The 56,896-nt window shown below is 61.0% G+C and carries 53 protein-coding genes and 1 riboswitch (1 of these 54 running past the window's edge); of the genes, 18 read left to right on the top strand and 35 right to left on the bottom strand.

The features are described from left to right. Window positions 1–50 precede the first annotated feature (50 nt). The 3 genes from ACWKWE_RS17580 to ltaE all read right to left on the bottom strand — a co-directional run bounded on the left by ACWKWE_RS17580 (window position 51) and on the right by ltaE (window position 5,148). Window positions 51–1,283: an aspartate kinase gene (locus ACWKWE_RS17580; protein ID WP_483851226.1), complete on the bottom strand. Its 1,233-nt coding sequence runs from the start codon at window positions 1,281–1,283 to the stop codon at window positions 51–53. Window positions 1,284–1,380: 97 nt separating this feature from the next. Continuing rightward, entirely contained in the window at window positions 1,381–3,999 is a 2,619-nt protein-coding gene (gene alaS, locus ACWKWE_RS17575) for an alanine--tRNA ligase (protein WP_483851225.1), read from the bottom strand. Between the two features lie 144 nt (window positions 4,000–4,143). Continuing rightward, complete coding sequence (ltaE, locus tag ACWKWE_RS17570; protein WP_166593292.1) at window positions 4,144–5,148, bottom strand: low-specificity L-threonine aldolase; 1,005 nt, start codon at window positions 5,146–5,148, stop codon at window positions 4,144–4,146. Between the two features lie 184 nt (window positions 5,149–5,332). After that, window positions 5,333–5,477, top strand: a riboswitch (FMN riboswitch). A gap of 128 nt (window positions 5,478–5,605) precedes the next feature. On the opposite strand from ltaE, the gene ACWKWE_RS17565 reads away from it, so the two are divergent. Then, a complete protein-coding gene (locus tag ACWKWE_RS17565) occupies window positions 5,606–6,100 on the top strand; it encodes a 6,7-dimethyl-8-ribityllumazine synthase (RefSeq protein WP_166593293.1) in 495 nt (164 codons plus the stop codon). Window positions 6,101–6,232: 132 nt separating this feature from the next. Here the strand turns inward: ACWKWE_RS17565 and astE are convergent, their stop codons facing one another. From astE to acs, 14 genes are all read right to left on the bottom strand, one after another. After that, window positions 6,233–7,240, bottom strand: a complete 1,008-nt coding sequence (gene astE / locus ACWKWE_RS17560; protein ID WP_483851224.1) for a succinylglutamate desuccinylase — start codon at window positions 7,238–7,240, stop codon at window positions 6,233–6,235. A gap of 15 nt (window positions 7,241–7,255) precedes the next feature. Beyond that, entirely contained in the window at window positions 7,256–7,546 is a 291-nt protein-coding gene (locus ACWKWE_RS17555) for a topoisomerase II (RefSeq protein ID WP_166593295.1), read from the bottom strand. Window positions 7,547–7,621: 75 nt separating this feature from the next. Next, window positions 7,622–8,968, bottom strand: a complete 1,347-nt coding sequence (gene astB, locus ACWKWE_RS17550; RefSeq protein WP_483851223.1) for an N-succinylarginine dihydrolase — start codon at window positions 8,966–8,968, stop codon at window positions 7,622–7,624. 149 nt (window positions 8,969–9,117) lie between these two features. Further along, window positions 9,118–10,587 carry a succinylglutamate-semialdehyde dehydrogenase gene (gene astD / locus ACWKWE_RS17545; RefSeq protein WP_483851222.1) on the bottom strand — a complete coding sequence of 490 codons (1,470 nt, stop codon included), beginning with the start codon at window positions 10,585–10,587 and terminating at the stop codon, window positions 9,118–9,120. Continuing rightward, window positions 10,584–11,609: an arginine N-succinyltransferase gene (astA, locus tag ACWKWE_RS17540; RefSeq protein ID WP_166593298.1), complete on the bottom strand. Its 1,026-nt coding sequence runs from the start codon at window positions 11,607–11,609 to the stop codon at window positions 10,584–10,586. The genes astD and astA overlap by 4 nt, the downstream gene beginning before the upstream one ends. A gap of 90 nt (window positions 11,610–11,699) precedes the next feature. Then, window positions 11,700–12,731: an arginine/ornithine succinyltransferase subunit alpha gene (gene aruF, locus ACWKWE_RS17535; RefSeq protein WP_166593299.1), complete on the bottom strand. Its 1,032-nt coding sequence runs from the start codon at window positions 12,729–12,731 to the stop codon at window positions 11,700–11,702. 186 nt (window positions 12,732–12,917) lie between these two features. Next, window positions 12,918–14,138: an aspartate aminotransferase family protein gene (locus ACWKWE_RS17530; protein WP_483851221.1), complete on the bottom strand. Its 1,221-nt coding sequence runs from the start codon at window positions 14,136–14,138 to the stop codon at window positions 12,918–12,920. A gap of 389 nt (window positions 14,139–14,527) precedes the next feature. Further along, window positions 14,528–15,517, bottom strand: coding sequence for a transcriptional regulator ArgR (gene argR, locus ACWKWE_RS17525; RefSeq protein WP_166593301.1), 990 nt, complete (start codon window positions 15,515–15,517; stop codon window positions 14,528–14,530). A gap of 149 nt (window positions 15,518–15,666) precedes the next feature. Next, a complete protein-coding gene (locus ACWKWE_RS17520) occupies window positions 15,667–16,431 on the bottom strand; it encodes an ABC transporter ATP-binding protein (RefSeq protein ID WP_081569194.1) in 765 nt (254 codons plus the stop codon). Window positions 16,432–16,452: 21 nt separating this feature from the next. Further along, window positions 16,453–17,565 (bottom strand): succinylglutamate desuccinylase/aspartoacylase family protein, encoded by a 1,113-nt coding sequence (locus ACWKWE_RS17515; protein ID WP_483851220.1) that lies wholly within the window; start codon window positions 17,563–17,565, stop codon window positions 16,453–16,455. Window position 17,566: 1 nt separating this feature from the next. Then, window positions 17,567–18,265 carry an ABC transporter permease gene (locus tag ACWKWE_RS17510; protein WP_341959415.1) on the bottom strand — a complete coding sequence of 233 codons (699 nt, stop codon included), beginning with the start codon at window positions 18,263–18,265 and terminating at the stop codon, window positions 17,567–17,569. Next, window positions 18,262–18,951 (bottom strand): ABC transporter permease, encoded by a 690-nt coding sequence (locus tag ACWKWE_RS17505; protein ID WP_483851219.1) that lies wholly within the window; start codon window positions 18,949–18,951, stop codon window positions 18,262–18,264. The genes ACWKWE_RS17510 and ACWKWE_RS17505 overlap by 4 nt, the downstream gene beginning before the upstream one ends. A gap of 90 nt (window positions 18,952–19,041) precedes the next feature. Continuing rightward, the gene (locus ACWKWE_RS17500; protein WP_341959418.1) at window positions 19,042–19,818 is read right to left on the bottom strand and encodes an ABC transporter substrate-binding protein; all 777 of its coding nucleotides are present in this window, start codon (window positions 19,816–19,818) and stop codon (window positions 19,042–19,044) included. A 662-nt stretch (window positions 19,819–20,480) separates the two neighbouring features. Beyond that, entirely contained in the window at window positions 20,481–22,436 is a 1,956-nt protein-coding gene (gene acs / locus ACWKWE_RS17495) for an acetate--CoA ligase (RefSeq protein WP_166593306.1), read from the bottom strand. 450 nt (window positions 22,437–22,886) lie between these two features. Between acs and ACWKWE_RS17490 the strand changes: the two genes are divergently transcribed. Then, on the top strand, window positions 22,887–23,153 hold the full coding sequence (locus tag ACWKWE_RS17490; RefSeq protein WP_483851218.1) for a DUF2790 domain-containing protein: 267 nt from the start codon (window positions 22,887–22,889) through the stop codon (window positions 23,151–23,153). A gap of 94 nt (window positions 23,154–23,247) precedes the next feature. Here the strand turns inward: ACWKWE_RS17490 and ACWKWE_RS17485 are convergent, their stop codons facing one another. After that, complete coding sequence (locus ACWKWE_RS17485) at window positions 23,248–24,801, bottom strand: sigma-54-dependent transcriptional regulator (RefSeq protein WP_166593308.1); 1,554 nt, start codon at window positions 24,799–24,801, stop codon at window positions 23,248–23,250. A 282-nt stretch (window positions 24,802–25,083) separates the two neighbouring features. Here ACWKWE_RS17485 and phhA point away from each other — a divergent pair, with 282 nt between their 5' ends. From phhA to ACWKWE_RS17455, 6 genes are all read left to right on the top strand, one after another. After that, window positions 25,084–25,902 carry a phenylalanine 4-monooxygenase gene (gene phhA, locus ACWKWE_RS17480; RefSeq protein WP_483851217.1) on the top strand — a complete coding sequence of 273 codons (819 nt, stop codon included), beginning with the start codon at window positions 25,084–25,086 and terminating at the stop codon, window positions 25,900–25,902. 15 nt (window positions 25,903–25,917) lie between these two features. After that, window positions 25,918–26,274, top strand: a complete 357-nt coding sequence (locus ACWKWE_RS17475) for a 4a-hydroxytetrahydrobiopterin dehydratase (RefSeq protein WP_483851216.1) — start codon at window positions 25,918–25,920, stop codon at window positions 26,272–26,274. Then, the gene (locus ACWKWE_RS17470; protein WP_483851215.1) at window positions 26,275–27,471 is read left to right on the top strand and encodes an amino acid aminotransferase; all 1,197 of its coding nucleotides are present in this window, start codon (window positions 26,275–26,277) and stop codon (window positions 27,469–27,471) included. A 314-nt stretch (window positions 27,472–27,785) separates the two neighbouring features. After that, on the top strand, window positions 27,786–27,923 hold the full coding sequence (locus tag ACWKWE_RS17465; RefSeq protein ID WP_166593312.1) for a hypothetical protein: 138 nt from the start codon (window positions 27,786–27,788) through the stop codon (window positions 27,921–27,923). An 80-nt stretch (window positions 27,924–28,003) separates the two neighbouring features. Further along, window positions 28,004–28,183: a hypothetical protein gene (locus ACWKWE_RS17460; protein ID WP_166593313.1), complete on the top strand. Its 180-nt coding sequence runs from the start codon at window positions 28,004–28,006 to the stop codon at window positions 28,181–28,183. 175 nt (window positions 28,184–28,358) lie between these two features. Further along, window positions 28,359–29,573, top strand: coding sequence for an MFS transporter (locus ACWKWE_RS17455; protein ID WP_166593314.1), 1,215 nt, complete (start codon window positions 28,359–28,361; stop codon window positions 29,571–29,573). A gap of 174 nt (window positions 29,574–29,747) precedes the next feature. Here ACWKWE_RS17455 and arfB read toward each other — a convergent pair whose 3' ends face one another. The 8 genes from arfB to ACWKWE_RS17415 all read right to left on the bottom strand — a co-directional run bounded on the left by arfB (window position 29,748) and on the right by ACWKWE_RS17415 (window position 37,063). Then, on the bottom strand, window positions 29,748–30,161 hold the full coding sequence (arfB, locus tag ACWKWE_RS17450; protein ID WP_483851214.1) for an alternative ribosome rescue aminoacyl-tRNA hydrolase ArfB: 414 nt from the start codon (window positions 30,159–30,161) through the stop codon (window positions 29,748–29,750). Window positions 30,162–30,321: 160 nt separating this feature from the next. Further along, window positions 30,322–31,746: an amino acid permease gene (locus tag ACWKWE_RS17445; RefSeq protein WP_483851213.1), complete on the bottom strand. Its 1,425-nt coding sequence runs from the start codon at window positions 31,744–31,746 to the stop codon at window positions 30,322–30,324. A gap of 413 nt (window positions 31,747–32,159) precedes the next feature. Beyond that, a complete protein-coding gene (rluB, locus tag ACWKWE_RS17440) occupies window positions 32,160–33,377 on the bottom strand; it encodes a 23S rRNA pseudouridine(2605) synthase RluB (RefSeq protein ID WP_483851212.1) in 1,218 nt (405 codons plus the stop codon). Window positions 33,378–33,561: 184 nt separating this feature from the next. After that, entirely contained in the window at window positions 33,562–33,750 is a 189-nt protein-coding gene (locus ACWKWE_RS17435) for a DUF1289 domain-containing protein (protein ID WP_166593318.1), read from the bottom strand. 176 nt (window positions 33,751–33,926) lie between these two features. Further along, window positions 33,927–34,724, bottom strand: a complete 798-nt coding sequence (gene scpB / locus ACWKWE_RS17430) for an SMC-Scp complex subunit ScpB (protein WP_483851211.1) — start codon at window positions 34,722–34,724, stop codon at window positions 33,927–33,929. Window positions 34,725–34,741: 17 nt separating this feature from the next. Beyond that, window positions 34,742–35,500 (bottom strand): segregation and condensation protein A, encoded by a 759-nt coding sequence (locus tag ACWKWE_RS17425; protein WP_487247652.1) that lies wholly within the window; start codon window positions 35,498–35,500, stop codon window positions 34,742–34,744. A gap of 56 nt (window positions 35,501–35,556) precedes the next feature. Next, window positions 35,557–36,189, bottom strand: coding sequence for an L-threonylcarbamoyladenylate synthase (locus ACWKWE_RS17420; protein ID WP_166593321.1), 633 nt, complete (start codon window positions 36,187–36,189; stop codon window positions 35,557–35,559). Window positions 36,190–36,202: 13 nt separating this feature from the next. Beyond that, window positions 36,203–37,063 (bottom strand): PHP domain-containing protein, encoded by an 861-nt coding sequence (locus ACWKWE_RS17415; protein WP_483851210.1) that lies wholly within the window; start codon window positions 37,061–37,063, stop codon window positions 36,203–36,205. Window positions 37,064–37,128: 65 nt separating this feature from the next. Between ACWKWE_RS17415 and ACWKWE_RS17410 the strand changes: the two genes are divergently transcribed. The 6 genes from ACWKWE_RS17410 to ACWKWE_RS17385 all read left to right on the top strand — a co-directional run bounded on the left by ACWKWE_RS17410 (window position 37,129) and on the right by ACWKWE_RS17385 (window position 41,479). Then, a complete protein-coding gene (locus ACWKWE_RS17410) occupies window positions 37,129–37,737 on the top strand; it encodes a septation protein A (RefSeq protein WP_166593323.1) in 609 nt (202 codons plus the stop codon). 1 nt (window position 37,738) lies between these two features. Continuing rightward, window positions 37,739–38,038, top strand: a complete 300-nt coding sequence (locus ACWKWE_RS17405) for a YciI family protein (protein WP_166593324.1) — start codon at window positions 37,739–37,741, stop codon at window positions 38,036–38,038. A gap of 230 nt (window positions 38,039–38,268) precedes the next feature. Beyond that, window positions 38,269–38,688, top strand: a complete 420-nt coding sequence (locus ACWKWE_RS17400) for an SH3 domain-containing protein (RefSeq protein WP_483851209.1) — start codon at window positions 38,269–38,271, stop codon at window positions 38,686–38,688. A 7-nt stretch (window positions 38,689–38,695) separates the two neighbouring features. Beyond that, the gene (locus ACWKWE_RS17395) at window positions 38,696–39,373 is read left to right on the top strand and encodes a response regulator transcription factor (RefSeq protein ID WP_166593326.1); all 678 of its coding nucleotides are present in this window, start codon (window positions 38,696–38,698) and stop codon (window positions 39,371–39,373) included. Between the two features lie 235 nt (window positions 39,374–39,608). Continuing rightward, a complete protein-coding gene (locus tag ACWKWE_RS17390; protein WP_166593327.1) occupies window positions 39,609–40,055 on the top strand; it encodes an LTXXQ domain protein in 447 nt (148 codons plus the stop codon). Window positions 40,056–40,150: 95 nt separating this feature from the next. Beyond that, window positions 40,151–41,479, top strand: coding sequence for a sensor histidine kinase (locus tag ACWKWE_RS17385; RefSeq protein ID WP_483851208.1), 1,329 nt, complete (start codon window positions 40,151–40,153; stop codon window positions 41,477–41,479). Window positions 41,480–41,718: 239 nt separating this feature from the next. On the opposite strand, the gene ACWKWE_RS17380 is transcribed toward ACWKWE_RS17385, so the two are convergent. Beyond that, entirely contained in the window at window positions 41,719–42,279 is a 561-nt protein-coding gene (locus ACWKWE_RS17380; RefSeq protein ID WP_483851207.1) for a nitroreductase family protein, read from the bottom strand. A 175-nt stretch (window positions 42,280–42,454) separates the two neighbouring features. Here ACWKWE_RS17380 and ACWKWE_RS17375 point away from each other — a divergent pair, with 175 nt between their 5' ends. Then, complete coding sequence (locus tag ACWKWE_RS17375) at window positions 42,455–43,909, top strand: TrkH family potassium uptake protein (RefSeq protein WP_166593330.1); 1,455 nt, start codon at window positions 42,455–42,457, stop codon at window positions 43,907–43,909. A 117-nt stretch (window positions 43,910–44,026) separates the two neighbouring features. On the opposite strand, the gene ACWKWE_RS17370 is transcribed toward ACWKWE_RS17375, so the two are convergent. Next, window positions 44,027–45,034: an AraC family transcriptional regulator gene (locus ACWKWE_RS17370; RefSeq protein WP_483851206.1), complete on the bottom strand. Its 1,008-nt coding sequence runs from the start codon at window positions 45,032–45,034 to the stop codon at window positions 44,027–44,029. 135 nt (window positions 45,035–45,169) lie between these two features. Between ACWKWE_RS17370 and ACWKWE_RS17365 the strand changes: the two genes are divergently transcribed. Next, window positions 45,170–45,481 (top strand): Mpo1-like protein, encoded by a 312-nt coding sequence (locus ACWKWE_RS17365; RefSeq protein WP_166593332.1) that lies wholly within the window; start codon window positions 45,170–45,172, stop codon window positions 45,479–45,481. Between the two features lie 14 nt (window positions 45,482–45,495). On the opposite strand, the gene ACWKWE_RS17360 is transcribed toward ACWKWE_RS17365, so the two are convergent. The 6 genes from ACWKWE_RS17360 to recQ form a co-directional block, all read right to left on the bottom strand. Then, window positions 45,496–46,311, bottom strand: coding sequence for a UDP-2,3-diacylglucosamine diphosphatase (locus ACWKWE_RS17360; RefSeq protein ID WP_166593333.1), 816 nt, complete (start codon window positions 46,309–46,311; stop codon window positions 45,496–45,498). Between the two features lie 251 nt (window positions 46,312–46,562). Next, window positions 46,563–47,462 carry a bestrophin family protein gene (locus tag ACWKWE_RS17355; RefSeq protein ID WP_483851205.1) on the bottom strand — a complete coding sequence of 300 codons (900 nt, stop codon included), beginning with the start codon at window positions 47,460–47,462 and terminating at the stop codon, window positions 46,563–46,565. Between the two features lie 3 nt (window positions 47,463–47,465). Then, window positions 47,466–47,765, bottom strand: a complete 300-nt coding sequence (locus ACWKWE_RS17350; RefSeq protein WP_341959451.1) for an Rdx family protein — start codon at window positions 47,763–47,765, stop codon at window positions 47,466–47,468. A 3-nt stretch (window positions 47,766–47,768) separates the two neighbouring features. Further along, complete coding sequence (locus tag ACWKWE_RS17345; protein ID WP_483851204.1) at window positions 47,769–50,093, bottom strand: FimV/HubP family polar landmark protein; 2,325 nt, start codon at window positions 50,091–50,093, stop codon at window positions 47,769–47,771. A 137-nt stretch (window positions 50,094–50,230) separates the two neighbouring features. Further along, on the bottom strand, window positions 50,231–50,668 hold the full coding sequence (locus ACWKWE_RS17340) for a MarR family transcriptional regulator (RefSeq protein WP_166593337.1): 438 nt from the start codon (window positions 50,666–50,668) through the stop codon (window positions 50,231–50,233). Between the two features lie 290 nt (window positions 50,669–50,958). Next, window positions 50,959–53,085, bottom strand: a complete 2,127-nt coding sequence (recQ, locus tag ACWKWE_RS17335; RefSeq protein WP_483851203.1) for a DNA helicase RecQ — start codon at window positions 53,083–53,085, stop codon at window positions 50,959–50,961. A 353-nt stretch (window positions 53,086–53,438) separates the two neighbouring features. Here recQ and ACWKWE_RS17330 point away from each other — a divergent pair, with 353 nt between their 5' ends. After that, complete coding sequence (locus ACWKWE_RS17330) at window positions 53,439–54,026, top strand: UPF0149 family protein (protein ID WP_166593339.1); 588 nt, start codon at window positions 53,439–53,441, stop codon at window positions 54,024–54,026. Between the two features lie 10 nt (window positions 54,027–54,036). Beyond that, the gene (locus ACWKWE_RS17325) at window positions 54,037–54,450 is read left to right on the top strand and encodes a YbaN family protein (protein ID WP_483851202.1); all 414 of its coding nucleotides are present in this window, start codon (window positions 54,037–54,039) and stop codon (window positions 54,448–54,450) included. 332 nt (window positions 54,451–54,782) lie between these two features. Here the strand turns inward: ACWKWE_RS17325 and ACWKWE_RS17320 are convergent, their stop codons facing one another. Further along, window positions 54,783–56,896 carry the 3' portion of a retention module-containing protein gene (locus tag ACWKWE_RS17320; RefSeq protein ID WP_483851201.1) on the bottom strand. It continues 3,727 nt past the right edge of the window, so 2,114 of the gene's 5,841 nt are visible here — the last part of the coding sequence; its start codon lies beyond the right edge, outside the window — the gene reads right to left on this strand; the stop codon is at window positions 54,783–54,785.

Below are 56,896 nucleotides of genomic sequence, written 5' to 3'. Positions count from 1 at the left end.
CATCAGAAACACGAAGGGCGCGGAGTCGTCCGCGCCCTTCGGCGAAACCCTTACTCGCCCTTGCGGGGCGCGTCGAGTTCGAACGCAGTGTGCAGCGCACGCACCGCCAGTTCCAGGTACTTCTCCTCAATGACCACCGATACCTTGATTTCAGATGTGGAGATCATCTGGATGTTGATGGTTTCCTTCGCCAGCGCTTCGAACATGCGGCTCGCAACGCCTGCGTGGGAACGCATGCCAACGCCGACGATGGAGACCTTGGCAATCTTTGTGTCGCCGATCACTTCGCGCGCGCCGATTTCCCTGGCGGTATTCTGCAAGACGCTCAGCGCCTGCTCGTACTCGTTGCGGTGCACGGTGAAGGTGAAGTCGGTAGTGTTATCGTGCGCAACATTCTGCACGATCATGTCGACTTCGATGTTCGCGGCGCTGATCGGCCCGAGGATCTTGAAGGCAACACCCGGGGTGTCTGGCACGCCACGGATTGTCAGCTTGGCTTCGTCACGGTTGAAGGCGATGCCCGAAATGATCGGCTGTTCCATGGATTCCTCTTCATCGATGGTAATGAGGGTACCCGGACCCTCCTTGAAGCTGTGCAGCACGCGCAGCGGAACGTTGTACTTGCCGGCGAACTCCACCGAGCGGATCTGCAACACCTTGGAGCCCAGGCTGGCCATTTCCAGCATTTCTTCAAAGGTGATCTTTTCCAGACGCTGTGCCTGAGGCACCACACGCGGGTCGGTGGTGTAAACCCCATCGACATCGGTGTAAATCTGGCACTCATCGGCCTTCAACGCAGCAGCCAACGCCACACCCGTGGTGTCCGAACCACCGCGACCCAAGGTCGTGATGTTGCCGTTTTCGTCGACGCCCTGGAAACCGGCGACGACGACAACGCGACCTTCTTTCAGATCAGCACGAATCTTCTGATCGTCGATCTGCAGAATACGCGCCTTGTTGTGCGCGTTGTCGGTAAGGATGCGCACCTGATTACCGGTGTAGGACACCGCCGGCACCCCACGCTTGATCAGCGCCATGGCCAGCAAGGCAATCGTCACCTGCTCACCGGTGGAGACAATGACGTCCAGCTCACGCGGAACCGGCTGGTCGCTGATCTGCTTGGCCAGGTCGATCAGGCGGTTGGTTTCGCCGCTCATTGCGGACAGCACCACCACCAGATCATCGCCCGCTTCGCGGAATTTCTTGATTTTGTCAGCCACCTGCTCGATGCGCTCGACCGAGCCCACGGAGGTGCCGCCAAATTTTTGTACGATTAAAGCCATCTCAAAGCCGCCTCAGCCCATGACGGGCCCCCGTTAAACATTCAAACCGCGTAGCGCCGCCCTCTCCTTCTAATGAAAAAAAGGGCGGTGGGTCGACTTAAATTCCCTGTTCGGCGAACGGAACCGCCAGCGCGAGCGCCGCGTCCAGCCCGGCAGCATCAACGCCGCCACCTTGTGCCATATCAGGACGACCGCCGCCTTTACCGCCTACAGCGGCAGCCGCTTGCTTCATCAAATCACCGGCTTTGAGTTGGCCAGTCAGGTCCTTGGTGACACCCGCCACCAGCACGACCTTGTCTTTATGCACACCGCCGAGCAGGATCACTGCGCGACCGAGTTTGTTCTTCAACTGATCCACCAGCGCCAGCAGCGCTTTACCATCCTGACCATCGAGACGGGCAGCGAGGACCTTGGCGCCCTTGACGTCCACCGCTGACGCCGACAGATCGTCGCCCGCCGCGCTGGCCGCCTTGGCCTGCAGTTGTTCCAGCTGTTTTTCCAGCAGACGGTTGCGCTCCAGCACAGCCGTCAGTTTGTCCAGCAGGTTGTCGCGATTGCCTTTGACCAGGTTCGCGGCTTCCTTCAATTGCTCTTCAGCGGTGTTCAGGTACGCCAGCGCCACAGCGCCGGTGACCGCTTCGATACGACGCACACCCGAAGCCACGCCGCCTTCGCTGATGATCTTGAACAGTGCGATGTCGCCGGTGCGGTTGGCGTGAATCCCGCCGCACAACTCGACGGAGAAATCACCGCCCATGCTCAGCACGCGAACGCTGTCGCCGTACTTCTCGCCGAACAGCGCCATGGCGCCCTTCTTCTTGGCGGTTTCGATGTCGGTCTCTTCGGTCTCAACGGCGGTGTTCTTGCGAACCTCGGCGTTGACGATGTCTTCCAGCGCTTTGATCTGCTCAGGCTTGATGGCTTCGAAGTGGCTGAAGTCGAAGCGCAGGCGCTGACTGTCAACCAGCGAGCCTTTCTGCTGGACGTGATCGCCCAACACCTGACGCAGCGCAGCATGCAGCAAGTGCGTGGCCGAGTGGTTCAGGGAGGTGGCTTGACGCACTTCGGCGGCCACTTGGGTGCTCAGCGTGGTGCCGACGGTCAGGCTGCCCGACACTTGCACACCGTGGTGCAGGAACGCGCCGCCGGTCTTGGTGGTGTCGCTCACGTCGAAACGGATGCCATTGGCGGTCAGGTAACCGCTGTCGCCGATCTGGCCGCCGGACTCGGCGTAGAATGGGGTCTGATCGAGGATCACGACGCCTTCTTCGCCTTCGTTCAACTGCTGAACCGACTGGCCTTCCTTGTAGATGGCCACGACCTTGGCGTCGCCCGCAGTGGCCGAATAACCGGTGAACGCGGTTGGCACATCGACCTTGACCAGGCTGTTGTAGTCCATGCCGAAAGCGCTGGCCGAACGGGCGCGCTCACGCTGGGCGTCCATCTCGCGTTCGAAACCGGCTTCGTCGAGGGTCAGGTTGCGTTCACGGGCGATGTCGCCAGTCAGGTCCATCGGGAAGCCGTAAGTGTCGTACAGCTTGAACACGACGTCGCCCGGCACGACCGTGCCTTTCAGCTCGGCCAAGTCCTGTTCGAGGATTTTCAGGCCCTGCTCCAGGGTCTTGGCGAATTGCTCTTCTTCCGCTTTCAGTACGCGCTCGATGTGCGCCTGTTGGGATTTCAGCTCAGGGAAGGCTTCGCCCATTTCGGCGACCAACGCAGCCACGATCTGGTAGAAGAAGCTGCCCTTGGCGCCCAGCTTGTTGCCGTGACGGCAGGCGCGACGAATGATGCGGCGCAGCACGTAGCCACGGCCTTCGTTGGACGGCAGCACGCCGTCAGCGATCAGGAAGCCGCAGGACCGGATGTGGTCAGCCACGACTTTCAGCGAAGGCTGGGCGTCGTTGGTGCAACCGATGGCCTGAGCGGCAGCGGCGAGCAGGCTCTGGAACAGGTCGATCTCGTAGTTCGAATGCACGTGTTGCAGGACGGCGCTGATCCGCTCCAGGCCCATGCCGGTGTCGACCGACGGCGCTGGCAGCGGGTGCAGCACGCCATCGGCAGTGCGGTTGAACTGCATGAAGACGTTGTTCCAGATCTCGATGTAACGGTCGCCGTCTTCTTCCGGCGAGCCCGGCGGGCCACCCCAGATGTCGGCGCCGTGGTCGTAGAAGATCTCGGTGCAAGGACCGCACGGGCCGGTATCGCCCATGGTCCAGAAGTTGTCAGACGCGTAAGGCGCGCCTTTGTTGTCGCCGATGCGAACCATGCGCTCGGCCGGCACGCCGACTTCCTTGGTCCAGATGTCATAGGCTTCATCGTCGGTCGCGTAGACCGTGACCCAGAGCTTGTCCTTCGGCAGTTTCAACACGCCGGTCAGGAAGGTCCAGGCGAAGGTGATCGCATCGCGCTTGAAGTAGTCGCCGAAGCTGAAGTTACCCAGCATTTCGAAGAAAGTGTGGTGACGTGCGGTGTACCCGACGTTTTCCAGGTCGTTGTGTTTGCCACCGGCGCGCACGCACTTCTGGCTACTGACGGCACGGGTATAGGCCCGTTTTTCCTGGCCCAGGAAGCAATCCTTGAACTGGTTCATGCCTGCGTTGGTGAACAGCAGGGTCGGGTCGTTGCCCGGAATCAAGGAGCTGGAGGCTACTCGGGTGTGGCCTTGCTCTTCGAAGAAGCGAAGGAAGGCTTCACGGATTTCTGCGCTTTTCATAGGTTCTTCCACGGGAACTGCGGCCGGAGCCAACTGCATAACGTCATTCGACGAAACGACGGCAAAGGGCCGCATTATATAGGCGTTACTGCCACGGTACAGCGTCTTTGTACGATAGATGCCGCCAATTGGATTATCGGTCGGTTAGCGGCTACCGAATTCGGCAAACGCGGCGACCACCTGCTCCATTTGCGCCGCCGAGGCGTCAAGGTGCGTGACCATGCGCAAACGCGGGGCAGCACTGAGGACGATACCTCGCTCGGCACAAAAGGCTTTGAAACGTTCGGCACGGTCGCCGATGTGCACGTAGACCATGTTGGTTTGCACCGGCTCGACCTCGAAACCCAGTTCGCTCAGCGCCTTGCCGAGAAACGCCGCGTTGGCGTGGTCGTCGGCCAGACGCTCGACCTGATGCTCCAGAGCGTACAGACCCGCCGCTGCAATCGATCCGGCTTGACGCATGCCGCCGCCGACCATCTTGCGTAACCGGCGTGCCTTGGCGATGAACTCTGCAGAGCCACACAGCACTGAGCCAATCGGCGCGCCGAGGCCTTTGGACAGGCAAACCGACACCGAATCGAAATGCTGGGTGATTTCTCGGGCTTCCACGCCCAGCTTGACGGCGGCGTTGTAAAGACGTGCGCCATCCAGATGCAGCGCCAGGCCCTTTTCACGGGTCAGTTTGCGCGCCGCTGCCAGGTATTCCAACGGGAGCACCTTGCCCTGCATGGTGTTTTCCAGGGCCAGCAGACGGGTGCGTGCAAAATGGAAATCGTCGGCCTTGATCGCGGCCACCACCTGATCGAGGTCCAGCGAACCGTCGGCCTGGTTGTCCAGTGGCTGAGGCTGAATCGAGCCCAACACCGCCGCGCCGCCCCCTTCGTATTTGTAGGTGTGCGCCTGCTGCCCAACGATGTATTCATCGCCGCGCTCGCAGTGCGCCATCAGGCCGAGCAGGTTGCTCATGGTGCCGGTAGGAACGAACAGCGCCGCCGCGAAGCCCAGACGCTCCGCCAGCCACGACTCCAGTTTGTTGACCGTCGGGTCCTCGCCGTACACGTCGTCGCCCAGTGGCGCGCGGGCCATGGCGTCACGCATGCCTGCGGTGGGTTGGGTCACTGTGTCGCTGCGCAGATCGATAACCGTCACGATTAAGCTCCCTGAAAGATGATTCGAACCTCAGTCTTGAGGCCGGGACCTCAGATAATCAAGGCTTCGGGCCGCGATGCCAAGATGGGCTTATAAGAAAAGCTGATGAAAACCATCAAAAAGGCTCCATGCACATTCTGAAAATCTGTGTTACAAACTGCACGCCGACGAATTATGCCGTCGGCAACGTTCTCAGGGCGGGGTGCGATTCCCCACCGGCGGTAATGGCGCGCAAAGCGTCTAGCCCGCGAGCGCTCGCGTTGCGAGGTCAGCAGACCCGGTGTGATTCCGGGGCCGACGGTCATAGTCCGGATGAAGAGAGAACGGGATAGGCACCACAGGATCGTCTCGCAGCGTTGTCACGTGAGCATTTTGCCCGGACCGCTGACGACCCGTACCCTGGCATCCCCTTCGATCCAAAGTGCCCTGTTTTTTAATTAAACAGGAGTCAGAACACATGCAACCTACCGCTATCCACGCTCACGAGCGCATCGCTTTCATTCAAGCTTGCTGGCACAAAGATATTGTCGATCAGGCGCGTAAAGGCTTTGTCGCTGAAATGGCCAACCACGGCTATGCCGAGAGCGATATCGATTTCTTCGAAGTCGGCGGCGCCTTTGAAATTCCCCTGCACGCCAAGCTGCTGGCCAACAGCGGTCGCTACGGCGGCATCGTGGCCGCTGGCCTGGTGGTCGATGGCGGGATCTACCGTCATGAGTTCGTGGCTCAGTCGGTCATCTCTGCATTGATGCAGGTTCAGCTGGAAACCGAAGTGCCGGTGTTCTCGGTGGTCCTGACCCCGCATCACTTCCACGCGGGCGAAGAGCACCACAACTATTTCTTCAACCACTTCGTGCACAAAGGCCAGGAAGCGGCGAAGACCTGCGCGGACACCCTGGCGAAGCTGCGTGCGGTGCGTCGTTTGGGTGAATCGCAGAAAGCGGTGGGTTGATTGGAATTCGACGCTCCCAAACGCCGCTCTTCCTTGTAGGAGTGAGCTTGCTCGCGATGCGGTTTATCGGTGACATTTCAGGCGCCTGACACACCGTAATCGCGAGCAAGCTCGCTCCTACAGAGGCCCACTTCAGCCCAACTGCTCATCCGTCGTCGGTACGATCAGAATCCCGGCACGCAAACCGTTCTTGACCTTCGGATTCGGGAAGATGATGCGGGCGCCCTCTTCTTCGACCACCCAGCGTGAATTTGACGCGTCCTCGGCCAACAGAAAGCCTTTATCCAGCTGGGTGAAGTTCTCGATGTCGTCCGGCAGGTGCAGACGAAACGCATCGCTGCGCTTGATGACTTCCCGCGCCACGCTGAACAGTTTCAAGCCATCGATCTGATCGCCCACCAGAGGCTCTGAGCCCTTGATCAGTTGCTCAAGCGTTGCCTTCAACGGCGCGAGGTTGACCTGCTGGTTTTGCCCGAACGGCCGCGCCTTGCCCAACTCCAGCGTGAAAGCCTCGGCCCCAAGCTTGTCGTAGGTGTAGGCGCTGAACACGATGGACGGCTTGTTCTGCAACAACACCGCTTCCATGCCCGCCTTGTGCAAGCGCACCAGTTCACGGCGTGAATGCTGGCGCCCCTCCTTCCACGGGTAAAGCGCGAACTGTTCGATCTTCGAGCCACGAATTGCCGTGTGCAGGTCGTAATGCAGTCGGTAACGATCAGGCAGGCTGAAAAAGCTCGCGGCCAGACGTTCCAGCTCGCAGGCCCGCAGCGCCTCATTGCCTTCGGTTTGTTCGTGACGGCCATTGAACAGCCGATTGACGTCCTGCTCGATATAGCGCGCGCCGCGACGCATCGCTTCGGGGTTGCCGAACAGAAACAGAATGCGCGCCCGAGGCTTGAGTTCGCCCCGGGCGATGGCGTGAATCAGCTCATCCAGCAATTCGATAGGGGCTGTTTCGTTGCCATGAATGCCCGCAGACAGCAGCAGGTCAGTGCCATTGTCCTTCGCGTCGGGGGGCCGGACTTCCAGCGCCCCTTCGGCCAGCCAGCGCAAACGCACGCCGTCGACGGTCAGTTGAGTCTTTGCTGCGGGTTCACGACCCGCCAGGGTCAGTTCAAGCAGTTTGCCGAGGGCGAGCATAGGACGAGCTCCTGCTTAGTGATTGCAATCCGGGCCGTGCACATGGCCTTCTTCGTCGTCGCCGCCAACGTCAGCCGGTTCCATTTCCAGCTGCAGACTCACGAGGTTGGTCGCCAGCGGACGCAACAGCAGGTTGGCGTACTCGGCGTCGCCCTCCTCGACATCCACACCGATCAGCAACTGGCCACGGCCGTCTTGCTGAATCCACACTTCTTTGCCCTGCCAGATCACGGCGAAACGCGTGCAGGAGGTTTCCAGCTGAGTGCCGTCGGTGTCTTCAAGGATCAAACGCAGGGCGTCGGTCATAAAAATTCTCTCTGTAAAAGCAACGGCATCGCGGCCTGACGCCGCTTACGGATCAGGCGCGATGGAGGAAATGCATCAATTGAGTTGAAAAGGATAGACCGCGCCCAGCTTCAGGTGCTGCGTCAGTTCATCCAGTGCCGTGCGGCATTCGGTCAGCAGTTGCGGGTCCGCCAGGTCGCTTTCGCTCAGGCGATCGCGGTAGTGCTTGTCCACCCACTGCGTCAGCGTGTCGTACAACGGCGCGGTCATGATAACCCCTGGATTGACCGCCGCCAGTTCCGTTTCATTCAGCGCCACCCGCAAACGCAGGCAGGCCGGGCCGCCGCCGTTCTGCATGCTTTGCTTGAGATCGAACACCTTGACCTCGCGAATCGGGCTTTCGTCCGCGATCAGGCGTTGCAAGTAATGCCACACGCGTTCGTTGCTGCGGCACTCTTCCGGCACGATCAGCAGCATCGAGCCATCCGGGCGCGACAGCAACTGGCTGTTGAAAAGATAGGAGCGGACAGCGTCTTCCACGCCCACTTCGGTACGCGGCACGCAGATGGCCTGGAAACGGCCGCCGCGACGGCTGAGCTTGTCGTGCAGTTCGCTGAGCATGTGCTCGGTATTGAGGAAGGCGTCCTCGTGATAAAAAAGCACTTCGCCATTGCCGACCGCGATCACGTCGTTGTGGAACACGCCCTGATCGATCACCGCCGGGTTCTGTTGCGCGTAGACCACGCCTTCATCGCTCAGGCCATGCAGACGCGCGACGGCTTGGGACGCTTCGAGGGTCTGGCGCGCCGGGTACTTCTGCGGCGCCGGGAAACGGGTGTCGAACGCCGCACGACCGAACACGAAGAACTCGACGCCCGCCTCGCCGTAACTGCGGCAGAAACGCGTGTGGTTGGCCGCGCCCTCATCGCCGAACTGGGCAACGGCAGGCAAGGCGGCGTGATGAGCGAAGTGCTGCTGATCAGCAAACATGGCGGCCAGCACGCGGCTGGTGGTCGGGTGTTCGATGCTGCGGTGGTATTTGCAGTTGAGGTTCGCAGCGGTGAAATGCACGCGGCCGTCAGCGGTGTCGGCACTCGGGCTGACCGTCGCGGCGTTGGCCACCCACATGCTCGACGCCGAGCAACTGGCGACCAGCAGCGGCATGGATTCCTTGGCTGCACGTTCGATGACCTGGGCGTCGGTACCACCGAAACCCAGCTTGCGCAGGCCCGCGATGTCCGGACGCTCCTGTGGCGCCAGCACACCCTGGGTGAAGCCCAGTTCCATCAGCGCCTTCATTTTCGCCAGCCCTTGCAGCGCCGCCTCACGGGGGTTCGACGACTGCTGGCAATTGCTCTGGGACGCGACGTTGCCGTACGACAGTCCGCCGTAGTTATGGGTCGGCCCCACTAGACCGTCAAAGTTGACTTCACAGGATTTCATCGGTGAGGCTCCGTGGATCTGTTTTTATAAGCACATTCTTCGTGCGCTGCCTGACCTGTAGGAGTGAGCTTGCTCGCGATGGCGGCTTGTCAGCGGTCATTGGGTGACAGAGACAACGCAATCGCGAGCAAGCTCACTCCTACAAGGGGTTAGTTCAGGGTAATGCCAGGCGTCAGCATCGCGGGCAACGCGAGGGTCCCGCTCTCCAGCGACGCCACCGGGTACGCGCAGTAGTCCGCCGCGTAATAAGCACTGGCGCGATGGTTGCCCGAGGCCCCTACCCCACCGAACGGCGCGGTACTTGCAGCGCCGGTCAGTTGCTTGTTCCAGTTGACGATGCCCGCCCGACTCTGCAACCAGAACTGCTGATAGCGCGCCTGCGAATCCGACAACAATCCCGCCGCCAGACCGTATTGCGTGGCGTTGGCCTCTTCGATGGCCCCCGCAAAATCCGCGTAGCGAATCACCTGCAACAACGGGCCGAACAGCTCCTCGTCCGGTCGATCGCTCACATCGCTGACGTCCAGAATCCCCGGCGTCAGTAACGCTGAGTTCGTGTCAGGCTGGGTCATCTCCAGCAGTGCCACGGCGCCATTGGCCAGCAACTGCTCTTGGGCATCGACCAACGCCTGCGCCGCCCGCAGGGAAATCACCGAGCCCATGAATGGCGCCGGTTGTTGATCGAATGCACCCACTTGAATCGTCTTGCTCACCTCGACCAGACGCGCCATGAACGCATCACCCCACGCCCCTTCAGGCACCAACAGGCGACGCGCGCAGGTGCAGCGCTGACCAGCGGAAATGAAGGCCGACTGAATCACGGTGTACACCGCCGCATCGACGTCGGCGACCTGATCCACGACCAGCGGATTGTTGCCGCCCATCTCCAGCGCAAGGATCTTGTCCGGACGCCCGGCAAACTGCTGGTGCAGCGAATTGCCGGTGCGGCTGGACCCTGTAAAGAACAGACCGTCGATGCCAGGATTGGCGGCCAGGGCGATGCCGGTTTCCCGCGCGCCTTGCACCAGATTCAACACGCCAGCTGGCAGGCCTGCGTCGATCCAGCATTGCACCGTCAGCTCAGCGACTTTCGGGGTCAGTTCGCTGGGTTTGAACACCACGGCGTTACCGGCCAGCAGCGCCGGGACGATGTGGCCGTTCGGCAAGTGGCCCGGAAAATTGTACGGCCCGAACACGGCGACCACGCCATGGGGCTTGTGCCGCAGCACGGCGGTGGCGTCGCCCAGAGGGCCGCTCTTCTCGCCGGTGCGCTCGCGATAACTCTGAATCGAGATCGCGACTTTGTTGACCATGCTGGTCACTTCCGTCGCCGATTCCCACAGCGGCTTGCCGGTTTCCTCACCGATGCAACGGGCGATGTCATCAGCACGGCTTTTCAGCGTGGCAGCGAAGGCTTCCAGCACAACGATGCGCTCTTCCAGCGTGCGCGTTGCCCAGGCCGGGAAGGCCTGACGAGCAGCCTTCACGGCAGCGTCTACCTGCTCGGCCGTGGCGCCCTGGCCTTTCCAGATCACCTGTTGCGAGACCGGATTCAGCGACTCAAACGCCTCCCCCTGCCCGGCCAGCCAGGCACCTGCGATATACAACGTGCTCATCACACACCCTCCCGGGCTGGAGACAGCGGCACCGCGCGCACCTGATCACCTGCTGTCAGGCGCAGGCGCTTGGCGGTCATCGGGTCGACCACCAGTGTTCCGGCTGCGAATCGCGCAGGCGCGGCCGTGATTCGGCAATCTTCGCGCTTGCGGTTGTGGATAAGGAACGGCGTCGCGTCATCGCCCGGCGTGCCCACCGCAAGGACCAGCGCCTGACTGTCGCGCACGGCGCGGATCTTGGTGGTCTCGCATTCAATCGCAGGCCCTGCGTCGAAGATGTCGACGTAACCCTGATAGCTGAAGCCTTCGGCCTTGAGCATGGTCAGCGCGGGTTCGGTGCTGGTATGCACGCGACCGATGACGTTGCGCGCCGCTTCCGACAGGAAGCAGCTGTACAGCGGGAATTTCGGCATCAACTCGGCAATGAACGCACGGTTGCCGACACCGGTGAGGTAATCGGCCTGGCTGAATTCCATCTTGAAGAAGTGACGACCCAGGCTTTCCCAGAACGGCGAATGCCCTTGTTCGTCGGACATGCCGCGCATCTCTGCGATGATCTTGTTGCCGAACAACTCAGGGAATTCGGCGATGAACAGCATCCGCGCTTTCGACAGCAGGCGGCCGTTAAGGCCGTTGCGGAAATCGGCGTGCAGGAACAGCGAGCATAGCTCTGAATTGCCGGTCAGGTCGTTGGCCAGAAACAGCGTCGGGATTTCACGATAGATGTTCAGTTCTTGAGAGGCGCTGACCGTCAGGCCGACCCGGTAGTTGTACCAAGGCTCACGCAGGCCCACCGCCCCCGCGATGGCGGAGATGCCGACCACGCGCTCGTCATCGTCTTCAAGCACGAACAGGTAGTCGGTGTCGCCCCGCTCGGCGTCGCCACGAAAGGTTTTTTCAGCCCAGCCGACCCGGTGCGCCAGGCGCTCTTCATTGGCTGGCAGCGTGGTCAGGCCTGCGCCGGTGCTGCGCGCCAAATCGATCAGCGCCGGTAGGTCACTGCTGCGTACGGGACGAACGATCATGCTTTCTCCTCAAGCCGGTCTCGATCAGACACCGGCGAACTCGCGAACCTGCGACACGGCAACCGGTGGCGGTCGCCGATGACTCAACTGTCAAACCGGGACGATGCGCACGCTGGCGCCTTCACCCACACCCAATGCCTCGGCGGCCGTCAGGCTCAGGGTCACGGGCTTGCCGGGTACCCAGTCCAGTTCCAGCATCACGGCGCGGTAGTCCTGCAATTGGTTGTTGGCGACCAGATAAGGACGCCCGCCTTTCACGGCGTCGCCACTGTCCACGGTGTCGACTTTCACCGGCACCACGCGGCTTTGCGCAATCGAACGAATGCCCGACACGCGGGCATGCAGCGTCGGGCCGCCGTCGAAGATGTCGATGTAGTGATCGGTTTCGAAGCCTTCACGCATCAGGATGTCGAAGGTGATCTGGGCGCGAGGATGCACTTGGCCCATGGCTTCTTGCGCCTCATCGGGCAGCAGCGGCACGTAGATCGGGTAATGGGGCATCAGCTCCGCGAGAAAGGTCCGGCTTTTCAAGCCACAGATGCGCTCGGCCTCGGCGTAGTTGAGGTCGAAGAAGTTGCGACCGATGGCATCCCAGAACGGCGAATCACCGTTTTCGTCGCTGTAGCCGACGATCTCGGTCACCACCGAATCAGCGAAGCGCTCAGGGTGCGCCGCGACGAACAACAGGCGAGCCCGGGAGTTGAGTTCCGACCACAGCGTGCCCACCAGTTCCGGCAGCACGTAGAAGCTGGTCAACAGGCTGTTGCCGGTCAGGTCGTGGCACTGGGAAAGCACGTGAATCTTGTTGTGGATCTTCAGTTCGCGGGAAGCGTGAACGAAGGTTTCGTTGCGGAAACTGTAGAACGGCTCGGAGTAACCCGCTGACGCGACGATCCCGGAACAGCCCACCAGACGCCCGGATTCGGTGTCTTCCAGCACGAAGAAATAGGTTTCCTCGCCATTGAAACTGACCTCGGCGGCAAACGACGCCTCGGACGCGGCGATCTTGTCACCCAGACGGCCAGCGTCATCCGGCAGGGACGTGACACCAATCGGGCTGTCTGCGGCGAGTCGTTGGACCTCGCTCAGATCGGCCATTTGCGCAGGGCGCATTACCAGCATGGTGTCACTCCTTGAGAAAAACAGGCCGGTGCAATCCGGCATGGGGAAAGAAAAAACAAATCTCGAGCTGCCTTGACCTTGTAGGAGTGAGCTTGCTCGCGATGGCTGTGTATCAGACAACATGGATGTCTCTGACAAACCGCTATCGCGAGCAAGCTCACTCCTACAGGAAATCTCTAGCGCTGGTTATACCTGGGTCAGCTTGGCCACAGCACGTTCAAAACGATCCAGACCTTCGTTGATGTCCGCATCCTCGATCACCAGGCTCGGCGCGAAACGCACCACGTCAGGACCGGCTTGCAGGATCATCACGCCTTCATGCTCGGCGGCGTTGAAGAAGTCCTTGGCCTTGCCCTTCCAGGCATCGGTCAGCACACACCCGATCAACAGGCCCATGCCGCGCACTTCGCTGAACACACCGTATTGCTGGCCGATCTTCTCCAGGCGCGCCTTGAACAGTGCGTGCTTGGCATTCACGCCCTTGAGGACTTCAGGGGTGTTGACCACGTCGATCACCGCCTCGCCCACCGCGCACGCCAGCGGGTTGCCGCCGTAAGTGGTGCCGTGAACGCCGACGGCCAGGTGCTTGGCGAGTTTTTCGGTGGTCAGCATCGCTGCCATCGGGAAACCACCGCCGATGCTCTTGGCGCTGGAAAGAATGTCAGGCACCACACCGTAATGCTGGTACGCGAACAGGTGACCGCTGCGACCCATGCCGCTCTGCACTTCGTCGAAGATCAGCAGCGCGTTGTGTTCGTCACACAATGTGCGCGCGCCTTTCAGGTATTCCAGCTCGGCGGGCAGCACGCCGCCTTCGCCCTGAATCGGCTCCAGCACGACCGCGCAGGTCTTGTCGCTGACAGCCGCTTTCAATGCGTCGAGGTCGTTGAACGGAACGTGGGTGATGCCGGTGATTTTCGGGCCGAAACCGTCGGAGTATTTCGGCTGACCGCCGACACTCACGGTGAACAGGGTACGACCGTGGAAGCTGTTCAGCGCGGCGATGATTTCGTACTTCTCGGTGCCGTACAGATCGTGCGCCACGCGACGGGCCAGCTTGAACGCCGCTTCGTTGGCTTCGGCGCCGGAGTTACAGAAGAACACTCGGTCGGCGAAGGTCGCGTCGACCAGCTTCTTGGCCAGGCGCAGCGCCGGCTCGTTGGTGAACACGTTGGAGACATGCCACAGCTTGTTGGCTTGCTCGGTCAGTGCGCCGACCAGCGCCGGATGGGCGTGACCCAGCACGTTGACCGCGATGCCGCCGGAGAAATCGACCAGCTCACGACCCGCCTGATCCCAGACGCGGGAACCCTGGCCGCGCACGGGGATGAACGCCGCAGGGGCGTAGTTGGGGACCATCACCTGGTCAAAATCGGCACGTTGCACCGGAACTTGCTCAACGGACATCGGAGTCTCCTGAAGAGGAACGCCTGCCTGGGGCTGGCGAGCGATGGAAGGATTGTAGGGACTGATTTCGGTCCGGCCTTGCCGCCAAGCGACAACTTCTTATAGCGCAAAACCGGCTTTTTCCGAGGCTTTCGGCAATGCGACAAATAGCGTCGGAAAGGCGCAGTTTAAACGTTGGGAGGGGTTAACGCAGCGGCCTGTGGATTTGAATTCAAACTGTTGTCGCGCGCACGGATGCCGCGCCCCACAACACCCGACCACACCGCATATCCTGTGGGAGCGAATTCATTCGCGAAAATTCTTACGGACGCCAGAGATGTAGCGGATGTACGGCCCTATCGCGAATGAATTCGCTCCCACACAGGTACGTACGCGCGGCCTGAAATCGGCTAACCGCGCTCGGCAGGCACCGACGACAGTTCAAACGGGCTGCTGCTGCGTCGCTGGTTGCGGTCTTCGCGGGGGGTGGCGCCGAAGAAGTTGCGGTAGGCGCTGGAGAAGTGCGGGCCGGAGGAGAAGCCGCAAGAGAGGCCGATCTGGATGATCGATTTGCTGGTCTGCATCAGCATCTGCCGGGCCTTGTTCAGGCGCAGTTCCAGGTAATACTGGCTCGGCACGCGATTGAGGTATTGCTTGAAAATCCGCTCCAGCTGGCGTCGGGACACGCAGACGTGTTGGGCGATTTCGTCGGTGGTCAGCGGCTCTTCGATGTTGGCCTCCATCAACAGCACGGCCTGCGTCAGCTTTGGATGGCTGGAGCCCAGACGGTTCTGCAACGGAATGCGCTGACGCTCGCCCCCTTCCCGGATGCGCTCGACCACCAGTTCTTCCGACACCGCGCCCGCCAGCTCGGCACCATGGTCGCGGGCCAGCACCGCCAGCAGCAGGTCCAGCACCGACATCCCGCCACACGCGGTCAGGCGATCGCGGTCCCAATCGAACAGATGGCTGGTGGCGATAACCTTCGGGAAGCGCTCGGCGAAATCGTCCTGCCAGCGCCAGTGCACGGCCGCACGATAACCATCGAGCAAGCCCAGTTGCGCCAAGGGGTAAACACCCGCCGACAGCCCGCCGATCACACAGCCTGCCCGCACGAGCTGCTTGAGCGCCCCGGCCAAGGCGGAAGCCATGGGCGCAGGAGGTTCGTCGGCAATGAGGAACACTTTCTGGCAGCCTTCGAGGCGACCGCCCCACGGCTCACCCGGCAATTGCCAACCAGCGCCAGCGCCTTCGGCGGTTGGCTCGGCTTGCATGAACGTCAGCTCATACACCACGTCGGGGTGAACGCGCTGAGCGACACGCAGGGCTTCCTCCGCCAGCGCCAGGGTCAAGGCTTTGGTGCTGGGCCAGATAAGAAATCCGATTCGATGGGCAGTCATGGCGTGCAATCCGAAACGTGTCGCTGTTGGGGGTCACACGCCGGGCGTGTGAAGTGAATCTGTTGCGTTCAGTTCATGGCAGCGGTCGAAGTGACGCGCAGCATGAACTGTTCCGAGACAAAACGCACCGTTCGAGACGGCACCAATCGTTACTTCAGGCTGCCCGAAAGAAACTGCTGAAGGCGCTCCGATTTCGGGTTGACCAGCACTTCGCGGGGGTCGCCGCTTTCTTCGACCAACCCCTTGTGCAGAAAGATCAATTGGTTCGACACCTCACGGGCAAAGCCCATTTCGTGGGTCACCACCACCATCGTGCGGCCTTCTTGCGCCAAGGCTTGCATGACTTTCAGTACGTCGCCCACCAGCTCCGGGTCGAGGGCCGAAGTCGGTTCGTCGAACAGCATGACTTCAGGCTCCATCGCCAACGCCCGGGCAATCGCCACGCGCTGCTGCTCGCCACCGGACATGTGCCCCGGGAAGGCGTCCTTGCGGTGAGCGACGCCGACTTTGTTCAAGTAGTGCTCGGCCTTTTCCAGCGCCTCTTTCTTCGGCACGCCCAAAACGTGAATCGGCGCCTCGATGATGTTTTCCAGCGCTGTCATGTGCGACCACAGATTGAAATGCTGAAAGACCATCGACAGGCGCGAACGCATGCGTTGCAGCTGTTTCGGGTCCGCCGCCTTCAAGCCGCCGTCCTTGTTGGCGACCAGCTTCAGCTCTTCGTTGTTGAGCAGAATGCGACCGGATTTCGGCTGCTCCAGCAGGTTGATGCAACGCAGAAAAGTACTTTTGCCCGAGCCGCTGGAGCCGATGATGCTGATCACATCGCCCGCCTTCGCGGTCAGCGAAACGCCTTTGAGCACTTCGTGACTGCCGTAGCACTTGTGCAGGTCCTGGACTTCCAGTTTGTTCATGATGTCGGTTCTCACAAGTAATCAGTCACTGAGCAGGCGGCCGCTGCGCAACGGGGTGCGCCCCGCAACCTTGGCCATCCAGAAGCCCGGCTGGGCGTAACGCAGTTTTTCGATGGCGAACAGCACGCCGGCCGTGGCCGCACAGACCGTAGTCACGCGGTCGGTCAGCGGGTCGATGACCTCAAACAGCGGCTCACCCGGCTCGACCCAGGCGCCCGCCGGACGCAGAAAGGTCAGCACGCCGGGGTGCGGCGCGTAGATCATTTCGGTGCCTTCGAACGGCATGCCTTCACAGGCCTCATGGGCCGGTTGCGGCCACTCGCCGCTGATCAGGCCCTGCTCGCCCAGGAACGCCAGAATGCCCTCGGCGTACGCTTCGGCTTCGGCCTTGCCGGTGTTGGACTGGCCACCCAGCTCCAGGGTGGTGGACATGCAGGCCAACGGAATCTGCGCGTCGGGAAACTGCTTTGCCAACCGCAGCCATGGCAACGAACAGGCTTCGTCGAACGAGCTGCCACCGGAGTCTTCCGCCAGCAAGCCGACGCTGACGCCCAGACGCGCCGACAGGGATCGCCATTGTGGCCAATGCTGCGGCAGCGCGTACATGTGCAGAGACGCGTCGGTGTCGCAGTGCAGATCGAGGACGATGTCGGCGTTGCAGGCGTGGCTCAACAGCGCGCGATGCATGCCCGCCAACTCGCTGCCCGCTGGTGGCAATTCGGCCAACACATCGGCCATGGCCTGACGAATCAGCCGGACGTTGGCATGAGGATCATCGCCCAGTTTTCCTGCCAGCCGCTCGGCCACCGGCTCGCTCAGCTCGGTGAAATCACGGTTGAAATTCTTGCCACTGCCGTATTCGAAGCGGCCCTGATGATTGCCTTGCAGCAATTGCCCTAGACCGATCGGGTTGGCCACCGGCACCAGTTCGATGACACCGTTCAACCGACCTTGCTCTTCCAGTTGCGCCAGGCGCTTTTTCAGCTCCCACGCCGTGCGCATCCCCGGCAGTTCGTCGGCGTGCAGGCTGGCCTGAATGTAAGCCTTGCGCTCGCCCTGACCGAAACGGAACACGCTCAACGTGCGCTGGGTGCCCAGGTTGCCCCACGGCAAATCATGATCGATGCGTTGCATATCAGTGCTTCCTCGGTGCGAGGTAACTGAGCCAGCGGCGCTCGGCCAGCTTGAACAGTTTCACCAGAATGAAGGTCAGGCACAGGTAGAACACGCCCGCCGTGATGTACGCCTCGAACGGCAGATAGAACTGCGCGTTGACCGTGCGCGCCGCGCCGGTGATGTCGATCAGCGTGACGATGGACGCCAGACTCGTGGTCTGCAGCATCATGATCACTTCGTTGCTGTATTGCGGCAGTGCCCGGCGCAGGGCCGAGGGCAGCAGGATGCGACGGTACATTTTGGCCTTGGACATGCCCATCGCCCGCGCCGCTTCGATCTCGCCCGGTGGCGTGGATTTAAGGCTGCCGGCGATGATTTCTGCGGTGTAGGCGCTGGTGTTAATGGCGAAGGCCAGGCAGGCACAGAAGGTCGCGCTCGACAGCCATGGCCAGAAAATGCTCTCGCGCACGGCTTCGAATTGCGCCAGACCGTAGTAGATCAAGAACAGTTGCACCAGCATCGGCGTGCCGCGAATCACGTAGGTGTAACCCCAGGCCAGCAGGTTGACCCAGGCGACTTTGGAGACGCGCATCAACCCAAGCGGCAAAGCGGCCAGCAGGCCGAAAAACAGCGACAGCGCCAGCAATTTGAGGGTGATCAACAGGCCACCGAAGTACAGCGGCAGGTTATCCCAGACGACGTTGTAATCGAAGATCATAGGTCAGCCACCCTGACGCCCGCCGAGTAGCGTTTTTCAATGTAACGCAGCACCAGCAGCGAGACGCTGGTGATCACCAGGTACATGGCTGCCACGGCAAGGAAAAAGGTAAAGGGTTCACGGGTGGCATCGGCCGCCTGCTTGGCCTTGAACATCATGTCTTGCAGACCCACCACGGAAATCAGCGCGGTGGCCTTGGTCAACACCAACCAATTGTTGGTGAACCCCGGAATCGCCAGACGGATCATCTGCGGCACCAGGATGCGGAAAAACACCCGACCACTGCTCATGCCATAGGCCATGCCAGCTTCGGCCTGCCCTTTGGGAATGGCCATGAACGCGCCGCGGAAGGTTTCAGAAAGGTAGGCACCGAAGATGAAACCCAGCGTGCCGATACCGGCCATCAGCGGGTTCAAATCGATGTAATCGTCGTGGCCGAGCAACGGCGCAACGCGGTTGAGCAAGTCCTGACCGCCGTAGAAGATCAGCAGGATCAGCACCAGGTCAGGAATGCCGCGGATGACCGTGGAATACAGGTCACCCAGCCAGGCGAGCCAACGCACCGGCGACAGGCGCAACGACACGCCGATCAGCCCGAGCACGATGGCCAGCGCCATGGAGCACAGGGCGAGTTGCAAGGTCAGCCATGCACCGTCGAGGATGACGGTTCCGTAGCCTTTCAACATGTTGTTTGGCCCTCGAACACGGGATAGAAAAATGGCGCGATCAGAAGGATAAAAATCCTGCCGATAGCGCCATTACGGACGAACGTCGACTTACTTGCCGTAGATGTCGAAGTTGAAGTACTTGTCCTGGATCGCCTTGTATTTACCGTTTTCACGGATCGCAGCGATGGCGGCGTTGATCTTGTCCAGATCGGCCTTGTCGCCCTTGCGAACGGCAATGCCCACGCCATCGCCGAAGTAGTTGACGTCGGTGAACGCCGGGCCGACGAACGCGTAGCCTTTGCCCGATTCAGTGTTCAGGAAGCCGTCTTGCAGCAGGGTCGCGTCGGCCACGGTGCCATCGAGACGACCGGCGCCGATGTCCAGATAGATTTCGTTCTGCGAGCTGTACGGCTTGATTTCAGCGCCCAGCGGGGCGAGGACTTCCTTGGCGAAACGCTCGTGGATCGAGCCACGCTGCACGCCGATGTTCTTGCCCTTGAGTTCGGTCAGGCCGTCACTGACGACAGTGCCTTGCTTCATGACCAGACGGGCCGGGGTGTTGTAGTACTTGTTGGTGAAGTCGACGGACTTCTTGCGGTCTTCGGTGATGGACATTGAGGACAGGATGGCGTCGATCTTGCGCACCTTCAGCGCCGGGATCAGGCCGTCGAACTCTTGCTCGACCCATACGCATTTGACTTTCATCTCTTCGCACAGCGCGTTGCCGATGTCGTAGTCGAAGCCGACGATGCTGCCGTCCGGCGCTTTCGAGGCGAATGGAGGGTACGCCGCTTCGATGCCGATCTTCAGAGGCTTTTCATCGGCGAACACAGGCTGTGCCAATACGGACAGCGCCAGCGCACCCAGCAGCATGAGCTTTTTCATTCGTGGAACTCCATCGGTATAACGCGACAAGTGGCAGTGAGCGAAGCGCTCAATGTGCAGAAGGAATAACTGAAACTGCGACGCGAGGTGCCGTCGGGTCTCAGGGCTCGACAGGCCTTCGGCGAGTGGTCGGCATTTTAGCGGCAGGCTGGAAGTCGATATTTCTTCAATGCGACAACTAGTTACAGAAGCACCGAGAAAGCCGATCAGCCTGATTGACAGCCCAGAAAGTTTGTGTCTGAGCCAGTAGCGGCAAACCTATCAACGAAGCAAATAACGCGCCCATTATTGGCATAGCCTTCTAATCCGGCAAGTCCAGCGTGTCGGACGGTGGTTGCGCAGCGATGAATTGCACGGATTCCGGGGTGATATGCCTCATTTCGGGGCGTGAGGTTACACGTGCTGACTGGGCGGTAACAAATCGATATATATCTCAGTTGTCACGATTCAGCTGACGCGCACGCCCCCTGTGGGAGCGAATTCATTCGCGAAAAGATCGTCTGGGCGATAGGGATGTGGCGAATGCACCCGCCTCTCGCGAATGAATTCGCTCCCACAGGTCATCCTCCTCGCCCCACAGCTTCGTAAAGGGCCGAAAAATGCAACGCAAAAAAACGCCCCGCCCGGTTTTCACCGGACGGGGCGCTTCACAACCGCAAGCGTCAGGCGACGTTCATGGTCTTGTGGGTCTCGACCAGATGCGCCACCACACCCGGATCAGCCAGCGTGGAGATATCACCCAGCGCGTCGTACTCCCCCGTGGCGATCTTGCGCAAGATGCGGCGCATGATCTTGCCGGAGCGGGTCTTCGGCAGGCCCGGCGCCCACTGAATGACGTCAGGCGAGGCAATCGGGCCAATCTCTTTCCGTACCCAGTTGCGCAGTTCGATGCGCAAGGCTTCGTCTGGCACTTCGCCGCCGTTCAAGGTCACGTAGACGTAGATGCCTTGCCCTTTCAGGTCATGCGGCACGCCGACGACTGCGGCTTCCGCGACTTTCGGGTGGGCGACCATCGCGCTTTCGATCTCGGCGGTGCCCATGCGGTGGCCGGACACGTTGAGCACGTCATCGACGCGACCCGTGATCCAGTAGTAGCCGTCTTCATCGCGACGGGCGCCGTCACCGGTGAAGTACATCCCACGGAACGTCTTGAAGTAGGTGTCGACGAAACGGTCGTGATCTCCATACAGGCTGCGGGACTGGCCTGGCCACGAGTCGAGGATCACCAGATTGCCTTCGGCCGCGCCTTCGATCAGGTTGCCGAGGTTATCGACCAGCGCCGGGATCACGCCGAAGAACGGCTTGGTCGCCGACCCCGGCTTGAGCGCGGTGGCGCCCGGCAACGGGCTGATCAGCACGCCGCCGGTTTCGGTCTGCCACCACGTATCGACGATTGGGCAGTTCTGTTTGCCGACGGTGTTGTAGTACCAGTTCCAGGCTTCCGGGTTGATCGGCTCGCCCACCGACCCCAACAGCCGCAGGCTCGAACCGTCCGCGCCTTCAACAGCTTTGGTGCCTTCGGCCATCATGGCGCGAATGGCGGTCGGTGCGGTGTAAAGGATGTTGACCTTGTGTTTGTCGATGATCTGCGACATGCGAGTGATGTCCGGGTAATTCGGCACCCCTTCGAACAGCAGCGTGGTCGCGCCATTGGCCAGCGGACCGTAGACGATGTAGCTGTGGCCGGTGACCCAGCCCACGTCGGCGGTGCACCAGTAGACTTCGCCTGGCTTGTAGTCGAACACGCGCTCGTGAGTCAGCGCCGCGTAGAGCAAGTAGCCCGCAGTGGTGTGCAGCACGCCTTTCGGTTTGCCCGTGGAGCCTGAGGTGTAAAGAATGAACAGCGACTCTTCGGCGCCCATTTCTTTCGGCGCGCAGGTGGTCGAAGCCACTTCCAGCAGCGTGTGGTACCAGATGTCGCGGTGGCGGTTCCACTCGATGTCGCCACCGGTGCGCTTGCACACGATGACTTTCTGCACGCTGCTGGTTTCAGGGTTGGTCAGGGCACGGTCAACGTTGGCCTTGAGCGCGGTGCGCTTGCCGCCACGCAAACCTTCGTCGGCGGTGATCACGACTTTCGATTTGCAGTCAATGATGCGACCGGCCAGGGCTTCCGGCGAGAAGCCACCGAACACCACGGAATGGATCGCGCCGATGCGAGCGCACGCCAGCATGGCAACCACGGCTTCCGGGATCATCGGCATGTAAATGGTCACGACGTCGCCACGATGCACGTCCTGGCCGCGCAAGGCGTTGGCGAACTTGCAGACTTCTTCATGCAGTTCGCGGTAGGTGATATTGCGGCTTTCGGAAGGGTCGTCGCCTTCCCAGATGATCGCGACCTGATCGCCACGCTCGGCCAGATGACGGTCCAGGCAGTTGTAGGAAACGTTCAGGGTGCCATCGGCAAACCATTTGATGTCGACGCGGTGATCGTCGAACGAGGTCTGTTTGACGGTGGTGAAGGGCTTGATCCAATCCAGGCGCTTGGCCTGCTCACGCCAGAAGCCATCCGGGTTGACCACCGACTGCTGGTACATGGCCTTGTAGGTCGCCTCGTCAGTCAGCGTATTGGCTGCCACTTCAGGGCGGACGGGGTACAGGGAAGCCGCACTCATCTTTCTTACCTCGGTGGAAATGTTGTTTTTGTATGAAACCGTTGTATCCGCCGAGGGCCGCAAACGCCATTCGACGATGGTCTTACCGGCCTTCAGCATAACGCCGAAACGCGCTCAAGGGCCCGGTTTGTGGCAAATCTTCATCTAAGTCCTACGACCAAAGAACGAGAGGCTTAGTGCGTTGCGGCGCGTAAATCGCGATTGTTACCAGAATCCTCAACAGTCTTTATCAAAAGGGTTTCTATATAACCCGAGCGCAGGCGCCTAGAATTCATTTCGCCAACACGGCAAACGATTGACAACTAACAGCCCCCCACACCGGTCTGTCAATCTGCAACTAAACCTGTAAACAACTGGCTTCACACAAAATCCCACAAGGGTTTTGCGCACCCTGCCGAACGGCATTCCTGTCTGGCAGCGTTGACGAAGCAACTTAGAGGAAATACCTAAATGAAAGCTGCACTGGTTGTAATGGCTCTTTGTGGTTTCAGCGCCATGGCAATGGCAGAAGAATCAGGTGCGAAAGTGGCCGCGCAACAGCAACGGGTCGAGCACTACAGCTACTCCACCAAACTGGACATCGCCAAGGTCATTTCCGTGGATGAAGTGCCGAACGTCTGCAGCGTCGTGCCACAGCACATGACCTACGAGGACTCCAAGGGTAAGCGCCATGTCATGGAATACATGGTCATGGGCAACGGGTGCAGTAACGGTTGATCAATCACTGATTGAAAACGGTAGCAGCACGACTTGCTGGCCGTGGCGATTACCAGGCGCCACCGCCGGCAAGCCGTGCTGCTACCGATCATCGTTACTTCTGCCCTACTTCATACTGTTTTAACTTATTGGCGATCGTCGTATGTGAAACACCCAATCGTTTCCCCAATAAACGGCTGCTCGGGTGTGCTGCATAAAGTTGCTCCAATACCGCCTTTTCAAAACGCCCGACAATCTCTTCCAACCCGCCCTCTAACGAAAAGTCTCCCAACGGTTGGCGTACGCCATAGTCCGGCAAACGAATATGTTCCGCCTTCACCACTCCGCCCTCGCACAGTGAAACCGCCTGAAACAATACGTTCTCCAATTGCCGTACATTGCCAGGCCAGTGGTAGTGATTCAGTCGCTCGATCGCGGCGGGTGCAATGCGCGGCAGCGGGCAGCCGATCTGCCGGCTGGCCTGATCGAGAAAATGCTGCACCAGCGGTTGCAGGCCGTCGAGGCATTCGCGCAGCGGCGGGATGTGCAGCGACAGCACGTTGAGCCGGTGGTAGAGATCCTGCCGAAACTCGCCGCGTGCGCACAGTTCGGACAGGTCCACCTGCGTGGCGCAGATCACGCGTACGTCCAGAAACACCTCTTCATCACTTCCAACACGGCGAAAGCAGCCTTCTTGCAGGTAGCGCAACAGTTTCGCCTGCAACCGGGCACTCATTTCCGCCACGCCATCGAGAAATAACGTACCGCCTGCGGTCAGTTCGAGCAGCCCGAGCTTGCCCTCGGCCCGTGCGCCTTCAAACGCGCCCGGCCCGTATCCGAACAGCTCGGTCTCGGCCATGGACTCGGACAATCCCGCGCAGTTGAGCGCCATCATCGGCGACTGACCGCGAGGGCTCGCCAGATGACAGGCCCGCGCCAGCAGCTCCTTGCCGGTGCCGGTTTCACCTTCTATCAATAACGGGGCATCGAGGGGGGCCATCCGCCGGGCCTCTCGCACGACAGCGGCCATCACCTTCGAGCTTTGGAAGATGCTGTCGAAGCCCCGCAACTCCTGCTTGCGCACGTTATAGATGTGCTCGCCCACGCGATCCGCCCGGTGCAGCGTCAAGACCGCGCCCGCCATGGCTTCACTGTCTTCGTGCTCGGATTGCAGGGGCGCAATGTCGGCCAGAAAAATATCGCCCTTCACCTTGACCCTCAGGCCATTGATCCGTGACCGGTTGGCACGGACCAGTTGCGGCAGGTCGAAATCTTCGGCGTAACGGGACAGCGGAATGCCGGGGACTTCATCGACGCGCACCCCGAGCAACTGCGCCGCCGCCCGGTTGGCCGCAACAATGGAGCCGCCCATGTCGATTGATAGCACCGGAAACTCCAGCGCGCCCAGCAACGCATTCAACTCCATGTGCCGACGCTCGCTGGGCATCAATCCCACACGCTTGACGCCGAATACCCCCGGAATTGTTTCGAACTTGGGCACCAGCGCCTGGAATTGCAGGTTGATCAGGTTCGGGCAGCGCAGGTAGATCGCATCGCCGTGCTCGCCGCCCACTTCGCCGCCCGAGACGTTGACGCCGTACGAGACCAGCAATTCGAGGATGTCGCGCAGGATTCCGACGCGGTTCTGGCAGTGCACTTTGATACGCATGGCAGGTCGACTCTTGTCATCAGGCTGACTTTTTTGTGATGCGCGAAGTTTACCGTCAAGAATACGTTACAGCGCAAGCGGCCAAGCGCCCTGGAAAGCGCAGATTTCGGGCTTTTCACACTCATCTGTCAGGTTTTCTTTACGACGCCGCGCGTCCACTGACCTCCACTTCCTGTGCAACGCTGCGGCACACGGCTTGAAACCGGGTATCTATAGCCTTACGCGGGCCATCGACCTGCAACCGAACGCTCCATATAAGAACAAGCCATTCAGGAGAGCAGCATGAGCACGCAGTACGTCGCCCGTGAACCGAACGCCAGCGGCTTCATCGAATATCCCGACGCTGAACATCGGGTGTGGAACACCTTGATCACTCGCCAATTGAAGGTGATCGAAGGCCGCGCCTGCCAGGAATACCTCGACGGTATCGAACAGCTCAACCTGCCCCATGATCGAATCCCGCAACTGGCCGAGATCAACACCGTGCTGGCCGCCACCACGGGCTGGCAAGTCGCGCGGGTTCCGGCGCTCATCCCCTTTCAGACCTTTTTCGAACTGCTGGCCAGCAAGCGATTTCCCGTGGCCACGTTCATTCGCACCGAAGAAGAACTGGATTACCTGCAAGAGCCTGACATCTTTCACGAAGTCTTCGGACACTGCCCGCTCCTGACCAACCCCTGGTTTGCAGAATTTACCCACACCTACGGCAAGCTCGGTCTGGCAGCCAGCAAGGAGCAACGCGTGTATCTTGCCCGCCTTTACTGGATGACCATCGAATTCGGGTTGGTAGACACTGCACAGGGGCGCAAGATTTATGGGGGTGGCATTCTCTCGTCGCCCAAGGAAACGGTGTACAGCCTGTCCTCGACGCCGGAACATCAGGCCTTCGACCCGATAGAAGCCATGCGCACGCCGTACCGCATCGACATCCTGCAACCGCTGTATTTCGTGTTGCCGGACTTGAAGCGCCTGTTCGACCTGGCCCACGAAGACATCATGGGCATGGTCCAGACGGCGACTTCCATGGGCCTGCATGCGCCGCGCTTTACGCCCAAACCGCAGACGCCCAAAGCACAACCTTCGAAAACAACAGCCGCCTGAAAAAGGACCCTTAGTATGACTGCTCTTAGCCAAGCCCACTGTGAAGCCTGCCGCGCCGACGCCCCGCAGGTCAGTGAAGCCGAATTGCCAGAATTGCTGCGTCAGATTCCGGACTGGAACATCGAAGTCCGTGATGGCGCGATGCAATTGGAAAAGGTCTACCTCTTCAAGAATTTCAAATTTGCGCTGGCGTTTACCAACGCGGTCGGCGAAATTGCCGAGGCCGAAGGTCACCACCCCGGTCTGCTGACCGAATGGGGCAAAGTGACCGTGACCTGGTGGAGCCATTCCATCAAAGGGCTGCACCGCAACGACTTCATCATGGCCGCCCGCACCGACGAGGTGGCCACAGGCGCCGAGGGCCGTAAGTAAATGCATTTTTCACAGATTCAGCGCGTACCCGATGATCCGATCCTGGGCCTGATCCAGGCTTATGCCAAAGACCCGAACCCGAATAAGTTCGACCTGGGCGTGGGCGTGTACAAGGACGCGCAAGGCCTGACCACCATTCCCCGTGCGGTCAAATTGGCCGAGCAGCGTCTGGTGGACTCGCAGCCGACCAAGACGTACATCGGCGGTCACGGCGAGCCACGCTTCGGCACGCTGATCTGTGAACTGGTGATGGGGGCCGATTCGCCCCTGATTCAGCAGAAACGCGTCGGCGCGACCCAAACGCCGGGCGGAACAGGCGCACTGCGTCTGTCCGCTGACTTCATCGCCAATTGCCTGCCAGGCAAGGGCATCTGGCTCAGCGATCCGACCTGGCCGATTCACGAAACCATCTATGCCGCCGCGGGCTTGAAGGTCAATCACTACCCGTACGTAGGCAGCGACAACCGCCTCAACGTGCCGGCCATGCTGGAAACCCTGAACACCGTGCCGGAAGGCGATGTCGTGCTGCTGCACGCATGCTGCCACAACCCGACCGGTTTCGACCTCAGCCGCGATGATTGGCATGAGGTGCTGAAAATCGTCAAACGCCGCAACCTGCTGCCGCTGATCGACTTCGCCTACCAGGGTTTCGGTGACGGCCTGGAAGAAGACGCCTGGGCGGTTCGTCTGTTCGCCGCTGAATTGCCCGAATTGCTGATCACCAGTTCCTGCTCGAAGAACTTCGGCCTGTATCGTGAGCGTACCGGCGCGCTGCTGGTGTGCGCGGACAACAGCGAAAAACTGGCCGACGTGCGCAGCCAACTCTCCGCGACCGCTCGCAACCTGTGGTCCAACCCGCCCGATCACGGCGCGGCGGTGGTGGCTGAAATCCTCGGCGACCCGGAACTCAAGGCACTTTGGGCCGATGAAGTCGAAGCCATGCGCAGCCGCATTGCGCAACTGCGTCAGGGGCTGGTTGAAGCGCTGACACCGCTGGGCCTCGGTGAACGCTTCGCCCACATCGGTGTGCAACGCGGCATGTTCTCCTACACCGGGATGAGCGACGATCAGGTCGCAAGGCTGCGCAAGGAGCACAGCGTGTACATGGTTGCGGCAGGCCGGGCCAACGTGGCGGGGATCGATGCGACACGGCTGGACGCGCTCGCTGCAGCGTTCGCTGCGGTGTGCAAAGACTGATCCTGCGCGACGCCGCTGCCTGGAGGGCGTGGGAGCTGGCTTGCCTGCGATCTACTGCGAAGCAGTAGTAAATTCTGTGCATGCGGTGTGTCTGACACCATCAAAGCGCCCAGGTTTGCTACCGCTACGGTCAGACGCGACCCCGGGCAGAAGCAGATCAGTCTACGGAATCCTGTAACGGGGGTAATACGCCACTACATGACCAACGGGCATCAATTAAAAGTCTGTTTGTCATTTGTTGTGGGGTATCCTCCGTTTGCGTTTTTTGGACGCGCTGTTCAAACCAGCCGCAACAAACTTGTGAGGAGCGATCTATGCACGAAATCCCAAACTTCCCCTTCCCAAGCCAAACCCAGCAAAGCGCAGCAGCCCGTCAGGAACTCGGTCAGCCGATCGAGATGAAAGCCGGTGCGAAAGAGAGTGATAGCAAGAAAGCCCAAGGCCAACGCTAAGGGTTGAATGTTCAGCCCCTATGCAAGAGCGTCTTCCAGGCGTACTTCCATAAGGGCTGAATGCTCCGAGACCAGAACCCATGACTGAATTCAAAGACCCCCAGGCTCAGGCATTGATCGGCGCCGCCGAGAAGATGATCGAAATCTGGGCACGCCTCACCCCGGAAAAACAGCAAGCGTTGCTGGCGCGCTTCGGCACCCAGGAAAACGCCCTCGCTGCCTTGATCACGACTCAGCTTGTGACACCCGCCGACAAATAATCCCAAGCATCGGCACTGCAAAATTCGCGCTTGATTCAGCGCAGCGTCAACCTTCGACTGCCCTGAACGGGAAACCCTCGTTATCATGTGGCATCGCTTGGCTTTCAAGCGTCTACGCTTCATCCAGTTTCTGCCCCCGCTGCACTTCCCCAGTCGTAACCGTGGATCTAGCCCCATGCCAGACGCTTCAAGCGCCGAAACACAACGTCCTATCAAAGTCACCTTGCAGGTCGTTTCCATCGTTTTGTTCACCTTTATCGGTTACCTGAACATCGGTATTCCGCTGGCCGTGCTGCCGGGCTACGTGCACACGGATTTGGGCTTTGGCGCGGTGACGGCCGGTCTGGTGATCAGTGTCCAGTACCTCGCGACCTTGCTCAGCCGTCCCTACGCCGGGCGCATCATTGATAACAAAGGCCCCAAGAAAGCCGTGATCATCGGCCTGTTCGGCTGCGGCCTGAGCGGCGTGTTCATGTTGCTGGCGGGTTGGCTCGATGCGTGGCCAATGGTGAGCCTGATCAGCCTGTTCGTGGGCCGACTGGTGCTGGGCAGCGCCGAGAGTCTGGTGGGTTCGGGCTCCATCGGCTGGGGCATCGGCCGTGTGGGCGCGGCGAACACTGCCAAGGTGATCTCCTGGAACGGCATTGCCAGCTACGGCGCGCTGGCCATCGGCGCGCCGCTGGGCGTGTTAATGGTCAGCGCATTGGGGCTGTGGAGCATGGGCGTCAGCATCATATTGCTGGCCGCGCTGGGCATTGCGCTGGCCTGGAAGAAGACACCGGCGCCCATCGTGCACGGCGAGCGGATGCCATTCCTGCACGTGCTGGGTCGGGTGTTGCCCCACGGCACCGGCCTGGCGCTGGGCTCGATCGGCTTCGGCACCATCGCGACCTTCATTACCCTGTATTACGCCAGCCACACCTGGCCGAACGCGGTGTTGTGCCTGAGCCTGTTCGGCGCCTGTTTTATCGGAGCGCGGCTGCTGTTTGGCAACATGATCAACCGCATCGGCGGGTTTCGCGTGGCGATTGCCTGCCTGTCGGTTGAGGCGCTGGGCTTGTTGCTGCTGTGGCTGGCACCTAACCCGAACCTGGCGTTGGCCGGTGCCGCGCTGACGGGGTTTGGTTTCTCGCTGGTGTTCCCGGCTCTAGGGGTTGAGGCCGTGAACCTGGTGCCCGCTTCCAGCCGAGGCGCGGCCGTTGGGGCTTATTCCCTGTTCATCGACCTGTCGCTGGGCATCACCGGGCCGGTCGCCGGTGCCGTAGCCTCGGGCTTTGGCTTCGCGTCGATCTTTCTGTTCGCGGCGCTGGCGTCGCTGGGCGGATTGGGGTTGAGCGTGTACCTGTACAAGCAGGCGAAGGTGATGCGGAACAAGGCCACCGACCTGTAGCCGGCTTGCTGGCGAAGGCGTAGGAACAGCCCTGAAACCCTCTCGCGTATGAGTGTCAGGAATCCCCGAGATCACCCAATCTGCTGGCGCTTCGCACCAGATCGCGAGCAAGCTTGCTCCTACGGCCTTCGGCCAGAATCAACAGCAGACCGCGTTCAGATCACGAGCAAACGGCTAAAAATCCACCTTCCCTCGCCCCGCCTTGATCGACCCGCGTTTGGATTTGGATTCCAGGCGACGGGTTTTCGACCCCAGCGTGGGTTTGGTCGGGCGCCGCTTCTTCTCGACCTTTCCTGCGCTGACGATCAGCTCGCTCAACCGTTCCAGGGCGTCGGCACGGTTCTGTTCCTGCGTCCGGTATTGCTGAGCCTTGATGATGACGACGCCGTCGGCGGTGATTCGACTGTCACGCAGGGCCAGCAGCCGCTCTTTGTAGAACGGCGGCAATGAAGATGCGTTGATGTCGAACCGCAGGTGCACCGCGCTGGACACCTTGTTGACGTTCTGCCCGCCCGCGCCCTGTGCGCGAATGGCCGTCAATTCGACCTCGTTGTCGGGCAGGTGAACGTTGTTCGAGATGATCAGCATGGGATGCCTGGCTAGAGATTCATGTTGCGACTGTAGGAGCGAATTCATCCGCGAAAGGATCGTACAGCCGATGCATCTATCTCGTCTGTGCCTAAGTCTCGCGAATGAATTCGCTTCCACAGGGTTCAGCGGCGTACTGAAATCAGTGCACCGCCGTCAGCTACTTAATGATTGACGTCCTTTGAGCCATCGATTCGGCTTCGGCGTGGCGTTTGTTCTTGATGAGGTAGAACACCCACATCGCCACCAGCCATACCGGAATTGCGTACACCGAGACCTGAATCCCCGGAATCATCAGCATGATCCCAAGGATCAGCACCACGAACGCCAGGCACACATAGTTACCGTACGGGTACCACAGCGCCTTGAACAGCGGTTGCAGACCCTTGCGCGCCATGTGCTGACGGAACTTGAGGTGCGAGTAACTGATCATCGCCCAGTTGATCACCAGCGTCGCGACCACCAGCGACATCAGCAACTCCAGCGCATTCTGCGGGATCAGGTAGTTGAGCAGCACGGCAATCACCGTCACCGCCGCCGACACCAGAATTGCCCGTACCGGCACGCCCCGGCCGTCGACCTTGGCCAACGAACGCGGCGCATCGCCCTGCTCGGCCATGCCGAACAGCATCCGTGCGTTGCAGTAGGTGCCGCTGTTGTACACCGATAGTGCGGCGGTCAGCACCACGAAGTTGAGAATGTGCGCCGCCGTGTTGCTGCCCAGCATCGAGAACACGTGCACGAACGGGCTGCCGCTGTAGGCATCGCCAGACGCGTTGAGGTCTGTCAGCAAGGCGTCCCATGGGGTCAGCGACAACAGCACGACCAGCGAACCAATGTAGAAAATCAGGATGCGGTAGATCACCTGATTGATCGCTTTCGGGATGATGACCTTCGGCTGATCGGCCTCAGCGGCGGTGAAGCCAAGCATCTCCAGGCCGCCGAACGAAAACATGATGAACGCCAGCGCCATCACCAGACCGCTGACGCCATTGGGGAAAAAGCCGCCGTGTTCCCAGAGGTTGCTCACCGATGCATGGGGGCCGCCGCTGCCGCTCACCAGCATGTAGCTGCCCAGGGCGATCATGCCCAGAATGGCCACGACTTTGATGATCGCGAACCAGAATTCGGCCTCGCCGAACACTTTGACGTTGGCCAGGTTGATGACGTTGATCATCACGAAGAACACGGCCGCCGAGGCCCAGGACGGGATTTCCGGCCACCAGTACTGCACGTATTTGCCGACCGCGGTCAGCTCGGACATGCCGACCAGGATGTACAGCACCCAGCAGTTCCAGCCGGACAAAAAGCCTGCGAAACCGCCCCAATACTTGTGTGCAAAATGGCTGAAGGACCCGGCGACCGGCTCTTCGACGATCATTTCGCCCAGTTGGCGCATGATCATGAAGGCGATGAAGCCGCACAGGGCATAGCCCAGAATCATCGACGGACCCGCCGACTTGAGCACCCCGGCCGATCCCAGGAACAGGCCTGTGCCGATGGCACCGCCCAAGGCAATCAGCTGGATATGGCGGTTTTTGAGACCACGCTTCAAATCTCCCGAATGGGACATGTTTTCACTCATTGGATAGTCACCTTGTTGTTCTTGTCTGTGACGGAATCGAACCCGACGCGCTCATGACGCGGCGGAATGAAACGGAGTGGGTAAACCCCGAGTTGGGTGGCGTCCATACGCCGATGAATCACAGAAAAAACGCGCGGTATTGTACACCCTCAACCGCGCAGGTGGCCGTCAAAAAGCTGTGCGCCCGATCAGGTATGGGGTTGAAACGCCTGGCCTCTGTGGGAGCGAATTCATTCGCGAAACGGCAGTACAGCCGATGCATGTCTATTGACCGAACGATCTTTCGCGAATGAATTCGCTCCCACAGGTAAACCGCGCGCGCCGGGATAACTCGGTTGAGCAGGGAACGACAAACGGGCCGCAAAAAAAAACGCCAGTCACAGGGACTGGCGTTTTTTCACATCAAGCCCCGATCACTCAGGCTTGCGGCGACCGAAGCCCGGACGCTGACCTGCGCCGGCCGGGGCGCCGCGACGCTTGCCCGATGGGGTCTTGTCGTCGTCGACCAGTTTGATGCCGGGACGCGAGGTCTTTGGCTTGGCCGGGCGCTTGTTCATCTCACTCGGACGCTCGGCCACTGGCGTGCCACGGCTACTGTCGCCACGGCTGTCACTGCGACCGCCTGCGGCCGGGCGAGGCGTGCGGGCCGGACGACCGCTTTCGGCAGGCTTGCGCGCTGGACGCTCGCCGTCAGCCACACGTGGCTCGCGAGGTGCACGCTCAACCGGTGCAGCATCCTTGGCCGGACGCAACTGACGCACGCGCTCGCCTTTGCCCAATGGACGCGAAGACTGGCGCTGCAAACGCTCCAGCTTGTCCTTGGTCTTGGCGGTCATTTGCGGCATGGCGACCGGTTTCAGGCCGACTTCGGCGCTGAGAATGTCGACTTCCTGCTGACTCATTTCGCGCCAGCGGCCCATCGGCAGGTCGGAGTTCAGGAACACCGGACCGAAACGCACGCGCTTCAGGCGGCTGACCACCAGGCCCTGGGATTCCCACAGGCGACGCACTTCACGGTTGCGGCCTTCCATCACCACGCAGTGATACCAGTGGTTGAAGCCTTCACCGCCCGGCGCTTGCTGGATGTCGGTGAAGCGGGCCGGGCCGTCTTCGAGGATCACGCCGTTCTTCAGACGCAGCAGCATGTCGTCATCGACTTCGCCACGGACGCGCACGGCGTACTCGCGGTCCATTTCAAAGGACGGGTGCATCAGGCGGTTGGCGAGCTCACCGTCGGTGGTGAACATCAGCAGACCGGTGGTGTTGATGTCGAGACGACCGATGTTGATCCAGCGGCCTTCTTTCGGGCGCGGCAGGCGGTCGAACACGGTCGGACGGCCTTCCGGGTCGTCACGGGTGCAGATTTCGCCGTCGGGCTTGTTGTACATGATGACGCGGCGGACCGTTTCGGCAGCTTCTTCGCGTTTGATCACGCGGCCGTCGACGGTAATGGCGTCGTGCAGATCGACGCGCTGACCGAGGCTGGCCTGTACGCCGTTGACCTTGATGCGGCCTTCGCCGATCCAGGCTTCGACGTCACGGCGCGAGCCCACGCCAATGCGCGCCAGCACCTTTTGCAGCTTTTCGCCTGCTGGGCCGATCTCTTTGTCCTGCTTGTCTTGTTCACTCATCTGGGCACCTCCCGGTGTGTCGAATCAGAGCGTGCGCGAGTGGGCACGGCCTGTTGCCCTGCTCCTGAACAGAAGCGCGGGGCGGAAACTGGAAACGCTTTGGCGAGTATGGATCGCCAAAAGGTCGCGAATCATACGCTCATGGCGCGCGTTGCGCATCAGAGAGTAGATGAAATCCGTCGGCTCATTTCTTTTTCCGCCGACCGGAGGATTTGAGCGTTTTCAGGCGCGAGGCCGATTCGGCAAGGACCGAGCGTTTCTCGTCCTTGTCCATCTTCTTCCACGACTTGATCTCACGCTTGCTGCGCCCGCAGCCGATGCAGATGTCGTCGTCGAATTTGCAAATGCTGACGCAGGGGTCTTTGGTGCTCATGGCGTAGTCGGAATCTCTGATAGGCGCCGCGGGAAGAACCTGTGGGAGCGAATTCATTCGCGAATGGGCAGTACAGCCGACATCTATCCATCGACCGAACGATCTTCGCGAATGAATTCGCTCCCACAGGATCGCGTTTCAAAGACGACATCGCAGGGGTATCGATCTCAAGCGCTTCAGCGAGGATCTTCATCATCCTGATCCTGCGGCTCGTCTTCCCATTCAGACCCTTTATCCGGCTCATCGACCCATAAATCGTCGAAGTCGATTTTCAGGCCGGTTTCCATGGTGTCCAGTTCGGCCAGCAGGCTGCGGAAACTGGTTTCGTCTCTCGGTGCTTCCGGTTCCGCGTCAGGGTCCGGTTCCAGGCTGGCGTCGGCCAACGCCTGTAAGTGCGCCGGGACCGGGGCGTCGTCGAAGTCGAGGATCGGCTCGGCTTCCATTTCCCGCAGGTCGGCCAGGGGCGGCAGCTCATCAAGGTTCTTCAAGTTGAAGTGATCCAGAAACGCCTTGGTCGTGGCGAACATCGCCGGTTTACCCGGCACGTCGCGATACCCGACGATCCTGATCCACTCGCGTTCCAGCAAGGTTTTGACAATGTTGCTGTTGACCGCCACGCCCCGCACGTCTTCGATTTCACCCCGGGTGATCGGCTGGCGGTAGGCAATCAGCGCGAGGGTTTCGAGCAAGGCGCGGGAATAACGCTGCGGGCGCTCTTCCCACAAACGGCCCACCCACGGCGCGAATTTTTCGCGAATCTGCAGGCGATAGCCCGAGGCGACTTCCTTCAGTTCGAAGGCCCGGTTGTCGCAGGATTTGTTCAACAGCGTCAGCGCCTTCTTGAACACCGCAGGCTCCGGACGCTCGCTCTCTTCGAACAGCTCGTACAGCCGCTCCAGGGATTGCGGCTTACCGGAGGCCAGCAGAAACGCCTCAAGCAATGGCGCAAGGTCGCGGGGTTCGTTCAGGTTCATCGATCAGCTCTTGCTCTTTATTCGGCTCGCGCCCGCACATGAATGACAGCGAACGGTTCGTTCTGCACCAGCTCGACCAGTTGCTCCTTGACCAGCTCCAGCACCGCCATAAACGTCACGACCACGCCGAGACGCCCCTCCTCCGCCGTGAACAGTTCGGCAAACGGCACGAATCCGGCGCCTTTCAGACGTTCCAGTACATCGCTCATGCGCTCTCGGGTGGACAGGGCTTCGCGGCTGACCTGGTGGCTTTCGAACATGTCGCCCCGCCGCAGCACTTCGGCCATGGACACCAGCAATTCTTCCAGCGCCACGTCCGGCAACAGTTTGCGGGCGCGGGCTTCAGGGGCGTCGAGCTTGGGCACCACCACATCGCGACCGACCCGGCTCAGCGTGTCGATGCCTTCGGCGGCGGCCTTGAAGCGTTCGTACTCCTGCAAGCGTCGGATCAGCTCGGCGCGAGGGTCGTCTTCTTCCTCTTCGGCGGTTTCCGAGCGCGGCAGCAGCATGCGCGATTTGATTTCGGCCAGCATCGCCGCCATTACCAGGTATTCGGCGGCCAATTCGAGGCGCACGGTTTTCATCAGCTCGACGTAACCCATGTACTGCCGGGTGATTTCGGCCACGGGAATGTCGAGGATGTTGATGTTCTGTTTACGGATCAGGTAGAGCAGCAGGTCCAGCGGGCCTTCGAAGGCTTCGAGAAAGACTTCCAGCGCATCAGGGGGAATGTAGAGGTCGAGCGGCATCTGCGTGACCGCTTGCCCATAGACCATCGCAAACGGCAGCTCCTGCTGGGCGTCGGCCTGCGGGTCCAACGTCTGGGCGTCGGTCACTCGACTTCGACCTCGAACGGCGTCGGATCGCCACAGCCCACGCGCACGACCTGCGGCTCGTCCTCGGACAGGTTGATGACCGTGGACGCCGAAATGCCGCCCTCGCCGCCGTCGATAATCAGATCGACGTGGTGTTCGAGGACCTGGCGCATCTCGTAGGGATCGCTCATTGGCAGGTCTTCACCCGGCATGATCAGGCTGACGCTCATCAACGGCTCGTTGAGCTCCTGCAACAGCGCCTGCGCAATGGGGTGCTGCGGCACGCGCAGGCCGATGGTGCGGCGCTTGGGGTGCAGCAACAGGCGCGGCACTTCGCGGGTCGCGCCGAGGATGAACGTGTACGGGCCGGGGGTGTGGGCTTTCAACAGCCGGAACGCAGCGGTGTCCACCTTGGCGAACAGCCCCAGTTGCGACAGGTCGCAGCACATCAGGGTGAAATTGTGCTTGTCGTCCAGATTACGCAGACGTCGAATGCGGTCCAGCGCGCCTTTGTCGCCCATCTGGCAACCCAGCGCGTAGGACGAATCGGTCGGATACACCACCAGCCCGCCGGCCCGAATGATTTCCACGGCCTGTTTGATCAGGCGCGGTTGCGGGTTTTCCGGGTGGACCTGGAAAAATTGACTCACGGTATCTTCCTGTTCAGACGGCAGTAGGCTGGTCATATTTGAATCGTCCCCATAGTGGCGGCAGATCCTCCGGCAACGGGCGGTAGACGCCTATCTCGGACCAGGCGCCAGGCGCATGAAAATCACTGCCGGCGCTGACCAGCAGACCGAATTCACGGGCCAGAATGGCCAGGCTGCCCACCTGTTCGGCGGGTTGCAGGCCGTTGACCACTTCTATCGCATGACCGCCCGCCTGGATGAAATCGGCGACCAGTTTGCGACGCTTGCTGCGGGTAAAGTCGTAATGCCACGGGTGCGCCAGACTGACCCACGCGCCCGCTGCGCGCAACGTCGTGACGGTGTCTTCGAGGGTGGGCCAGTGCTGTTTGACGTCGCCCAGCTTGCCAGCGCCCAGCCATTTGCGGAACGCTTCGGCGCGATCCTTCACGAAACCTTCATTGACCAGAAAGTCGGCAAAATGCGGACGGGCCGGTGCATTGCCGCTGTCACCCAGTGCTTGCTGCACCGCACGGGCGCCTTCCAGCGCGCCGGGCATACCTTTCATCGCCAATTTGCGACTGATTTCTTCAGCGCGCAACCAGCGGCCAGTGTGCAATTGCTCAATAGCGTCGAGCAAAGGCCGGGCATCGACATTAAAGCCGTACCCGAGAATATGGATGGTGGCACCGCCCCAGGTGCAGGACAGCTCGATGCCGTTGATCAACTGCATATCGAGTGCACGCGCCGCCGTGCGGGCTTCTTCGAGGCCTTCGATGGTGTCGTGATCGGTCAGCGCGAGCACCCGGACGCCGTTCTCATGGGCACGGGCGACGAGTGCCGCAGGCGCTAGGGCGCCGTCGGAAGCGGTACTGTGGCAGTGCAGGTCGACATTCATAGGGGCACTTTCGCAGTCATTGATGTTTGTTATTATGCCGCCACATCCAGCTTCTGGCTCTTACTGTGAAACAATTCATCGATTTCATCCCGCTTATCCTGTTTTTCATCGTCTACAAAATCAGTCCCCAAGCCGTCGACATCCTGGGCCACAGCATCATGGTCGGCGGGATTTTCAGCGCCACCGCCGTGCTGATCGCCAGCTCCATCGTCGTCTACGGCATCCTCTACATCCAGCAAGGCAAGCTTGAGAAGAGCCAATGGTTGACCCTCGCCGGGTGCCTGGTGTTCGGCAGCCTGACCCTCGCCTTCCACAGCGAAACCTTCCTTAAATGGAAGGCCCCGGTGGTCAACTGGATCTTTGCGCTGGTCTTCGCGGGCAGCCACTTCATCGGTGACCGTTTGCTGATCCAGCGGATCATGGGACACGCGCTGACCTTGCCTCAGTCAGTCTGGACCAAACTGAACATCGCGTGGATCGTGTTCTTTCTGTTCTGCGGTGCAGCGAACTTGTACGTCGCGTTCACATACCAGGATTTCTGGGTCGACTTCAAAGTCTTCGGCAGCCTGGGCATGACCCTGCTGTTCCTGATCGGCCAGGGCATCTACCTGGCCCGTCATCTTCACGATGCAGACCCATCGACCCAACCCTCCACAAAAAAGACAGAGGACTGACATGCTCTACGCCATCGTCGCAACGGACGTCGCCAACTCGCTGGAAAAACGCCTCGAAGCGCGCCCTGCGCATCTGGAGCGCCTGACCGCGCTGAAAAACGAAGGCCGCATCGTGCTGGCAGGGCCGCTGCCTGCGGTCGACAGCAACGATCCCGGCGCTGCGGGTTTCACCGGTAGCCTGATCGTCGCCGAATTCGCCTCCCTCAGTGCCGCCCAAGCCTGGGCCGATGCCGATCCGTACATCAAGGCGGGTGTTTACGACCACGTCGTGGTCAAGCCGTTCAAGCAAGTCCTGCCTTAACCTCGCTTTACGACCGGGCCGCTCTCGGATGCCCGGTCGCGTTCATACACCCTTCGGCCAGAATCAAATGCCCGAGCCAGCCGACCATTCGGCAGATGCACATACCTCGCCACCCGCCTTCCACCTTCACTCCTATTGCTCATTATTCGCATCCCGATGCCGATAGCCTGCCAAACGCCCAATAAAACCGGCGCAGTCATCAGGTGCCGCCCGAACAATCAGGAGTTCAGATGCGTCCACGTCAATGGTGTGTACTGGCGGTCGCGCTGACCGTTTCAGCGATCAGCGTCGAAATTCGCGCCGACGATACGAGCGATACCGTCACCCATGCATTGCCTTTGCCCAGCACAGCGAGTCAGCTGACCGACCTGCGTCAGCGTCTGGCCGACAGCGAAAAACAACGGGAAGCGTTGACCCTTCAATTGCAGAATGCCGACACTGAACGTGAAAGTATTCTGGTCGGACGTCTGCGTCAGGAGAACCAAAGGCTTAAACTGCAGCTCAAAGAAGCGCAGTCGGTCATGCCTGCGCGCGTACTGACCGAGCAACAACAATGGTTCGTCACAGGGGGCGGCGTTGCAATGATCGCCCTGCTGTGCGGTATCTTTGCCAGCGGCTGGCGTAGACAGCGTCGGCAATGGCTAAATTGAGTGAGTCATGAGCGAGCTGTTACTTATTGATGATGACCAGGAGCTGTGTGAGCTCCTGAGCAGTTGGTTGAGCCAGGAAGGCTTCGTGGTGCACGCGTGCCACGATGGCCAGAGCGCCCGCAAGGCGCTCGCCGAATCTTCCCCTGCCGCCGTGGTGCTGGACGTGATGCTGCCCGATGGCAGCGGTCTGGAGTTGCTTAAGCAATTGCGCACCGATCACCCCGACCTTCCTGTGCTGATGCTCTCGGCCCGCGGCGAGCCGCTGGACCGCATCCTCGGTCTGGAACTCGGTGCCGACGATTACCTGGCCAAGCCCTGCGATCCCCGTGAGCTCACCGCCCGCCTGCGCGCCGTGTTGCGCCGCAGTCACCCGACGGCGGTGTCTAGCCAGATCGAGCTGGGCGACCTGTGCTTCAGCCCGGCCCGGGGCGTGGTCACCATCGACGACCAGGAATTCACCCTGACCGTGTCCGAAGCGCGCCTGCTCGAAGCGCTGCTCGGCCAACCGGGCGAGCCGCTGGAGAAACAGGAACTCGCGCAACTGGCCCTGGGCCGCAAGTTGACCCTCTACGACCGCAGCCTGGACATGCACGTCAGCAACCTGCGCAAAAAGATCGGGCCCCATGCCGACGGCAGACCGCGAATCGTGGCGTTGCGCAGCCGCGGTTATTACTACGCTCCCTGACGGGAGAGCTGCGAGTTTTAGGCTGCAAGCTGCAAGCAAGAGCCGTGCGCGGACAGCTTGAGGCTTGCAGCTCGCAACTTGAAGCTGGCGGCGCCCACCCAATCATGACTTTACGTCAACAGCTCGGCGCGCCGCCTTTACCGAAGCTTTACGCACGCCTGACCTCGCTTGACCTTGATCTCCCTAAACTGGCCACAACCGGCACAGAGCCGGATTCGAGACAAGGAGATACACCATGCGTAAGACTCTGATGGCTTTGATGTTCGCCGCTGCCCTGCCTGCCGTTGCGATGGCTGCTGCGCCTACCGACGGCGGTCACATGGGTGGCCCTGGCGGTCCAGGCTTTGACGGTCCTGGCATGCACCACCACAAAGGCCCGTTCGACAAACTGAACCTGACCCCGGAACAGCGTCAGCAAGTCGGCAAACTGATGGGCGATCAATGGCACAGCCGTTCCGACATCACCCACAAGTACCTGGCCAAGCTGTCGCCCGCCGACCAGAAAGCGATGAAGGATGAGATCGCGGCCAAACAGGCAAAAACCCAGGCCGACGTTCGCGCCCTGCTGACCCCGGACCAGCAAAAGACGTTTGACCAAATGCAGAAAGATCGCGAACAACGTCGCGCTGATCGCGCCGAGTTCGAAGCCTGGAAAGCGCAAAAGGCGCAGAAGACGCAGTAACCCGCACCGCGGCGCTGCTTTACACTCCCCAACCCGACACGCTCTCCCCGGCGTGTCGGGCTGTTTTCATTGCGGGATCGGACCGAGGGCTACACGTGCGTTCATTATTCTGGCGAATCCTGGCGAGCTTCTGGCTCGCGATCGCGTTGGTGGCGGGTCTGTCGATCCTGCTGGGGCACATGCTCAATCAGGACGCCTGGATTCTCAGCCGCCACCCCGGCCTGCACAACCTGCCGGAGAAATGGACGACGCTGTACGAAGACCAGGGCGAAGGCCCGGCGCAGGACTTTCTGCAAAACCTCAAGCGCAAGTACCACATCGACGTTCAGGTGCTGAACGACAGTGGCGAAGCGGTAATCCCCGGCACCTTCCCTCCCCGCGCAGCGGCCTTCGAAGCCCGTCAGAAGGACGATCCACGGCAATTGCCATGGCGCCGCCTGACCGCTGAATACACCAGCCCGAAAACCAGCGAAACCTACCTGCTGATCTACCGTATCCCGCATCCCGAACTGGACGCGTGGCATCGAGGCAGCCTGATCTGGCCGCTCAGTGCGCTGGGTATCGCGTTGGTGGTGCTGACCCTGTTCAGCCTGTTCGTCACCCTGTCGATCACCCGCCCCTTGAGCCGTTTGCGCGGTGCCGTGCATGACTTGGGACAGACGACGTACCAACAGAACAGCCTCGCGCAACTGGCCAACCGTCGCGATGAATTCGGCGTACTGGCCCACGATTTCAACCGCATGGGCGCACGCCTGCAAAGCCTGATCAGCAGCCAGCGTCAGTTGCTGCGTGACGTTTCCCACGAACTGCGCTCCCCGCTCGCACGCCTTCGCATCGCCTTGGCCCTGGCCGAGCGCGCCGGACCGGATGAACGGGAAAAGCTATGGCCACGATTGACCCGCGAATGCGATCGGCTGGAAGAATTGATCAGCGAGATTCTGGCGCTGGCACGACTGGACGCTGACATGGGTAACGCTGCGCCGATCGATCTGCCGGGGCTGTTGCATCACCTGAAAGCCGAAACCGAGCTGGGCGGCACCGAGCAAGTGGTGACGGTGGAATCGCAACCGGGGGCGCAGTTGCAAGGCTGGCCCAACGTGCTGGAACGGGCGCTGGATAACCTTTTGCGCAACGCCCTGCGCTTCAACCCGGCGGGACAGCCCATCGAGCTGAGCGCACGGACCTCCGAAGAAGGGTTGCGTATCAGCGTGCGCGACCACGGGCCAGGGGTGAGTGCCGAGCACCTGTCGCAGTTGGGCGAGCCCTTCTACCGGGCGCCGAACCAGACTGCGCCGGGCTATGGCCTGGGCCTGGCCATCGCCAAACGCGCTGCGGAAAAGCATGGCGGGGTTCTGGTGTTCGAGAATCACCCGCAGGGCGGGTTTGTGGCGAGCATTGTGGTGCCAAAAGAGCTGGCAGTCTGACCTCTGTCTCTGTAGCAAGGCTTGCCGGCTGTCGCGATTTCAAGAACTGCCCTTCCCCCCTGAACTGCCCCCCCAAGGGTTGGATTGGTCTCCAACTTTTTTGGGGGGCAGTTCACCCTGTGGGAGCGAATTCATTCGCGATGCGGTGGTACAGCCGACGAAGATGTATCGGATGCCCAGACCTCTCGCGAATGAATTCGCTCCCACAGAAACGCATCCCGTCTGCTACGACCTCAACATTAGCTCTGCCACGACGTGACAAACTCCGCCACGTCCGGCTTGGCTGCTTCCCGTGGCGGATTCAGCGGGGTGCCGAGGTACAGAAACGCGACCACCTCTTCATCCGCTGCCAGACCCAATCCTTTCGCCACGTGCGCCGAATACGAGAGCTCGCCCGTGCGCCAGACCGCGCCCACACCCAACGCATACGCTGCCAGCAGCACGCCGTGGGCCGCGCAGCCTGCAGTGATCACCTGTTCTTTCTTGGGCACCTTGTAGTGATCGGTCAGCCTGGCGATCACCACGACCACCAGTGGCGCACGCAATGGGCCGAGACGCGCTTTGTCCAGCGCCTTTTCATCCGCCTCGCCATCGCTTTCAAGCAGCGACTGAGCCAGCAGCTCGCCCATGCGATTGCGTGCGTCACCTTCCACGGTCAGAAAACGATAGGGGCGCAAGCCGCCATGGTCAGGTGCCCGCAGGGCCGCGCCGAAGAGAATCTCGCGCTGTGCAGCGTCCGGGGCTGGCTCGACCAGCCGGGGAACAGACACGCGATTGAGCAATACGTCGAGCGCTTCCATTGAGTCGTCTCCTGAAAATTGATGGGGCATTGTAGTGCCGCAAACACGTTCTTGAACTTCAATAACGAATGACAGTAGCAATTACTTACACGACACTCGGAAAAGCCCTCGGTTTACACGATTCGACTGCCGGGTAGAATGTGCGGCCTCCTCCTTCACAGATCAGAGCGACTGCATGGCGTTGCCGACCCTCCGCATCATCGGCTTCATTATCGGCATCTTCCTCATCACCCTGGCCATCGCCATGGTCGTGCCCATGGTGACGCTGGTGATCTTCGACCGAACCCGCGACATGCCCTCGTTTCTCTGGTCAAGCATGATCACCTTTATCGCCGGGTTGGCGCTCGTGGGCCAGGGGCGGCCCGAACACGTGCACTTGCGTCCACGGGACATGTACCTGCTCACCGTCAGCAGTTGGGTGGTTGTCTGCATATTTGCGGCGCTGCCGTTTCTGTTGACCCAGCACATCAGCTACACCGATTCGTTTTTTGAGAGCATGTCCGGCATCACGGCCACCGGCTCTACGGTGCTGAGCGGGCTGGACACCATGTCGCCGGGAATTCTGATCTGGCGCTCGCTGCTGCACTGGCTCGGGGGCATCGGCTTCATCGGGATGGCGGTGGCGATTCTGCCCTTGCTGCGCATCGGTGGCATGCGGCTGTTTCAGACCGAGTCGTCGGACCGTTCCGAAAAAGTCATGCCGCGCTCGCACATGGTCGCCAAGTTCATCGTGCTGGTGTACGTCGGCTTCACCGTAATCGGCAGCCTCGCGTTCTGGTGGGCGGGCATGAGCCTGTTCGACGCGATCAACCATTCGATGTCGGCGATTTCCACAGGCGGTTTTTCCACCTCCGACCTGTCCCTCGCCAAATGGCCACAACCCTCCGTGCACTGGGTGGCGATCGTGATGATGATCCTCGGCAGCCTGCCCTTCACCCTGTACGTCGCGACGTTGCGCGGGCACCGCAAGGCGTTGATCAAGGATGAGCAAGTACGAGGTTTCATCGGTCTGCTGCTGGTGACCTGGCTGGTGATGACGCTCTGGTATTGGGCCACCACCGACCTGCCGTGGTACGACGCCCTGCGCCATGTGGCGTTGAACGTCACGTCGGTGATCACCACCACGGGTTTCGCGCTGGGCGACTACAGCCTGTGGGGCAATTTTTCGCTGATGTTTTTCTTCTACATCGGCTTCATCGGCGGCTGCTCGGGCTCGACAGCGGGTGGCGTGAAGGTGTTCCGGTTTCAGGTCGCCTACATCCTGCTCAAGGCCAACCTCAATCAACTGATTCATCCTCGGGCGGTGATCAAGCAAAAGTACAACGGCCATCGCCTGGACGAAGAAATCGTGCGGTCGATCCTGACATTCTCGTTTTTCTTTACGTTCACCATCTGCCTGATCGCATTGCTGCTGTCGTTGCTGGGGCTGGACTGGATGACCGCGTTGACGGGCGCGGCGAGTACCGTGTCGGGCGTGGGTCCGGGGCTGGGCGAAACCATCGGCCCGGCGGGCAACTTCGCGACCCTGCCGGATGCGGCGAAATGGATCTTGTCGTTGGGGATGCTGCTGGGGCGGCTGGAAATCATCACTGTGCTGGTGCTGTGCGTTCCGGCGTTTTGGCGGCATTGAAGCCTCGATTGGCCCCTGCAGGAGTGAGCTTGCTCGCGATTGCTTCCGCCCGCTCACGGCATCTGTGACTGACGCACCGCGATCGCGAGCAAGCTCACTCCTACAAAACATCGGCCGTCAGGCGATGGACTTCCTGATCCGATACTCCCCCGGCGTTTCATCGAACCAACGCCGGAACGCCCGGAAGAAGTTGCTCGGATCGGCAAACCCCAGCAGATACGCGATCTCCAGCAGGGTCATCTGCGGTTGAGCCAGATACTGCTCGGACAACTCTCGACGGGTGTCATCCAGCAGGGTCTGAAAACTGGTGCCCTCTTCCTGCAAACGCCGTTGTAACGTGCGCTGGGACAGATGCAGGCTTTGCGCCACGGCCTCGCGTTTCGGCTCGCCTTGCGGCAGCAGCCGGCACAGCACTTGCCGCGCCTGATGGGTGACACGGTTGCTGGCGAAGCGGGCCAGAAACTCCCCGGCAAAGCGATCGTGCAGCTTGGCCATGGCCTCGTCGGCGGTGGGCAGTGGCGCTTCCATGTCCGCCCTCTCGAACACCAGCGCATCGTACGGCGCGTTGAAGGTCAGGGGCGCGTGGAAGAATTTCTTGTAGGGCTCGACGTTTTTCGGCTGGTCGCCCTGGATCAGCACTTGGCGGGGGTGCAGCGGACGTCCGGTCAACCACCCACAAAACGCGAGGGCAAAGGCCAGTGAGGCCTCGGCACTTTGCCGCGTTGGCGGCAGCAGGTCGCCATGCACCGTCAAAATCAGCGCGTAGCCTTCCGGCAGGAGTTTGAAACTCAGGTCGGCGCTGTCGGCAATGATGCGCTGATACTTCACCAGCCGCTCGAACCCCTCTTTCAGGGTGCGACTCGACATCAAGGCATAACCGGCGACGCTGAAGGACGCAGGCCGCACCACTCGGGCCATGTTCAGGCCCACCGCAGGATTGCCAGACAGCTCGACGGCCCGTGTCCAGAGCCGGGTCATGGAATCCTGTGGGAAACGAGCGTCCGGGTTTTCGAGATCGGCGTACACCAACCCCAGTTCAATGAACAAAGCGCGACAGTCCAGACCGTCCATTTCGAGCGACTTGACGATCCCCATCGCCCAGCTTGAAGAAGTCGTTTTTTCCATGGCTGCACTTCTACTTCCAGACCAGCCGCCCCCTGCGACTGATAGCGGAAGGATACTACGTTGGCACCCATTGTCACTGACTGTCCGGAGTGCTGGTCTAGACTGAGCGCATTAAATCGACAAGAGAAGACCGCAGTGGATAACGTCAAGACGTTTGAGGGGTTCGCCGACTTTTACCCGTATTACCTGCAAGAGCACAGGGACAGCACGTGCCGCCGTCTGCACTTCATCGGCACGACGCTGGTGCTGCTGATTCTGGCGACCGCCCTGTTGAGCGCCAGTTGGCTGCTGCTGTGGGTGCTGCCGTTGGCGGGTTACACCTTTGCCTGGGTCGGTCATTTCTTTTTCGAGAAGAATCGCCCGGCCACGTTCAAGCATCCGTTCTACAGCTTGCTGGGCGATTTCGTGATGTACAAAGACATGCTGATCGGCAGGGTGCCGTTTTAAGCACCGAGCGCCCCTTAAACGGTTTCGGCCGCCGGCTGGGCGTCCAGGCTTTTGGCCTTGACGTGCGCGTCGGCCAGGCGGAACAGCTCGATGGTGCCGTCCCAGTGCTCGATCAGCGCCGTGCAGGATTCAACCCAGTCGCCGCAGTTGAGGTATTCCACCCCGCCCACCTGACGGATTTCCGCGTGGTGGATGTGGCCGCACACCACCCCGTCCAACCCGCGCTTTACGCACTCGTGGGCGATGGCTTCTTCGAAGTCGCTGATGAAGTTCACGGCCGTCTTGACCTTGTGCTTCAGGTACGCCGACAACGACCAATAGCCTTTGCCGTACTTGGCTCGCCAGTGGTTGAGCCAGCGGTTGAGGGTCAGCGTGAATTCGTAGGCGGAGTCGCCGAGAAATGCCAGCCAGCGGTGATAGCGAGTGATGACGTCGAACTGGTCGCCGTGGATCACCAGCAGACGACGGCCATCGGCGGTGACGTGTTCGGCCTCGTCCACCAACTGGATATTGCCGAGGATCAGCTTCGAGTAACGGCGCAGGAATTCATCGTGGTTGCCGGTGACGTAGATTACCTCGGTGCCGCGCTTGCTCATGGTCAGCAGGCGGCGGATAACGTTGGTATGCGCCTGAGGCCAATACATGCCGCCGCGCAGTTTCCAGCCGTCGATAATATCGCCGACCAGATAAATCCTGTCGGCCTGATACTGTTTGAGGAACGCGGACAGGTGTTCGGCCTGACAATCCCGGGTTCCCAGGTGTACATCAGAAATCCACAAGGTCCGGACACGCTGCTTACGACTGGGTTTCACGTTCTCGGCAATGCTCATGGATAGCCTCCACTCGGGTTTTCACAAGGGTGGACCGAGTGGGTGAAATGAACATGACGAGCAGATTGAAATTTGATGACAGCGGCTACAGTGCCGCGCTCCGGGCACGCCGCAAGACACCTGTAGGAGCGAATTCATTCGCGAATCGGTTTTCCAAACGACGCATCTCCATCGGATGTAACGGCCTCTCGCGAATGAATTCGCTCCCACAAAGACCCCATCCGACCGACGTTACGGCCTTGCCTGCACGGTCACGTCAACACGTAATCCACCGGTTCCAGCATCGGCGGCAGGGGCGTCACGCCCAAGGCATCGAGGACATCGCGCTCGACGACCCGAACCAGCGCGTCCAGCGGCAGGTCGTTTTCGTCGTAGCCGAACGGGTCTTCCAGTTCGTTGCCGATGGCGTCCAGGCCGAAGAAGGTGTAGCTGACGATGGCCATGAACAGCGGGGTCATCCAGCCCAACGGCTCGGCCATGGCGAAGGGCAGCAGAATGCAGAACAGGTAAATCGTACGGTGCAGCAGCAAGGTGTACGGAAACGGCAGCGGCGTGGTCTTGATGCGGTCGCAGGTAGCGATGACGCGACTGAGCACGCTCAGGTGATTGGCCAGCAAGGTGTAGCGCCACTCGTTGATCTCACCGTTTTCACTGGCGTCCGAGCATTGCCGGCCGACCTCGCGCAGGATGCGGTCGCAATAATTTGCGCTGTCCACCGACGGCGGGCGGCTCAGCCAGTGTTGCGTGACCTTCTCGACATCCTGACGGCGCAACGTCGCACAGAGGGCGTGGGCAAAGCCGCACAGGTCTCGCAGGATGCTGCCCCGTAGCGCGTCGTCCTTGAGCACTTGGGTTTCCCGAATGATGGAGCGGGTTTCGGTGATCACGTCTCCCCACGCCTTGCGCGCCTCGTACCAGCGGTCGTAGCAGGCATTGTTGCGAAAGCTCATGAAGATCGACAGCGACAGGCCGAGCAAGGTGAACGGCGTGGCGCTGACTTTCGCAAAATAGTCCGGGTGCAGGCTCTCGATCAGCACGATGGCGGCCGCCAGCAACGTCACCAGCGCCGCTCGGGAGGCAATGCGCCGGGCAATCGAACCTTTGAGCGTCAGAAGAACGCTCCGCAGATTGGGATGCGGTCGAACAATCATGGATCAATCCGGGGGTGGCGTGGCACTGCGGTCATTGTGTCCAAGGTCGCGATCCGGGTCGATCCGGTCGCGAACACGCTGCTTCAGTACCTTGGCTTCGGGAAAACCGCCGTCAGTCTTGCGCTCCCAAATCTGCACATCATCGCAAGTGATGCGAAACACTCCTCCCGTTCCCGGTACCAGCGAGACCTTGCCCAGATCGTCGCCGAAGGTGCTCAGCAGCTCCTGCGCCAGCCACGCCGCACGCAACAGCCATTGGCATTGCGTGCAATAGGTGATGGTGATTTCAGCCTTGTCGCCCATGAATCAGCCCAGCCCCGCTAACAAATCGCGGGCTGTCTGTTGCGGACCGTCATCGGACTCGGCGATGACCTCTTCCAGCAGGCGCCGCGCTTCGTCGATGCTGCCCTCGTCGATCAACACCTGAGCTTCGTTGATCTTGCTCAGCGGCGCTTCTTCCTCGATGTCCATCAGATCGAACTCGGTGTCGTCGGTCATGAAACTGTCGAGAAAGGCGTCGTCCATCAAATCGCTGTTGCTCTGCGCCACCGATTCGGGCTCGGATTCGGTCTCGAAGTGCAGCTCCATGTCAGGCGACCCATCCTCTTCGGCAAAGTCGCTGAGGAACTGCTCCTCCGGCATTTCGAAGACTTCCGGCAGCTGCTTGAGGTCCGAGGCGAACAAGGGGTCCAACTCGGGCTCGGCATCCGGCACAGGTTTGCGCGGGGCCGGGGCGCTGTCGAAGGGATCGACCAGGTCCCAATCGGCGTCCATGGACAAGTCGTCCAGGTTGAGCTGGAAGTCGTCGACCGGTTCGGGATTGAGCGCTGCAGCCGCATTTTCGTCCAACTGCGCAGGCGCTTTTTCAAGATTGACTGCGGCAGCGGCAGCCGCTGCGACCACCGCCGCCCCCGCCACGGCCGGTACGACCGATGAGGTTTTCTCGACCGAGACAGGCGCCACGGCCGGTTTGAGTTTCGGATAACGGGCGCGAATTTCCTGCAACTTCTGAGGCTCGATGCCCTGGTTCAACAAGATCTTTTCTTCTTCGTCGAACCCGGCCAGGTCGCCTTGCTCGCCAAGCAACTCCAGGATGCGCAGGCGCACGTCGGTGCGTTGCGGCTGCCGATCAAGGGCTTCGCGGAGAATGGCCTGAGCCTCGGCAAAACGGCCATAGGCGATGTAAATGCTGGCGCCGTCGAGGGCATCCGTCGCCGCACCGGCCAGCCGCTGGCCGCCCGACGCAGCCGTGGTGGTGGCCGTTGTGGCCGCTGGACGTGGCGTGACCGCAGGCACTTCAAACACCGGGGTGACGGTGCCCTGTGCAGGTTTGATGATCGGTTCGACAGGCTCAGGCCCTGCTCCCGGCTGAGCCCCTGACTCGACCAGCCGATTCTTGAGCCGATTGCGGCGCACCGACCAACCCAGCGCCAACAACAGCACCAGCAGCAACAGGCCAGCCAGAATCGTCGTCCACGGCAGCTCATCGTCCTCGACCACCGGCGCGGGAGCGGGCGCCGGGGCTGGAGCGGGTGTCGCCGCCGGTTCGGTTTTCTGCACCGGCGCAGTGGCAACGGGCGCAGGCGGTGGCACGGGTCTGGCCGCCAGCGCCTTCATTTCGGCCAGTTGGGTCTGCAATTCAATGATCTGTTTGTTTTTTGCCGCGTCGTCTTCCGAGACCTGCGCAACCTGGGTTTTCAGGTCCTCGACCGTCTTGGCCAGTTGCTGGTTTTCCATGGCGGTGGCGGTCAACTGCTCGCCTGCGCTCTGCTTCACGGCGGGTGCGTTTGGCGCGGACACCGAAACGGAGGTTGGCGCGTTCGCCGCCGGAGCTGCGGCAGTCGCTGTACCTGCTGGCGCAGCTACCTTGGGTTCGGCGGCGTTGTCGGGGAGCAGCAGGCTCTGGCCGACTTTCAACTGGCTGCGGGTGCCTTGAGGGAACGCCTGGGGATTGAGCGCTTGAAGCGCAACGATCAGCTCGGCACTGGACGCTTTGCTGCCCGGCGCCTGAATCTGCCGCGCGATACCGGCCAGGGTGTCACCGGACACCACGGTGTAATGCTTGCCCTGCACCGCTTTCGGCGGGGCAACGGGCAGGCGCGACGCATCCGTTTTAGCAGCCGTCGCAGGCGAGTTGGTACGGCTGCGCGTGGCAGCCAGGCCAGCGGGAGAGTTCGGAGGGTCCAGCAGCACGGTGTATTCGTGGAACTGATCGCCGTTGGGGCGTGACAGGCGCACGACGAAATCCAGATAGGGCTCGGTGACAGCCTTGCGTGACTCCACATGGACAATGGCACGATTGCCTCGGATCACCGGGGTGAAATGCAGGTCATTGAGGAAGAACACCCGCTCCACGCCCGCCTTGGCGAACGCTTCGGTCGAGGCCAGGGTGACCACGATTTCTTCAGGGCTCAGGCCACCCGCCTCGATCAGCTCAATGTCCGCGTTAAAGGGCTGACCCTGCGCGGAATGCAGCGTGATATCGCCCAGGCCCAATGCAGCGGCCGTGGCGCTGTGCAGCATGGTCGCAGAGGCGATTGCCAGCGTCAGCAACCCCGTGCGAAGACCCGACTGAACGCGAAATGATCCGTAACTCCCGCGCCGACTACCGGCCTGAAAACTCTTCAGCATGCGAACCCTTATGAGGCAGGCTTCCCTGCAAATTTCGTTGTGCGGACACCATGTCCGGGCAGAATCAGTATGGGTGCAAATAGAACAGGATGTTTCGACAGGTTCAATGTATTTGTCGCTGGCGCAGGGCCATATCGTCAGGATTTTTCCAGATTGGCCAGAATTGTCGAGTGCACACGCATGCAGACCCGCAAATCTTCCTCGTCGATGCCCTCGAACAGCTCATGGCGCAGTGCAGTGGCAATGGTCTCGATTTTTTCGATCAACGGCCGGGCGGTGTCGCTCAACAGGATTTTCTTCGCGCGGCGGTCTTCGACGACGGCCTGACGCTTGACCAGGCCCTGGCTTTCCAGGCTGTCGAGCAAACGCGCCAGTGTCGGCCCTTCCACACCCACACTCTGTGCCAGCTCGCGCTGGGTAGGCGCCGCGTCCTTGAAACGCGCCAAATGCAGCAGCACCAGCCAGCGGGCCTGGGACAACCCGAGATCGGCCAGGCGACGATCCAGCTCCGCACGCCAGCCACGGGACAGATTGGCCAGTTGCATGCCAAAGCGGTGTTCTTCTGTTAACGGCATAGGTAACTCGATGGTTAAAGATGATTCCTAATTAATAGGCAGCTAACCATGGAGCATGGGACGAGGCAAGAGGCCGAATGTGGCGTTTCGTCGCAGAGGGCGTGTTTGGATAAGTCAGGTGCGCCACACATCATGTGGGAGACGCCGGAGGGACGACGGCAGCGAAAGCGGTGAATCAGTTTCAATGATGCTCCCTGACACGACGCCTTCGCTGCCGTCGTAACCTCCGGCGTCTCCCACGGGTTCAGCGTCGCACCGTATGCTGCTACAGGGTGGGGGCAAAATCGGCGTCAGACCTCGAATTCCGACTGCAACGCCGCGCGCACGCAGTACAGCACGCCTTCCGGCACCCGTCCTGTGAACAGTTCGGCGATGGCGGCCACGGGGGGCAGTTCGCCTTCGCCGTCGAGGAAGGCGTCCTGGATTTCGGTAAGCAGGTCTTCTGGCAGGTCCAGTGCCTGTTCCAGCGACAATTGCTGCTTGCCGATCGCTTCGGCCAGCATCGTGTAGACGTTTTTTTCCGAGCATTGCAGTTGGCCGGCGATCTGCATCGGCGTCATGCCCGCGCGGGCGAGGCTGATCAGCTCGTGACGCAGGTCGGTGACCACCCGTGGCGCCGGGGCCGCGCCGCCCAGCACTTCGAGGAACGCCTCGCCATAACGCTCCAGCTTGCGCGCACCCACGCCGCTGACCCGCGCCATCTCGGCCATGGTGCCGGGCTGGCTGCGGAGCATTTCCAGCAGGGTCGAGTCCGGGAAGATGACGTAGGGCGGCACGCCATGTTCTTCCGCCAGCTTGCGGCGCAGCGCCCGCAGGGCTTCCCACTGCTCGCGCTCTTCGCCACGCACCAATTGGCTCGCCGGGCTGCCGGACGCTTTCGCGGTGGTCTGGGGTTTGAGGTCGCGGCGCAACTCCAACGTGACTTCGCCGCGCAGCAGCGGGCGGCAGGTGTCGCTCAGGCGCAGGCCGCCATAGCCTTCAAGGTCGGTGTCCGCGAGACCACGGGCCACCAGTTGACGGAACAGCGTGCGCCATTCGTTCTCACTGCGGCCCTTTCCGACGCCAAACACGGCCAGCTTCTGATGCCCGAAGCTCTGGACCTTTTCGTTGTCCTTGCCCAGCAACACATCCACCAAATGACCGACGCCGTAACGCTGGCCCGTCCGATAGATCGCCGACAGTGCCTGACGGGCGGGTTCTGTGGCGTCCCAGGTCTGCACGTCGTCGACGCAGTTGTCGCAGTGGCCGCAGGGGTTGGGCATGTCTTCGTCGAAATAGGCCAGCAGGGCCTGACGCCGACAGCGGGTTTCTTCACACAGCGACAACATGGCATCGAGCTTGTGTTGCTCCACGCGCTTGTGGCGCTCGTCACCCTCGGAGTTCTGCAGCATCTGCTTGAGCATCACCACGTCTTGCAGACCGTAGGCCATCCACGCGTCGGCGGGCAGACCGTCGCGCCCTGCCCGACCGGTTTCCTGATAGTAGGCTTCCAGCGATTTGGGCAGGTCCATGTGCGCCACGAACCGGACGTTGGGCTTGTCGATGCCCATGCCGAACGCGATGGTCGCGACCATGATCAGGCCTTCTTCATTAAGGAAGCGGCGCTGATTGTTAGAGCGGGTCTCGATGGGCAGACCGGCGTGGTACGGCAACGCCGGATAGCCGTTGTCGCTCAGAAACGCGGCGGTTTCCTCGACTTTCTTGCGCGACAGGCAATAGACGATCCCGGCATCGCTGCGACGCTCGGACAGGAACGCCAGCAGCTGTTTGCGCGGCTGTTCCTTGGGCACGATGCGGTAAAAAATGTTGGGACGGTCGAAGCTCGACAGGAAACGCTCGGCGTTCTGCAGGTGCAGGCGGGTGACGATTTCTTCGCGGGTGCGCTTGTCGGCGGTGGCGGTCAGGGCGATGCGCGGCACGTCCGGAAACAGCTCGGCCAGTTGCCCCAGTTGCAGGTATTCCGGGCGAAAATCATGACCCCATTGCGACACGCAGTGGGCCTCGTCGATGGCGAACAGGGCGATCTTGAGGTTTTGCAGAAACGCCAGCATGCGCGGCTGCACCAGACGTTCTGGCGCCAGATACAGCATTTTGACTTCGCCCAGCCGGATGCGGTTGGCCAGGTCCCGCTGCTGTTCCGCGCTGAGCGTGGAATTCAGCGCCGCCGCCGAGACCCCGAGCTCTTCGAGGGTCGCCACCTGATCGTCCATCAACGCAATCAGCGGCGACACCACCACCGCCAGGCCATCGCGCAACAGGCCGGGCACCTGAAAGCACAGGGACTTGCCGCCGCCGGTGGGCATCAACACCAATGCATCACCGCCACTGGCCACGCGCTCGATAATGGCACCCTGGCGACCACGGAAGCTGTCGTAGCCGAAGATGTCTTTAAGTACGCGTTGAGCCTGGTCGAGCATAAATACCCCGGATGGTGCCACCACAGCGGGTGAAACATCGCTGTTGAAATCGCAAAGCGCCGCAGTATACCGGAGCGCCCCAAGAGATAGGACAGCGGTGACACGAGCGGTCGAAATTATCAAAAAGCCGATTCCACGCGGGCTGTGTAAAACGTCGCGAGCGAAGGCAAGACAAGGCAAAAACAGGCAGGAAAGCGGAGTCTAGGGTTTTCTAAATGAGCATTTCCTGCCTGTTTTTAACGCAGTATTGCCGAGCGCAGCAGTTTTACGCAGTCCGCGAAGGCCTCGGCGCTGGCATCTACAAGCCCCAGAGCCTAGAATTCAGCATCGTTTATTTCCAAGGTAGTCCGTCCATGTCCTTCGCTGAGCAATTACACCGCCTGCAAGCCTTCCTCGATGCCGATGAGCTGCATGACGAAGCGCTGGACTATGTAGCCGCCCACGGCTACCTGACCGCGCTCTCGATCTGTGCTGAAACCGTGCCTGACCGGGAGTGGATCGACGCGCTGTTCGCCGAGCCGCCGCACTACGCGGACAAGGCTCAGCACGAGGAAATCGAATCGACGCTGATCCTGCTCAAGGCGCACATCGCCCGTCAGCTGGCGTCGGATGAAGAATTCGAACTGCCCTGCGATCTGGACCTGGGCGATGACCCGGACGACTCCGAACTGCGTGGCTGGTGCATCGGTTTCATGGAAGGTGTCTTCCTGCGTGAATCGGCGTGGTTCGAGAACGACGAGGAAGAAGTCAGCGAGATGCTGTTGCCGATCATGGTCGGTTCGGGTCTGTTCGACGAGCAGGCCGAGTTCGCCGACATCGCGGCGGATGCGAACCTGATGGACGACATGATCGTGCAGATTCCTGAAGCGCTGACCGCGCTGTATCTGCTGCTGCATGCGCCGGACGAGAAACCGGCGATCCTCAAGCCGCGTCACCACTGAGTCCGCGCCTATGGCGCCAGGTGGTTCCAGTCATTCCCCCTCCCGCACGAGTCGGTCCCGGCTCGTGCGTTATCTCTTGCAGGGTGTCGGTTGGTTGAGTGTGGCGCTCGGCGTGATCGGGATTTTTCTTCCCGTGCTGCCGACGACGCCTTTTCTTCTCCTGGCCGCCGCCTGCTTCGCCCGCAGCTCTCCCCGTTTTTATCATTGGCTGGTCGATCACCCTCGGCTCGGTCCGTGGATTCGTGGGTATCTGGAGGGAGACGGGATTCCGCTGAAGGGCAAGGTCTACGCAATCGGTTTGATGTGGCTGAGCATCGGGTTTTCGTGCTGGCTGGTGCCGATGGTGTGGGCACGGGTCGGGATGGTGGTGTGCGCGGTAGGGGTGACGGTTTATATCGCGAGGCAGAAGACGTTAAAGCGGTAAAGGCGGCGGTACGTCCGGTACATCTCCATCGCCTGAACCTCTTCGCGAATGAATTCGCTCCCACAGGGGTGTTGCGGCGCGTTTGAATCCTGTGAACGACACAATCCCACCTCAGCAGCACCGCTACAGACTGCACAACCCTTGAACCCTGCGCGGTCTCCACTGTGGGAGCGAATTCATTCGCGAAGGCGGCGGTACGTCCGATGCCTCTCCATCGCCTGCCCATCCATTCGCGAATGACCTCGCTCCTACAGAGGTGTTGCTGCGTGTCTGAATGGTGCGGTGTTCAAGGCACACCGCAAGCCTTGCCGCCAATCCTCACATCCTGCCGATCACACCGTGTCCACTTTCAGCGAATGATCCCCCAGCATCCCGTTGATGATCGATGCCGTGTCCGCCCCGCCTGCGACTGCGCCTCCGGCCCCTGGCGTGACGCCGTAGTGTTGGGCGAGATTCACGCCGGCGAGGTCGATGGTTTGAGTTGCCGCACCACCCGCAATGCTGCTGACGTCGATGGTCGAGACCAGCGATGACCCATTCCCGCTCACGCTGAAGTGCAGAAAGTTCTCCAGCGAGTTCGCATCCCCATACTCGCCCTGCAACAGCTGCGAGAGGTCCAGTTTGTCGATGCCGAAGTTGAAATCGGTGATCGTGTCGTGCCCTGTGTTACCGGCCTGGTAAAGGAAAGTGTCGTGCCCCGGCCCGCCGGTCAGCGTGTTATTGCCCGGGCCGCCAATGAGGGTGTCGTCGCCCGCCCCGCCGTTCAGCACGTCGTTGCCCAGCCCGCCATTCAACACATTGTTACCCGAGTCACCGGTCAGGTGGTCGTTGTAGTTCGAGCCGATCAGGTTCTGGATGTTCACCAGCGTGTCGGTGCCCGCCCCGCCCGTGTGCTGCGGCCCGGTTTCCGCGGTACTCACGGTCACGCCTGCCGTCGCCAGCGAGTAGTTGGCGGTGTTGTTGCCCGCGCCGCCGTCGAGCAGGTCGTTGCCCGGTCCGCTGAAGAGCATGTCGTTGCCGTTGTCGCCAAACAGTTCGTTATTACCCGGCCCCGCCACCAGCACGTCGTTGCCGTCGCCGCCGTGGAGTTCACTGTTGGCCGCTCCGATCAACACGTCATCGCCCGTCGTGCCCAAGACGGTGTGACCGTCCTGATGGCTGATGTCGATGGGCGCAGTGCTACTGCCGCCGTGGGCATCGGTGACGGTGTAGGTGCTGTGGACATCTGGCGTGGTGTTGACCGCCGCCGTGTCGATCGACAAATGCAGCTCGTAGTTGCCTTTCAGGTCAGGGTCGGCCTGATTGACCACGATCAGTCGGTAAGTCCCGTCTTCGGTTGCGGTGAAGCTGCCGCCGTCGCTGAGGCTGTGGGCCGCGCCGTCTTCGAATTTCCAGGCCATGCCCAGCACGTCGTTGGTCAGGTTGTGGTCGACGGTGACGGTTTCCCCCGCTTTCAGCTGCACGCTGTACAGGTCCTGAGCGTTGGACGGTGATGCGTTGACCGCCCCGAGATAGCCGCTGATCACCAACAGCGCCGTGGTGGCGGTGTTGCTGAAGAAGTCGCTGCGGCTGAGGTTTTTCAACTGGTTGATGTCGCTGTCGGAGGTGCCGCTGAAATTGATGGTTTTCAGCGAGCCGGCCTTGAAGTCCGCCCCGCGCGACGTCCAGCCCGTGGCGAAACTGCCGGGCGAAACGGTCAATGCACCGCCAGTGCCGGGCTGGTCATTGGCCGCCAACGCCGCGCCGGGAATGACAATGCTCGACCCACTGAGGTTGGTGATGACGTTGTCGGCCACCGCCACCGGTGCGTCGTAGACCGGCGTCGGTGTGACTGCCCCACTCGCTTCGACGTGCACAACAAGATTGGCACCGGCCAGGTCGCCGTCGTAATCGCTGAGCACGTAGTGAATGTTGTCCATCGCAGACTGCGTGAGGCCCGCCGCCGGGGTGTAGCTGTAGTCGCCGGTGTTCATGTTGACCACCAGCGTGCCGTGTTCGCCGGTCACGGTGAGGGTGTTGCTCATGCCCTCGAAGCTGCCGTGGTTCGGGCCGCCGCTCACGGTCACGCCGCCCTGATGGCTGAACGCCTGGGGATTGAACGTGTAAGTCGTGCCCTCGACGCTGATGGATTTGACGAAGCCCTGATCCGCGCCAAAGGTGCCGCCTTCCAGCAGGCTGCCCTGCACGCCACCCTGCACCGTGCCGCTGAGCACGGCGTTCAACTGGCCGAGGTCGGTGACGATCACCGCACTGGTGTTGCTGCCGGTGGCGCCGTTGTAGGCGACGGGGTTCAGGTACTGGCTGCTGATGTCAGTGCCGACGCCAATCGCGAAAGCGTTGATGCCGTGACTGTCGAGGAAGTGGGTCCACACCGCTTCTTCGCTCGGGCTGATGCCATCGCCGCGGGCCGGGTTCGGCACGCGATCCGGGTCAGAATGCTCTGGCG

The organism is Pseudomonas salicis (genome assembly GCF_057128705.1).
Note: the sequence above shows the minus strand (reverse complement) of the source record. Positions and strands in the feature narration are given on the sequence as shown.

Excerpts from the sequence above, each read along its gene's own strand:
- ACWKWE_RS17580 (WP_483851226.1), bottom strand. The coding sequence starts at position 1,283 with ATGGCTTTAATCGTACAAAAATTTGGCGGCACCTCCGTGGGCTCGGTC.
- alaS (WP_483851225.1), bottom strand. The coding sequence starts at position 3,999 with ATGAAAAGCGCAGAAATCCGTGAAGCCTTCCTTCGCTTCTTCGAAGAG.
- ACWKWE_RS17565 (WP_166593293.1), top strand. The coding sequence starts at position 5,606 with ATGCAACCTACCGCTATCCACGCTCACGAGCGCATCGCTTTCATTCAA.
- astE (WP_483851224.1), bottom strand. The coding sequence starts at position 7,240 with ATGCTCGCCCTCGGCAAACTGCTTGAACTGACCCTGGCGGGTCGTGAA.
- ACWKWE_RS17555 (WP_166593295.1), bottom strand. The coding sequence starts at position 7,546 with ATGACCGACGCCCTGCGTTTGATCCTTGAAGACACCGACGGCACTCAG.
- astB (WP_483851223.1), bottom strand. The coding sequence starts at position 8,968 with ATGAAATCCTGTGAAGTCAACTTTGACGGTCTAGTGGGGCCGACCCAT.
- astA (WP_166593298.1), bottom strand. The coding sequence starts at position 11,609 with ATGATCGTTCGTCCCGTACGCAGCAGTGACCTACCGGCGCTGATCGAT.
- aruF (WP_166593299.1), bottom strand. The coding sequence starts at position 12,731 with ATGCTGGTAATGCGCCCTGCGCAAATGGCCGATCTGAGCGAGGTCCAA.
- ACWKWE_RS17530 (WP_483851221.1), bottom strand. The coding sequence starts at position 14,138 with ATGTCCGTTGAGCAAGTTCCGGTGCAACGTGCCGATTTTGACCAGGTG.
- argR (WP_166593301.1), bottom strand. The coding sequence starts at position 15,517 with ATGACTGCCCATCGAATCGGATTTCTTATCTGGCCCAGCACCAAAGCC.
- ACWKWE_RS17520 (WP_081569194.1), bottom strand. The coding sequence starts at position 16,431 with ATGAACAAACTGGAAGTCCAGGACCTGCACAAGTGCTACGGCAGTCAC.
- ACWKWE_RS17515 (WP_483851220.1), bottom strand. The coding sequence starts at position 17,565 with ATGCAACGCATCGATCATGATTTGCCGTGGGGCAACCTGGGCACCCAG.
- ACWKWE_RS17510 (WP_341959415.1), bottom strand. The coding sequence starts at position 18,265 with ATGATCTTCGATTACAACGTCGTCTGGGATAACCTGCCGCTGTACTTC.
- ACWKWE_RS17505 (WP_483851219.1), bottom strand. The coding sequence starts at position 18,951 with ATGTTGAAAGGCTACGGAACCGTCATCCTCGACGGTGCATGGCTGACC.
- ACWKWE_RS17500 (WP_341959418.1), bottom strand. The coding sequence starts at position 19,818 with ATGAAAAAGCTCATGCTGCTGGGTGCGCTGGCGCTGTCCGTATTGGCA.
- acs (WP_166593306.1), bottom strand. The coding sequence starts at position 22,436 with ATGAGTGCGGCTTCCCTGTACCCCGTCCGCCCTGAAGTGGCAGCCAAT.
- ACWKWE_RS17490 (WP_483851218.1), top strand. The coding sequence starts at position 22,887 with ATGAAAGCTGCACTGGTTGTAATGGCTCTTTGTGGTTTCAGCGCCATG.
- ACWKWE_RS17485 (WP_166593308.1), bottom strand. The coding sequence starts at position 24,801 with ATGCGTATCAAAGTGCACTGCCAGAACCGCGTCGGAATCCTGCGCGAC.
- phhA (WP_483851217.1), top strand. The coding sequence starts at position 25,084 with ATGAGCACGCAGTACGTCGCCCGTGAACCGAACGCCAGCGGCTTCATC.
- ACWKWE_RS17475 (WP_483851216.1), top strand. The coding sequence starts at position 25,918 with ATGACTGCTCTTAGCCAAGCCCACTGTGAAGCCTGCCGCGCCGACGCC.
- ACWKWE_RS17470 (WP_483851215.1), top strand. The coding sequence starts at position 26,275 with ATGCATTTTTCACAGATTCAGCGCGTACCCGATGATCCGATCCTGGGC.
- ACWKWE_RS17465 (WP_166593312.1), top strand. The coding sequence starts at position 27,786 with ATGCACGAAATCCCAAACTTCCCCTTCCCAAGCCAAACCCAGCAAAGC.
- ACWKWE_RS17460 (WP_166593313.1), top strand. The coding sequence starts at position 28,004 with ATGACTGAATTCAAAGACCCCCAGGCTCAGGCATTGATCGGCGCCGCC.
- ACWKWE_RS17455 (WP_166593314.1), top strand. The coding sequence starts at position 28,359 with ATGCCAGACGCTTCAAGCGCCGAAACACAACGTCCTATCAAAGTCACC.
- arfB (WP_483851214.1), bottom strand. The coding sequence starts at position 30,161 with ATGCTGATCATCTCGAACAACGTTCACCTGCCCGACAACGAGGTCGAA.
- ACWKWE_RS17445 (WP_483851213.1), bottom strand. The coding sequence starts at position 31,746 with ATGAGTGAAAACATGTCCCATTCGGGAGATTTGAAGCGTGGTCTCAAA.
- rluB (WP_483851212.1), bottom strand. The coding sequence starts at position 33,377 with ATGAGTGAACAAGACAAGCAGGACAAAGAGATCGGCCCAGCAGGCGAA.
- ACWKWE_RS17435 (WP_166593318.1), bottom strand. The coding sequence starts at position 33,750 with ATGAGCACCAAAGACCCCTGCGTCAGCATTTGCAAATTCGACGACGAC.
- scpB (WP_483851211.1), bottom strand. The coding sequence starts at position 34,724 with ATGAACCTGAACGAACCCCGCGACCTTGCGCCATTGCTTGAGGCGTTT.
- ACWKWE_RS17425 (WP_487247652.1), bottom strand. The coding sequence starts at position 35,500 with ATGGTCTATGGGCAAGCGGTCACGCAGATGCCGCTCGACCTCTACATT.
- ACWKWE_RS17415 (WP_483851210.1), bottom strand. The coding sequence starts at position 37,063 with ATGAATGTCGACCTGCACTGCCACAGTACCGCTTCCGACGGCGCCCTA.
- ACWKWE_RS17405 (WP_166593324.1), top strand. The coding sequence starts at position 37,739 with ATGCTCTACGCCATCGTCGCAACGGACGTCGCCAACTCGCTGGAAAAA.
- ACWKWE_RS17400 (WP_483851209.1), top strand. The coding sequence starts at position 38,269 with ATGCGTCCACGTCAATGGTGTGTACTGGCGGTCGCGCTGACCGTTTCA.
- ACWKWE_RS17395 (WP_166593326.1), top strand. The coding sequence starts at position 38,696 with ATGAGCGAGCTGTTACTTATTGATGATGACCAGGAGCTGTGTGAGCTC.
- ACWKWE_RS17390 (WP_166593327.1), top strand. The coding sequence starts at position 39,609 with ATGCGTAAGACTCTGATGGCTTTGATGTTCGCCGCTGCCCTGCCTGCC.
- ACWKWE_RS17380 (WP_483851207.1), bottom strand. The coding sequence starts at position 42,279 with ATGGAAGCGCTCGACGTATTGCTCAATCGCGTGTCTGTTCCCCGGCTG.
- ACWKWE_RS17375 (WP_166593330.1), top strand. The coding sequence starts at position 42,455 with ATGGCGTTGCCGACCCTCCGCATCATCGGCTTCATTATCGGCATCTTC.
- ACWKWE_RS17370 (WP_483851206.1), bottom strand. The coding sequence starts at position 45,034 with ATGGAAAAAACGACTTCTTCAAGCTGGGCGATGGGGATCGTCAAGTCG.
- ACWKWE_RS17360 (WP_166593333.1), bottom strand. The coding sequence starts at position 46,311 with ATGAGCATTGCCGAGAACGTGAAACCCAGTCGTAAGCAGCGTGTCCGG.
- ACWKWE_RS17355 (WP_483851205.1), bottom strand. The coding sequence starts at position 47,462 with ATGATTGTTCGACCGCATCCCAATCTGCGGAGCGTTCTTCTGACGCTC.
- ACWKWE_RS17350 (WP_341959451.1), bottom strand. The coding sequence starts at position 47,765 with ATGGGCGACAAGGCTGAAATCACCATCACCTATTGCACGCAATGCCAA.
- ACWKWE_RS17345 (WP_483851204.1), bottom strand. The coding sequence starts at position 50,093 with ATGCTGAAGAGTTTTCAGGCCGGTAGTCGGCGCGGGAGTTACGGATCA.
- ACWKWE_RS17340 (WP_166593337.1), bottom strand. The coding sequence starts at position 50,668 with ATGCCGTTAACAGAAGAACACCGCTTTGGCATGCAACTGGCCAATCTG.
- recQ (WP_483851203.1), bottom strand. The coding sequence starts at position 53,085 with ATGCTCGACCAGGCTCAACGCGTACTTAAAGACATCTTCGGCTACGAC.
- ACWKWE_RS17330 (WP_166593339.1), top strand. The coding sequence starts at position 53,439 with ATGTCCTTCGCTGAGCAATTACACCGCCTGCAAGCCTTCCTCGATGCC.
- ACWKWE_RS17325 (WP_483851202.1), top strand. The coding sequence starts at position 54,037 with ATGGCGCCAGGTGGTTCCAGTCATTCCCCCTCCCGCACGAGTCGGTCC.